The organism is Pseudarthrobacter sp. NPDC080039 (assembly GCF_040702335.1).
Taxonomy (GTDB): Bacteria; Actinomycetota; Actinomycetes; order Actinomycetales; family Micrococcaceae; genus Arthrobacter; species Arthrobacter enclensis_A.
This window is the reverse complement of the sequence record NZ_JBFBKY010000008.1, coordinates 1-55,341: the sequence shown is the minus strand read 5'-3', so window position 1 is coordinate 55,341 and position 55,341 is coordinate 1. Positions and strand designations below refer to the sequence as shown.

At 67.0% G+C, this 55,341-nt stretch carries 56 protein-coding genes, 3 tRNA genes and 2 riboswitches (1 of these 61 only partly in view); of the genes, 22 read left to right on the top strand and 37 right to left on the bottom strand.

The features are described 5' to 3' along the window. Both AB0313_RS11320 and pdhA read right to left on the bottom strand, forming a co-directional pair. A protein-coding gene (locus AB0313_RS11320) for an alpha-ketoacid dehydrogenase subunit beta (RefSeq protein ID WP_141940739.1) crosses the window boundary here: on the bottom strand, positions 1-789 show its 5' portion. Its footprint begins 222 nt before the window's first position; 789 of the gene's 1,011 nt are visible here — the first part of the coding sequence; its start codon is at positions 787-789; its stop codon lies beyond the left edge, outside the window. Next, positions 789-1,958: a pyruvate dehydrogenase (acetyl-transferring) E1 component subunit alpha gene (pdhA, locus tag AB0313_RS11315; protein ID WP_366305572.1), complete on the bottom strand. Its 1,170-nt coding sequence runs from the start codon at positions 1,956-1,958 to the stop codon at positions 789-791. Before pdhA ends, AB0313_RS11320 begins: the two co-directional genes overlap by 1 nt. 194 nt (positions 1,959-2,152) lie before the next feature. Here pdhA and AB0313_RS11310 point away from each other — a divergent pair, with 194 nt between their 5' ends. The 4 genes from AB0313_RS11310 to AB0313_RS11295 all read left to right on the top strand — a co-directional run bounded on the left by AB0313_RS11310 (position 2,153) and on the right by AB0313_RS11295 (position 4,512). Beyond that, positions 2,153-2,626 (top strand): Lrp/AsnC family transcriptional regulator, encoded by a 474-nt coding sequence (locus AB0313_RS11310; protein WP_141940737.1) that lies wholly within the window; start codon positions 2,153-2,155, stop codon positions 2,624-2,626. Between the two features lie 145 nt (positions 2,627-2,771). After that, the gene (locus AB0313_RS11305; RefSeq protein ID WP_141940736.1) at positions 2,772-3,314 is read left to right on the top strand and encodes a hypothetical protein; all 543 of its coding nucleotides are present in this window, start codon (positions 2,772-2,774) and stop codon (positions 3,312-3,314) included. A 147-nt stretch (positions 3,315-3,461) separates the two neighbouring features. Continuing rightward, the gene (locus AB0313_RS11300) at positions 3,462-3,866 is read left to right on the top strand and encodes a DUF4383 domain-containing protein (protein WP_141940735.1); all 405 of its coding nucleotides are present in this window, start codon (positions 3,462-3,464) and stop codon (positions 3,864-3,866) included. A gap of 16 nt (positions 3,867-3,882) precedes the next feature. Next, positions 3,883-4,512, top strand: a complete 630-nt coding sequence (locus AB0313_RS11295) for a hypothetical protein (RefSeq protein WP_366305569.1) — start codon at positions 3,883-3,885, stop codon at positions 4,510-4,512. A 108-nt stretch (positions 4,513-4,620) separates the two neighbouring features. On the opposite strand, the gene AB0313_RS11290 is transcribed toward AB0313_RS11295, so the two are convergent. Beyond that, complete coding sequence (locus AB0313_RS11290; RefSeq protein WP_366305567.1) at positions 4,621-6,237, bottom strand: sodium/solute symporter; 1,617 nt, start codon at positions 6,235-6,237, stop codon at positions 4,621-4,623. Then, complete coding sequence (locus AB0313_RS11285; RefSeq protein ID WP_141940733.1) at positions 6,234-6,614, bottom strand: DUF485 domain-containing protein; 381 nt, start codon at positions 6,612-6,614, stop codon at positions 6,234-6,236. Before AB0313_RS11285 ends, AB0313_RS11290 begins: the two co-directional genes overlap by 4 nt. 183 nt (positions 6,615-6,797) lie before the next feature. On the opposite strand from AB0313_RS11285, the gene AB0313_RS11280 reads away from it, so the two are divergent. From AB0313_RS11280 to AB0313_RS11260, 5 genes are read left to right on the top strand one after another with little or no spacing between them, the layout of a single operon-like run. Beyond that, positions 6,798-7,979 (top strand): histidine kinase, encoded by a 1,182-nt coding sequence (locus AB0313_RS11280; protein ID WP_141940732.1) that lies wholly within the window; start codon positions 6,798-6,800, stop codon positions 7,977-7,979. Positions 7,980-8,012: 33 nt separating this feature from the next. Next, positions 8,013-8,729 (top strand): LytTR family DNA-binding domain-containing protein, encoded by a 717-nt coding sequence (locus AB0313_RS11275; RefSeq protein ID WP_141940731.1) that lies wholly within the window; start codon positions 8,013-8,015, stop codon positions 8,727-8,729. Continuing rightward, positions 8,726-9,097: a hypothetical protein gene (locus tag AB0313_RS11270; RefSeq protein ID WP_366305564.1), complete on the top strand. Its 372-nt coding sequence runs from the start codon at positions 8,726-8,728 to the stop codon at positions 9,095-9,097. The genes AB0313_RS11275 and AB0313_RS11270 overlap by 4 nt, the downstream gene beginning before the upstream one ends. Before the next feature lie 7 nt (positions 9,098-9,104). Next, complete coding sequence (locus AB0313_RS11265; protein WP_366305562.1) at positions 9,105-10,571, top strand: cation acetate symporter; 1,467 nt, start codon at positions 9,105-9,107, stop codon at positions 10,569-10,571. A gap of 19 nt (positions 10,572-10,590) precedes the next feature. Beyond that, on the top strand, positions 10,591-11,310 hold the full coding sequence (locus AB0313_RS11260) for a hypothetical protein (RefSeq protein ID WP_366305560.1): 720 nt from the start codon (positions 10,591-10,593) through the stop codon (positions 11,308-11,310). Positions 11,311-11,329: 19 nt separating this feature from the next. Here AB0313_RS11260 and AB0313_RS11255 read toward each other — a convergent pair whose 3' ends face one another. The 6 genes from AB0313_RS11255 to rpsB all read right to left on the bottom strand — a co-directional run bounded on the left by AB0313_RS11255 (position 11,330) and on the right by rpsB (position 16,335). Further along, positions 11,330-11,914 carry a DivIVA domain-containing protein gene (locus AB0313_RS11255; RefSeq protein ID WP_307303538.1) on the bottom strand — a complete coding sequence of 195 codons (585 nt, stop codon included), beginning with the start codon at positions 11,912-11,914 and terminating at the stop codon, positions 11,330-11,332. 117 nt (positions 11,915-12,031) lie between these two features. Beyond that, positions 12,032-12,952: a phosphatidate cytidylyltransferase gene (locus AB0313_RS11250; protein ID WP_141940726.1), complete on the bottom strand. Its 921-nt coding sequence runs from the start codon at positions 12,950-12,952 to the stop codon at positions 12,032-12,034. Then, on the bottom strand, positions 12,952-13,509 hold the full coding sequence (gene frr / locus AB0313_RS11245; RefSeq protein WP_141940725.1) for a ribosome recycling factor: 558 nt from the start codon (positions 13,507-13,509) through the stop codon (positions 12,952-12,954). Before frr ends, AB0313_RS11250 begins: the two co-directional genes overlap by 1 nt. Positions 13,510-13,637: 128 nt before the next feature. Continuing rightward, positions 13,638-14,375 (bottom strand): UMP kinase, encoded by a 738-nt coding sequence (pyrH, locus tag AB0313_RS11240; RefSeq protein WP_141940724.1) that lies wholly within the window; start codon positions 14,373-14,375, stop codon positions 13,638-13,640. A 150-nt stretch (positions 14,376-14,525) separates the two neighbouring features. Then, a complete protein-coding gene (tsf, locus tag AB0313_RS11235) occupies positions 14,526-15,362 on the bottom strand; it encodes a translation elongation factor Ts (RefSeq protein WP_141940723.1) in 837 nt (278 codons plus the stop codon). 127 nt (positions 15,363-15,489) lie between these two features. Then, positions 15,490-16,335, bottom strand: coding sequence for a 30S ribosomal protein S2 (rpsB, locus tag AB0313_RS11230; protein ID WP_141940722.1), 846 nt, complete (start codon positions 16,333-16,335; stop codon positions 15,490-15,492). Between the two features lie 446 nt (positions 16,336-16,781). Here rpsB and AB0313_RS11225 point away from each other — a divergent pair, with 446 nt between their 5' ends. Further along, on the top strand, positions 16,782-17,369 hold the full coding sequence (locus AB0313_RS11225; RefSeq protein WP_366305556.1) for a M23 family metallopeptidase: 588 nt from the start codon (positions 16,782-16,784) through the stop codon (positions 17,367-17,369). Positions 17,370-17,419: 50 nt separating this feature from the next. Here the strand turns inward: AB0313_RS11225 and AB0313_RS11220 are convergent, their stop codons facing one another. The 6 genes from AB0313_RS11220 to AB0313_RS11195 all read right to left on the bottom strand — a co-directional run bounded on the left by AB0313_RS11220 (position 17,420) and on the right by AB0313_RS11195 (position 22,748). Beyond that, complete coding sequence (locus AB0313_RS11220) at positions 17,420-18,607, bottom strand: acyl-CoA dehydrogenase family protein (protein ID WP_307303529.1); 1,188 nt, start codon at positions 18,605-18,607, stop codon at positions 17,420-17,422. A gap of 142 nt (positions 18,608-18,749) precedes the next feature. Beyond that, positions 18,750-18,823, bottom strand: a tRNA-Ile gene (locus AB0313_RS11215). A gap of 76 nt (positions 18,824-18,899) precedes the next feature. Beyond that, the gene (locus AB0313_RS11210) at positions 18,900-20,096 is read right to left on the bottom strand and encodes a glycosyltransferase (RefSeq protein ID WP_141940719.1); all 1,197 of its coding nucleotides are present in this window, start codon (positions 20,094-20,096) and stop codon (positions 18,900-18,902) included. Between the two features lie 111 nt (positions 20,097-20,207). Then, the gene (locus AB0313_RS11205; RefSeq protein ID WP_307303528.1) at positions 20,208-21,116 is read right to left on the bottom strand and encodes a DMT family transporter; all 909 of its coding nucleotides are present in this window, start codon (positions 21,114-21,116) and stop codon (positions 20,208-20,210) included. After that, positions 21,116-21,739, bottom strand: a complete 624-nt coding sequence (locus AB0313_RS11200) for a CDP-alcohol phosphatidyltransferase family protein (RefSeq protein WP_141940717.1) — start codon at positions 21,737-21,739, stop codon at positions 21,116-21,118. The genes AB0313_RS11205 and AB0313_RS11200 overlap by 1 nt, the downstream gene beginning before the upstream one ends. A gap of 157 nt (positions 21,740-21,896) precedes the next feature. Continuing rightward, positions 21,897-22,748 carry a phage holin family protein gene (locus tag AB0313_RS11195; protein WP_307303526.1) on the bottom strand — a complete coding sequence of 284 codons (852 nt, stop codon included), beginning with the start codon at positions 22,746-22,748 and terminating at the stop codon, positions 21,897-21,899. 177 nt (positions 22,749-22,925) lie between these two features. Here AB0313_RS11195 and AB0313_RS11190 point away from each other — a divergent pair, with 177 nt between their 5' ends. From AB0313_RS11190 to AB0313_RS11180, 3 genes are all read left to right on the top strand, one after another. Next, on the top strand, positions 22,926-24,149 hold the full coding sequence (locus tag AB0313_RS11190) for a multidrug effflux MFS transporter (protein WP_307303524.1): 1,224 nt from the start codon (positions 22,926-22,928) through the stop codon (positions 24,147-24,149). Between the two features lie 52 nt (positions 24,150-24,201). After that, positions 24,202-24,396, top strand: coding sequence for a glycine zipper 2TM domain-containing protein (locus AB0313_RS11185; protein WP_307303521.1), 195 nt, complete (start codon positions 24,202-24,204; stop codon positions 24,394-24,396). Between the two features lie 77 nt (positions 24,397-24,473). Beyond that, complete coding sequence (locus AB0313_RS11180) at positions 24,474-24,881, top strand: hypothetical protein (protein WP_141940713.1); 408 nt, start codon at positions 24,474-24,476, stop codon at positions 24,879-24,881. A gap of 86 nt (positions 24,882-24,967) precedes the next feature. On the opposite strand, the gene AB0313_RS11175 is transcribed toward AB0313_RS11180, so the two are convergent. The 10 genes from AB0313_RS11175 to dusB form a co-directional block, all read right to left on the bottom strand. Beyond that, positions 24,968-25,040 (bottom strand) — tRNA-Asn (locus tag AB0313_RS11175). A 122-nt stretch (positions 25,041-25,162) separates the two neighbouring features. Further along, positions 25,163-25,235: transfer RNA gene (locus AB0313_RS11170), tRNA-Asn, on the bottom strand. Between the two features lie 92 nt (positions 25,236-25,327). After that, the gene (gene dnaG, locus AB0313_RS11165) at positions 25,328-27,271 is read right to left on the bottom strand and encodes a DNA primase (RefSeq protein ID WP_366305552.1); all 1,944 of its coding nucleotides are present in this window, start codon (positions 27,269-27,271) and stop codon (positions 25,328-25,330) included. Positions 27,272-27,286: 15 nt separating this feature from the next. Continuing rightward, positions 27,287-27,574 (bottom strand): ferredoxin, encoded by a 288-nt coding sequence (locus AB0313_RS11160; protein WP_141940711.1) that lies wholly within the window; start codon positions 27,572-27,574, stop codon positions 27,287-27,289. After that, positions 27,571-28,902 carry an NADH-ubiquinone oxidoreductase-F iron-sulfur binding region domain-containing protein gene (locus AB0313_RS11155; RefSeq protein WP_366305550.1) on the bottom strand — a complete coding sequence of 444 codons (1,332 nt, stop codon included), beginning with the start codon at positions 28,900-28,902 and terminating at the stop codon, positions 27,571-27,573. Before AB0313_RS11155 ends, AB0313_RS11160 begins: the two co-directional genes overlap by 4 nt. Continuing rightward, complete coding sequence (locus tag AB0313_RS11150) at positions 28,899-29,456, bottom strand: ferric reductase-like transmembrane domain-containing protein (protein WP_307303513.1); 558 nt, start codon at positions 29,454-29,456, stop codon at positions 28,899-28,901. The genes AB0313_RS11155 and AB0313_RS11150 overlap by 4 nt, the downstream gene beginning before the upstream one ends. Continuing rightward, complete coding sequence (locus AB0313_RS11145; protein ID WP_366305548.1) at positions 29,449-30,549, bottom strand: FAD:protein FMN transferase; 1,101 nt, start codon at positions 30,547-30,549, stop codon at positions 29,449-29,451. Before AB0313_RS11145 ends, AB0313_RS11150 begins: the two co-directional genes overlap by 8 nt. Before the next feature lies 1 nt (position 30,550). Continuing rightward, on the bottom strand, positions 30,551-30,865 hold the full coding sequence (locus tag AB0313_RS11140) for a hypothetical protein (RefSeq protein WP_141940709.1): 315 nt from the start codon (positions 30,863-30,865) through the stop codon (positions 30,551-30,553). A 116-nt stretch (positions 30,866-30,981) separates the two neighbouring features. Beyond that, the gene (locus AB0313_RS11135; protein WP_366305683.1) at positions 30,982-32,247 is read right to left on the bottom strand and encodes a deoxyguanosinetriphosphate triphosphohydrolase; all 1,266 of its coding nucleotides are present in this window, start codon (positions 32,245-32,247) and stop codon (positions 30,982-30,984) included. A 46-nt stretch (positions 32,248-32,293) separates the two neighbouring features. Next, positions 32,294-33,472: a tRNA dihydrouridine synthase DusB gene (dusB, locus tag AB0313_RS11130; RefSeq protein ID WP_141940708.1), complete on the bottom strand. Its 1,179-nt coding sequence runs from the start codon at positions 33,470-33,472 to the stop codon at positions 32,294-32,296. 128 nt (positions 33,473-33,600) lie between these two features. On the opposite strand from dusB, the gene AB0313_RS11125 reads away from it, so the two are divergent. Continuing rightward, positions 33,601-34,821 carry a globin domain-containing protein gene (locus tag AB0313_RS11125; protein ID WP_366305545.1) on the top strand — a complete coding sequence of 407 codons (1,221 nt, stop codon included), beginning with the start codon at positions 33,601-33,603 and terminating at the stop codon, positions 34,819-34,821. Between the two features lie 24 nt (positions 34,822-34,845). Here the strand turns inward: AB0313_RS11125 and AB0313_RS11120 are convergent, their stop codons facing one another. Next, positions 34,846-36,351: a YibE/F family protein gene (locus tag AB0313_RS11120; protein ID WP_366305543.1), complete on the bottom strand. Its 1,506-nt coding sequence runs from the start codon at positions 36,349-36,351 to the stop codon at positions 34,846-34,848. A 54-nt stretch (positions 36,352-36,405) separates the two neighbouring features. On the opposite strand from AB0313_RS11120, the gene AB0313_RS11115 reads away from it, so the two are divergent. Next, entirely contained in the window at positions 36,406-37,218 is an 813-nt protein-coding gene (locus AB0313_RS11115; protein ID WP_307303499.1) for an alpha/beta fold hydrolase, read from the top strand. An 11-nt stretch (positions 37,219-37,229) separates the two neighbouring features. Next, on the top strand, positions 37,230-38,054 hold the full coding sequence (locus AB0313_RS11110) for a lysophospholipid acyltransferase family protein (RefSeq protein ID WP_307303497.1): 825 nt from the start codon (positions 37,230-37,232) through the stop codon (positions 38,052-38,054). Positions 38,055-38,142: 88 nt separating this feature from the next. On the opposite strand, the gene AB0313_RS11105 is transcribed toward AB0313_RS11110, so the two are convergent. The 3 genes from AB0313_RS11105 to AB0313_RS11095 all read right to left on the bottom strand — a co-directional run bounded on the left by AB0313_RS11105 (position 38,143) and on the right by AB0313_RS11095 (position 41,702). Beyond that, positions 38,143-39,186 carry a GNAT family N-acetyltransferase gene (locus AB0313_RS11105; protein ID WP_366305541.1) on the bottom strand — a complete coding sequence of 348 codons (1,044 nt, stop codon included), beginning with the start codon at positions 39,184-39,186 and terminating at the stop codon, positions 38,143-38,145. A 2-nt stretch (positions 39,187-39,188) separates the two neighbouring features. Continuing rightward, entirely contained in the window at positions 39,189-40,574 is a 1,386-nt protein-coding gene (locus AB0313_RS11100) for a glycine--tRNA ligase (RefSeq protein WP_366305539.1), read from the bottom strand. A gap of 141 nt (positions 40,575-40,715) precedes the next feature. Continuing rightward, positions 40,716-41,702: a DMT family transporter gene (locus AB0313_RS11095; protein ID WP_366305537.1), complete on the bottom strand. Its 987-nt coding sequence runs from the start codon at positions 41,700-41,702 to the stop codon at positions 40,716-40,718. 32 nt (positions 41,703-41,734) lie between these two features. Between AB0313_RS11095 and AB0313_RS11090 the strand changes: the two genes are divergently transcribed. Beyond that, complete coding sequence (locus tag AB0313_RS11090; protein ID WP_366305535.1) at positions 41,735-41,968, top strand: RNA-binding S4 domain-containing protein; 234 nt, start codon at positions 41,735-41,737, stop codon at positions 41,966-41,968. Positions 41,969-42,018: 50 nt separating this feature from the next. On the opposite strand, the gene AB0313_RS11085 is transcribed toward AB0313_RS11090, so the two are convergent. Beyond that, the gene (locus AB0313_RS11085; protein WP_141940700.1) at positions 42,019-42,669 is read right to left on the bottom strand and encodes an alpha/beta fold hydrolase; all 651 of its coding nucleotides are present in this window, start codon (positions 42,667-42,669) and stop codon (positions 42,019-42,021) included. Between the two features lie 78 nt (positions 42,670-42,747). Here AB0313_RS11085 and AB0313_RS11080 point away from each other — a divergent pair, with 78 nt between their 5' ends. Beyond that, positions 42,748-43,617: an SGNH/GDSL hydrolase family protein gene (locus tag AB0313_RS11080; protein ID WP_307303489.1), complete on the top strand. Its 870-nt coding sequence runs from the start codon at positions 42,748-42,750 to the stop codon at positions 43,615-43,617. 49 nt (positions 43,618-43,666) lie between these two features. Then, positions 43,667-44,263 (top strand): hypothetical protein, encoded by a 597-nt coding sequence (locus tag AB0313_RS11075; RefSeq protein ID WP_141940698.1) that lies wholly within the window; start codon positions 43,667-43,669, stop codon positions 44,261-44,263. Between the two features lie 85 nt (positions 44,264-44,348). Here the strand turns inward: AB0313_RS11075 and AB0313_RS11070 are convergent, their stop codons facing one another. Next, positions 44,349-45,833 carry a CoA-acylating methylmalonate-semialdehyde dehydrogenase gene (locus AB0313_RS11070; RefSeq protein ID WP_141940697.1) on the bottom strand — a complete coding sequence of 495 codons (1,485 nt, stop codon included), beginning with the start codon at positions 45,831-45,833 and terminating at the stop codon, positions 44,349-44,351. Positions 45,834-45,865: 32 nt separating this feature from the next. After that, positions 45,866-46,789: a 3-hydroxyisobutyrate dehydrogenase gene (gene mmsB, locus AB0313_RS11065; protein ID WP_141940696.1), complete on the bottom strand. Its 924-nt coding sequence runs from the start codon at positions 46,787-46,789 to the stop codon at positions 45,866-45,868. A gap of 109 nt (positions 46,790-46,898) precedes the next feature. Between mmsB and AB0313_RS11060 the strand changes: the two genes are divergently transcribed. Further along, positions 46,899-47,831, top strand: coding sequence for a LysR family transcriptional regulator (locus tag AB0313_RS11060; RefSeq protein WP_307303486.1), 933 nt, complete (start codon positions 46,899-46,901; stop codon positions 47,829-47,831). Between the two features lie 28 nt (positions 47,832-47,859). On the opposite strand, the gene AB0313_RS11055 is transcribed toward AB0313_RS11060, so the two are convergent. The 4 genes from AB0313_RS11055 to AB0313_RS11040 all read right to left on the bottom strand — a co-directional run bounded on the left by AB0313_RS11055 (position 47,860) and on the right by AB0313_RS11040 (position 53,329). Further along, the gene (locus AB0313_RS11055) at positions 47,860-48,996 is read right to left on the bottom strand and encodes a zinc-dependent alcohol dehydrogenase family protein (RefSeq protein WP_366305531.1); all 1,137 of its coding nucleotides are present in this window, start codon (positions 48,994-48,996) and stop codon (positions 47,860-47,862) included. A gap of 8 nt (positions 48,997-49,004) precedes the next feature. Beyond that, on the bottom strand, positions 49,005-50,387 hold the full coding sequence (locus AB0313_RS11050) for an MFS transporter (RefSeq protein WP_366305529.1): 1,383 nt from the start codon (positions 50,385-50,387) through the stop codon (positions 49,005-49,007). 213 nt (positions 50,388-50,600) lie between these two features. After that, positions 50,601-51,716, bottom strand: a complete 1,116-nt coding sequence (locus AB0313_RS11045; protein ID WP_366305527.1) for a homoserine O-acetyltransferase — start codon at positions 51,714-51,716, stop codon at positions 50,601-50,603. A gap of 12 nt (positions 51,717-51,728) precedes the next feature. Further along, positions 51,729-51,844: riboswitch (SAM riboswitch) on the bottom strand. A gap of 150 nt (positions 51,845-51,994) precedes the next feature. Then, positions 51,995-53,329, bottom strand: a complete 1,335-nt coding sequence (locus AB0313_RS11040; protein WP_366305525.1) for a bifunctional o-acetylhomoserine/o-acetylserine sulfhydrylase — start codon at positions 53,327-53,329, stop codon at positions 51,995-51,997. A gap of 25 nt (positions 53,330-53,354) precedes the next feature. Beyond that, positions 53,355-53,469, bottom strand: a riboswitch (SAM riboswitch). A gap of 161 nt (positions 53,470-53,630) precedes the next feature. On the opposite strand from AB0313_RS11040, the gene AB0313_RS11035 reads away from it, so the two are divergent. Then, entirely contained in the window at positions 53,631-54,269 is a 639-nt protein-coding gene (locus AB0313_RS11035) for a VOC family protein (protein ID WP_141940690.1), read from the top strand. Positions 54,270-54,638: 369 nt separating this feature from the next. After that, positions 54,639-55,289 carry a hypothetical protein gene (locus AB0313_RS11030; protein WP_366305523.1) on the top strand — a complete coding sequence of 217 codons (651 nt, stop codon included), beginning with the start codon at positions 54,639-54,641 and terminating at the stop codon, positions 55,287-55,289. The last annotated feature ends 52 nt before the right edge of the window (positions 55,290-55,341 follow it).

Here is a 55,341-nt window from a genome sequence, read left to right as displayed (position 1 = left end):
ATGCGTGATCACCAAACGCCCGGTCTTCCGTACCGAGGCCACCACGGGTTCGTAATCCACGGGTGCCAGCGAGCGCAGGTCGATGACCTCGATGGAGATGCCTTCGTCCGCGGCGGCGGAAGCGGCGTCCAGTGCGGTCTTGACCAGGGGCCCGTAGGCCACCAGGGTGACGTCGCTACCGTCGGTCAGCACGCGTGCCTTGTCCATGGGCAGGGCCGTGGCAGGATCCACGGACTCGTCCACCTCGCCTTTGTCGTGGTAGCGCCGCTTGGGCTCGAAGTACAGCACCGGATCATCGCAGGAGATGGCCTGCTGAATCACCGTGTACGCGTCCTGCGGGTTGGCCACCGTGACCACCCGCAGCCCGGACGTGTGGGTGAAGTAGGCTTCCGGGGATTCAGAGTGATGCTCGGGCGAGCCGATGCCGCCGCCGAACGGAACCCTGATGGTGATGGGCATCTTCACGGCACCCCGCGTGCGGTAGTGCAGCTTCGCCACCTGGCTGACGATCTGGTCGAATGCCGGGTAGATGAAACCGTCGAACTGGATCTCCACCACCGGCCGGTAACCCCGGTACGCCAGGCCTACCGCAGTGCCCACTATGGCTGATTCGGCCAGCGGCGTGTCCACCACGCGGTGCTTGCCGAAGTCCTTTTGCAGGCCGTCGGTCACCCGGAACACACCGCCCAGGGCGCCGATGTCCTCTCCGAGGAGAACCACCTTGGAGTCGTTTTCCAGCGACTTGCGCAGCCCGGCATTGATGGCGCGGGCAAAGGTCAACTGGGTCATCAGCGTGCACCTTCCTCTGAAACGGCACCTGCGGGATCGCCGAAGGAGGCCAGATACCTTGCGTAATGGTCCTGCTGGCGTTCCAGCCAGGAGTTGGGGGTGCTGTAGACGTGCTTGAAGATGTCCATGGGCTGCGGGTCCGGCATGGTGGTGCAGCCGCGGCGCATATCGGATGCGACGGCGTCGGCCTTGGCCTTGACCTGCTGCTGCAGCTCGGCGGTCAGAAGGCCCTTCCGCTCCAGGAGGCCAGCCAGCCGGGTGATGGGGTCCTTGGCTGCCCAGTCCTCGAGCTCGTTGGCATCGCGGTAGCGCGTGGGGTCATCGGCCGTGGTGTGGGGCCCCATGCGGTAGCTGACGGCCTCGATGAACGTGGGTCCACCGCCGCGCCGCGCCCGGTCAAGGGCCAGCCGGGTGGCGGCCATGACCGCCAGGACATCGTTGCCGTCCACCCGAAGGCTGGGGATGCCGAAACCGGTGGCCCGGTCCGCAAGCTGGATATGGGACTGGAGCCGCACTGGCTCGGAGATGGCCCAGTGGTTGTTCGTGCAGAAGAACACCACCGGCGCCTGGAAGCTGGCCCCGAAGACCATCGCCTCGTTGACGTCACCCTCACTGGTGGCGCCGTCGCCGAAGTACGTAATTGCCGCAGCATCGGCACCGTCATTCTGGATCCCCATGGCGTAACCGGTGGCATGCAGGGTCTGGGCGCCGATAATGATCTGGGGCGTTGCCATGTTGATGCTGTAGGGGTCCCAGCCACCGGAGGCGTTGCCACGCCATACGCGGAGGAGGTCGGTCAGGTCCACGCCCCGGCAGTACGCAACGCCGTTCTCGCGGTAGCTGGAGAACACGAAGTCGTCCGCCCGCAGGGACCTCCCGGACCCGATCTGGGCTGCCTCCTGGCCCAGGAGCGGCGGCCATAGAGCCAGTTCACCCTGCCGCTGCAGGGCCGTGGCCTCAACATCGATGCGGCGGATAACCGTCATGTCCTCGAACAGGGAACACAACTGCTCGTCACTTACGTCCCGGACCCAGAAATCGAACTCCGGATGGCTGATCCGCTCTCCCGCGGGGGTGATCAGCTGGAGAAATTCCGGCCCGGTTCCGCCAGGGTTTCCTGCGCTTTGGGGGGTCTTTGCGCCGCCATGGCCCGTTTCGTCTGTAGACACGATTGCCGCAACCTTCGTACGTTGTTGACCAGTGATTTCCCGGGCTTTTGGCCCCTGCCGCCACCGGCCTTCCGGGCGTCATTGCCCCAGATACTGTGACACTACTCACAACAGCCAGGGGGTACAACCGCCACGGAATTTTCTGAGCAAAGTGCCCTGCCGGCCGCCCTCCCACCGTGCTAGCGTTGCGCATTATGCGAGCTTTGGATGGCACTGACACCCGACTGTTGTCGGCTCTGGCACAGGATCCGCGCCGGACCGTCGTTGCCTTGGCGCAAAAGCTTGGCCTGTCCCGCAATACGGTCCAGGCGCGGATGGGCCAGTTGGAGAAAAAGCACGTCTTCCTGTCCTTTGAACGGAGGATCAACCCGGCGGCGCTGGGGTACCCGCTTATGGCGTTCATCTCGGTGCATGTCCAGCAGCAGAAGCTGGGGCGCCTGGCGGAGGAGATCGCCGCCATCCCGGAGGTCCTGGAGGGGTACGGGCTGACGGGCTCCGCGGATTTGTTGCTGCGGGTGGTGGCCCGGGATGCCGAGGACCTGTTCCGGATCAACGGCAAGATCCTGGCCTGTGACGGGGTGGAGCGGGCGGACACTGCCCTGGCGATGGGCGAGCTGATCCCCTTCCGGGTGCAGCCCCTGCTGGAGCGGGGCTCCGGGGAAACCTAGCGGCAGCAACCGGACGCCGGGCGTCCTGTGGCAAATACGACGGCGGCGCACGGGGTTATAGGCTGGTTCCAGTCATGTGCCGGCCGGGAAGGTCCGGACCGCCCCGCGGGGCCGGCGCGCCCGTTCACGAAGGAAGGCCCAGTCCTTGAGCATTCCCCAGGATCCACACCGGCAGGGCCCGGCGGGCTATCCGCAGCAGCTTCCCCCAATGCCGGAACATCCGGCGCCGTTCGGTCTGCCCGGCGAGCCGCCCCGGGAGCGGAGCCGGCGGAAACTGTGGATCGTCCTTGGCAGCATCGGTGCCGTGCTGCTGCTGGTGGTCATCGGCGTCGTCATCCTGGTGAACGTGGTGGGCAGTGCCACCAACCAGGCCAGGGGCCTTGCGGACGACTTCACCAGGAAGGTGATCGCGGGCGACTCAGCCTCAGCATACGACCAGTACCTGGACCCTGCCCTGCAGCAACAGCTCTCCAAGGAGGCCTTCATCTCGGGGGTGCAAAGCCTGGAAATGGACAGCTCCTGCACGCCCGCCTACAACGACCTGAAGGTGACCACCGACAACGGGGTGAAGTCTGCCGAAGTGGTGGGCCAGATCAGCTGCACCGGCAAGAAAGTGGATCTTGCCTATAAGTTCGAAGGCCGGGACCAGCTCCGGATGGTCAACATCAAGCTGCGCCCTGCGGCCTAGCCAAAACCGCAGCCGGGGAAATGGAAAGCGTACTGATCGTTCCACCCATCCACGGCCATGCATGATCCGAATCGCTTCCGAGGGTCCCGCCCAGGGATCCCAAGCCGGCGGGAACAAGCCACCCGCCCCAACGGAAGGATTCGGGCCATGCGCAATTCACCCAACCGCCTCATCGCCACCGTCTTCGGAGCCGTCTACCTGCTGGTGGGCCTCCTGGGCTTCGCTGTCACCTCGGGCATCGGTTTCGCAGCCACCGAGGGCGCGAACCTCATCATCTTTGAAGTCAACCCGCTGCACAACGTCATCCACCTTGCCATCGGCGCCGCGCTGCTCCTCGCCGGACTCCGCGGAACGGCCGGCGCCCGCACAGTGAACGCCACCGTGGGCGCCGTCTACCTCCTGGTGGGCATCGTGGGCCTGTTCCTGCTGAACTCGCCGCTGAACATCATCGCCCTGAACGGTGCGGACAACGTCCTCCACCTTGCCAGCGCGGTACTCCTGCTCGGCGTCGGGCTGTCCCTGGACAAGGCTCCCGCCGCCGCCCGGGCCTAACATGCCAACGCCCGGCATGGGAGCGCTCAGGACTACAGCGCCATTCCACCACCCGGCGCCCCCACCGGTGTCCCAGTCGCACCCCACGGTTCGCCTGGTCACCGGGATCGCGGGCTTTGGTGCAGCGTCGGTCAACCTGGCCATCTCCTCAAGCCTCTTCGCGGCCGGTGCCCCCGGTCCCGGAATCCCCGCAGCGGCTGCCGTGGCAGGACTCTGGGGCGCCGCATTGCTGGCCGGGGCCGTGATGTTCCTGGCCAAGGACCTGCTGATGGGCAGCCGATGGGTGCGCGCGGCGCTGGCAGCCGCCGCGGCCGTGCACCTGACGGCCGTGGCCTTCCCCACCGCCGCCACCTCCGGGCTCGGCCTGACACAGCTTTCGGCTCTCCTGCTGACGCTGATGATCCTCGCCGCGCTCGGATGGCTCAGGAGGCAAAGCGCCGGCCAGGAAGGTCGTCAACAGGATGGTGGACTGCTGCAGGAACCGGCAGGTGTGCGGCCCGGCCGGCTCTTGCTGGCGGCGTTCGCCGGCGCCGTGCTGGTGGCAGGAATAACGACGCCGGGGCTCGCCGCCTCCACGGCCGGCCAGTATGCGGTCCCGCACGGCGAACACGGGAGCCTGGCGCCCGGCGGACACCACCAGCACTGAACCCGCCAGGGTCCGGAGCCGACACGACCGGAAGGCGCCCGGGCCCAGCGAAAGAGCCTCCATACCGCGGCAGCGGCAGGAGGCTCTTCACGTTAAGCCGGGTTCCTTCTAGTGGTCCACGGCCTTTTCGGCGCCGATGCCGGTCAGCGAACGGACCTCCATCTCGGCCTGCTTTGCGGGATCCTCCCGCCTCTTGTCCAGAGTGGTGCCCAGCCAGCCCAGGAAGAACGCCAGGGGGATGGACACGATGCCCGGGTTGCTGAGCGGGAAGAGCGCGAAGTTGGCCCCCGGGATCATCGAGGTCTTCGCTCCGGAGACCACCGGGGAGAACACGATGAGCAGGATCGCGGAGGCCAGGCCGCCGTACATGCTCCACACCGCGCCCTGGGTGGTGAACTTCCGCCAGAACAGCGAGTAGATGATGGTGGGCAGGTTCGCTGAGGCGGCCACGGCGAAGGCGAGCGCCACCAGGAAGGCCACATTCTGCCCGTTGGCGAAGATGCCGCCCAGGATGGCCAGGATGCCGATCACCACCACGGTGCGCCGGGCCACCCGGACTTCCGTGGCGGCGTCGGCCTTGCCCTTGGCGATGACGTTGGCGTAGATGTCATGCGCGAAGGAAGCGGCGGCCGTGATGGTCAACCCGGCCACCACGGCCAGGATGGTGGCAAACGCGACTGCGGAGATGAAGCCGAGCAGCAGCGGGCCGCCCAGGTGGAACGCCAGCAGCGGAGCAGCCGAGTTGACGCCGCCGGGGGCGCCCTTGATCGTGTCCGCGCCGACCAGCGCCGCAGCGCCGTAGCCCAGCACCAGGGTGAACAGGTAGAAGATACCGATCAGCCAGATGGACCAGACGACCGATTTGCGGGCTTCCTTGGCGGTCGGGACCGTATAGAAGCGCATCAGCACGTGCGGCAGGGCGGCGGTGCCCAGCACCAGCGCCAGGCCCAGGGACATGAAGTCCAGCTTGGAGGTGTCCGACTTGCCGTACTGCAGGCCCGGGTTGAGGACGGCCGGGTTCTTGGCGGTCTCCACGGCGCCGCCCAGGAGTGCGGAGAGGTTGAAGCCGTAAATGGCCAGGACCCACAGCGTCATGACGGCCGCGCCGGCGATCAGCAGCATTGCTTTGATGATCTGCACCCAGGTGGTGCCCTTCATGCCGCCGATCAGCACGTACATGATCATGAGGGCGCCGACGACGATGATCACCAGGGCCTGTCCGCCCCAGTCGCTGATGCCGAGCAGGAGGGAGATCAGGCTTCCCGCGCCGGCCATCTGCGCCAGCAGGTAGAAGAAGCAGACGGCGAGGGTGGAGATGGCCGCGGCGATCCGGACCGGGCGCTGCTTCAGCCGGAAGGACAGCACATCCGCCATGGTGAACTTACCGGTGTTGCGCAGCAGTTCGGCAACCAGGAGCAGCGCCACCAGCCACGCCACGAGGAAGCCGATGGAGTACATGAACCCGTCGTAGCCGTTGATGGCGATGGCACCGGTGATGCCCAGGAAGGATGCTGCCGACAGGTAGTCCCCGGCAATGGCGGTGCCGTTCTGCGAGCCGGTGAACGAACGTCCCGCCGCGTAGTAGTCGGCGGCGGTCTTGTTGTTCCGGCTGGCGCGGAACACGATCACCATGGTCACGGCCACGAACAGGGCGAAGATGCCCATATTCAAAAGAGTGGTGTCCTTGAGGGCGGAGATGTCCACCGCGGCGGGAATTGCGATCATTTGTTGGCTCCGCCCACTCGGTTTCCGTGCTTGTCGAATTCGTGCCCCTCGATGCCATGCCTGATTTCCGTGGCGATGGGGTCCAGCCGCTTGTTGGAGTAGTGCACGTACCAGCCGGTGATGGCGAACGTGGAGACGAACTGGAGCAGGCCCAGGATCAGGCCGATGTTGATGTTGCCCCAGACCTTGGTGGACATGAAATCCACCGCGTAGTCGGCCAGCAGGACGTAGGCGAAATACCACAGCAGGAAGGCCACTGCCATGGGGAAGACAAAGCTGCGGTGACGCTTGCGCAATTCCTGGAACTGCCCGGTCGATTGGACTTGCTCGAAGTCCACGGACGCCGCTGCGTCCGGAGTATGGGCATCATTACCCATCGTTCCTCCTCATTGAGTTGCCGGAACACACCGGGCGGCAGGCCCTGATCCACACAGGGCACCGCAGATGTGACACCCATCACTCTGCGGCCCGGCCACCGCTGTGTTCCAGCACTTCGGTGCCCACTGTCGCTCAACGGTTGCGATGCTGCGGCAAGCGGCTGCCGCCGCTACGCTGGGCGCATGCCGGATTCCCCCCTCCTCACCGCCGCAGCCGTGGCAGTGATCGCCATGGCGATTGCCGTCGTCGTCGGCGTGGGCCTGAAGGTGCTTCGCTCCTTCCGGGAGCTGGGCACCGACGCCGAGCGCGCCACGTACCACACGCTGCATGCTGCATCGCAGGCCGGGCAGCACCTGCGGCGCGGCCTGAACCCTACCGGCGCAGCGAAAGCCAGCCGCCAGCTGCGCGCCCTGCTGGCCTGCGACGCCCTGGCGATTACGGACACCTCAGGGGTCCTTGCCTGGGACGGGGGCGCCGAAGACATCAGGCCGCGCCTCTTCGAGCTCGCTGCGGATGTCCTGGCATCCGGGCGCACAGCCGTGCTCTCCGCGGGAGCCGGCGGCACCGGTGGCCGCCTCGCCGGGGTCATCGCGCCGGTGCGGGCCGGCACCCGCGTGGTGGGGGCTGTGGCCGCCTTCGCGCCTGCCGCGGGGGCAGGCCTGGTCAGGGCAACGGGGGAAGTGGCTGACTGGGTGGCCGTCCAGGTGGAACTCGCCGAGCTGGACGCCTCCCGCACGCTGTTGATGGAAGCGGAAGTCCGGGCACTTCGGGCCCAGATCAGCCCGCACTTCATCTACAACTCCCTCAACGCCATCGCGTCCTTCATCAACACCGATCCGGAGCGCGCCAGGGAACTGGTAGTGGAGTTCGCCGACTTCACCCGCTACTCGTTCCGGCGCCACGGCGACTTCACCACGCTTGCGGAGGAACTGCGCTGCATCGACCGCTACCTGCTCCTGGAGCGTGCCCGGTTCGGGGACCGCGTGCAGGTGAGCCTCCGCGTGGCACCTGAAGTCCTGAGCACCGTCATCCCCTTCCTCAGCCTCCAGCCGCTGGTGGAAAACGCCGTCCGGCACGGACTCGAGGCCAAGGCCGGCCCCGGGCATATCAGCATCACGGCGGAGGACGCCGGCGCCTTCGCCGAGGTCACCATCGAGGACGACGGCGTGGGCATGGATCCGGAGCAGCTCCGTTCGGTGCTGGCCGGCCACACCGATGGCGACCACGTGGGGCTGCGGAACGTTGATGCACGCCTCCGGCAGGTGTACGGCAACGACCACGGCCTGGTGGTGGAAACGGCACCCGGCGAGGGAACGCTGATCACCATGCGCGTGCCGAAGTCCCAGCCCGGCCATGATGCGTGAAGCAGCCCCTGCCGCTGGAAGTACCCTAGGAGCATGATTAACGTCCTCGTCGTTGATGATGAGCTGCCCGCCGTGGAGGAACTGGCCTTCCTGCTGGGCAGGGACGAGCGCATCGGAAAGGTGGCGCGGGCCACGTCCGGGGCCGAAGCGCTCACGGCCCTGTCCGCCGGCGGCATCGACGCCGTATTCCTGGACATCCACATGCCCGCGGTGTCCGGACTGGACATTGCCGGTGCCATCGCCCGGAGCAGCAATCCGCCGGCCGTTGTGTTCGTCACCGCTGACGAGGACCACGCGCTGGCCGCTTTCGAACTCGCCGCCGTGGACTACCTGCTCAAACCCGTCCGCGCTGAGCGGCTTGCCCGGTCCGTGGGACGCATCAGTGAACTGCGCGACGGCGGGACAGCGCCTGAGATGATCACGGTTGACCAGGGCGGGACCACCAGGATGATCCGCCGCGACGACGTCACGTACGTCCAGGCCCAGGGCGACTACGCCCGGCTGCACACCGCGGATGCCAGCTACCTCATCCGGGTGCCGCTGGCGGACCTGGAACAGCAATGGGCCGATGCCGGCTTCATCCGTACCCACCGTTCCTATTTGGTGGCCCTCAAGCACGTGTCCTCGATGAAGCTGGCGGCCGGCGGACCCCGCGTCACGGTGGCCGGCGCGGGCCTGCCCATCAGCCGGCGCCACCTGCCGATCGTGCGGGAGAAGCTGGAGGCCACCAGGATCAGGCCGCACGCATGACCCGGGTCCGGGTCACGGCCCCTCTTGCCTCCCCCGGCACGCCTGCCCGTGGTGTGCCCCGTCCCCTGGAGTCCCGCGAGGCCGCCCAGGACTCCGACGTGGGCCAGGTGTTTGTCCGGTCACTGATACGGTCCCAGCTGCGGTTGGCCCTGGTGGTGGCCGGTGGCTTCCTGCTGATCCTCGCCGCGTTCCCGGTGGTCCTGGTGCTGGTTCCCGGGCTGGCCGAAGCGCGGATCGCCGGGATCCCCTTTGGATGGCTGCTGCTGGGCGCCGGCATCTACCCCGTGATTGGGTTGAGCGCATGGCTGTACGTCAGGACCGCGGCCCGCAATGAGGCCCGGTACCGGGACCTGGCCGGGGAACAGTGATGACCTGGTGAATGCCGGTTTGGCCATCACGGCCGTCACTGTGGTGTCCCTGGCCACTGCCATCATTGGGTTCTACGGGCTGAGGGTCTCGCGCACCACGGGTGACTTCTACGTTGCTTCGCGGACGGTGCGGCCCTGGTGGAACGCGTCGGCAATCGGCGGGGAGTACCTGTCTGCCGCCAGTTTCCTGGGCGTGGCCGGCCTCATCCTGTTATCCGGGACCGATGCGCTCTGGTTCCCCGTGGGCTACACCGCCGGCTACCTGATGTTGCTGCTCTTCGTCGCCGCCCCGCTGCGTCGGTCCGGAGCCTATACGATTCCCGACTTCACGGAATCCCGCCTCTCGTCCCGGACGGTACGGCGGGTGACCAGCCTGGTGGTGGTGATGGTGGGATGGCTGTACATCGTGCCGCAGCTCCACGGCGCTGCGCTGACCATCCACATCGCCACTGGCCTGCCGTCCTGGGTGGGGTCGGTGGCGGTCGTGGTGGTGGTGTGCCTCACGGTGGTGGCCGGGGGGATGCGTTCCATTACCTTTGTCCAGGCATTCCAGTACTGGCTCAAGCTGACGGCACTGGCCGTGCCCATCCTGTTCATCATTTTCGTGTTGGCCGGGCAAGGCACCGAGCCGCAGTCCCTGCCTGCGGCCAACCCCACGGGCGCGCCGCCGGCCGGCCTGTACCAGAACGTCTCCCTGCTGGTGGCGCTGCTGTTCGGCACCCTGGGGCTGCCGCACGTCCTGGTGCGTTTCTACACCAACCCGGACGGCCAGTCCGCCCGGCGGACCACCCTGATCGTCCTGGGGCTGTTGTCCGTGTTCTACCTCTTCCCCACCGCCTACGGCCTGGTGGCACGTATGTTCGCCCCCGGGCTTGCCCGTTCGGGACAACCGGACGCCATGGTCCTGCGGCTGCCCGGCGAACTCGTCGGCGGGGTTCCGGGGGACCTCCTCTCCGCCCTGGTGGTAGCCGGGGCGTTCGCAGCGTTCCTGTCCACCACCTCGGGCCTGGTGGTGTCCTTGGCCGGCGTCATCAGCCAGGACGTCCTGGGCGGCGGGGTCCGGGGATTCCGGCTGGCGGCCGTGGTGTCCGCCGTCGTCCCCCTTGGTTTTGCCTTTATGACCGGGTCCCTGGCGCTGGCCGGAAGCGTTGGCCTCGTCTTCGCCTTCACCGCCTCCACCGTGTGCCCGGTCTTATTGCTGGGGATCTGGTGGCGCGGCCTGACGGATGCCGGAGCCATCGCCGGCATGGTGACCGGTGGCCTGCTGTGCGGCGGGGCGATGATCGCCGCGGCCGTGTCCGGTTCGGACCTTGCGCCGGCGTGGCTTGCGCAGCCTGCGGCGTGGAGCGTGCCCACCGCCTTCGCCGTGATGGTCACCGTCTCCAAGGCCACCCCGCACCGGATTCCAGCCACGATGCCGCGGATCATGACCCGCCTCCACACTCCGGAACGGCCGCTGGCGACCGAGAGGTGATCAGGAGGACAATAGCGCCATGTCCATGGAGGACGGCGCCGTGTCCAGCCAGCACGGCTCCCGCCAAAACGCCCCGCAGCACGAAGCAGGGGTTCCCGCCGCGGTGCGGGCCCAGCTGCTCGCCACGGAACATTGGGGGCTGCTGGCATCGCGCAGCACGGCCCAGGCCGAGGTGCTGACCCGCATCAGCATGTTCCTCACCTTCACCTCGGCCAGCGTGGTCAGTGCGGCACTGGTGGGGCAGGCGACCGGATTTTCCGACGCCTTCGTCCTGCTGGCCGTGGTTGTCCTGTTCATCGACGCCGCAATCGGGGTCCTGACGCAGCTCAGGGTGATGAATGTGGCCCACGAGGACCTGATGTACGTCACGGCGATGAACAGGCTGCGGGCCGCTTACGTGGACCTGGACCCAGGCGTGGCCCCATACCTGATGTCGGCACACCACGACGACCAGGCCGGTTCCGTCCAGACCTACTACTTTTTCGGCAACCGTGGCAGCTTCAGCCACGTGGCGGGCAGCAGCATGATCTTCATGACGACGGCGAACGCCGCCTTGATTGCCATCCTTGCGGGCCTGCTGGTCACGCTGGCGGGCGCCGGCACGGCACCGGCCGCGGTGACGGCCGCCCTGTGCGGAGGCGGGTTCTTGGCGGTGACCGCCGTTCAGGGGTACCGGAGCTACCGCACCATCTGGCGCCGTTTCTCGCCGCTGTCCCCCACCCCTCCGTCCGGGGTGTAGGGCCTGTTTCCACAGCCGGTCAGTCGATGGCCGCCATCAGTTCCACAACCCGGTCCAGGAAGGCATCGACCTGCGATTCCTCGTAGCCCTCACGCCCAACTGCGGGGCGGAAGACGGCGCGCCGCACGCTGTCCACGCTCAACGGCTTGTCCTGCTCGAGGTAGGCAACGAGTTCGCGGCACAGCCGGTCGACGTCGTCCGTGTTGTAGCTGCGGGCCTTGTTCCTTGTGGGCCGGCGGAAACGCTCTCCGTCCGGCCGGTGCAGCCGGCCGCGAAGGATGCCGGAAAGGTTGCCGATCTCGCGCAGCCAGGCGTCTTCGCCGCGGGCTGCAATCAGCTCATCGCGTTCCCTCCGGGCGAAGGCGTCCTCCAGCCGGTCCAGCGCGGCGTCCACCACGGCGGCCGAGTAGCCGCCCTTGACGGGGTCGAAGGACACGGCCCTCACATCAGTGCTGTTGACGGGATCGGTGGCGGCTTCAGGCGTTTCCAGGGAGACCCGGGCCCGCTGCAGGAACTGGTCCACCTGCCGGGCGTTGTAGCCGTACTCATTGCGCTGCACGCGCTCAAAGGACGCAGGGATCTGCCGATGAATGTCCAATGCCACTTCGATTCCTTCAATGCTCTTCAGCCGTAGTGCTTCCGCACCAGTTTAGGGTGCCGGGCGTGGTGCGCCCGCGCCGGACCCTGTTTGTGTCAGGTGCCCGGGTACGCCGGGCAGAGGTTATGCGCCGGCCACCAGGCCGTACAGGATAAAGGCCACCGGTGAGGCGAAGACGATGGAGTCCAGCCGGTCCATCACTCCCCCGTGCCCGGGCAGGATACTGCTCATGTCCTTGACGCCGAGTTCGCGTTTGACCATGGACTCGGCGAGGTCGCCGGCGGTGGCCGCTGCCACCGTTCCCACGGCCAGGACCAGGCCAACCCACCAGGGCTTGTCCAGCACGAAGATGGCTGCCAGGATGCCGATGACCACGGCGCCTCCCACCGATCCCGCGAACCCCTCCCAGGACTTCTTAGGACTGATCTTCGGCGCCATCGGGTGCTTCCCGAGGGACGCCCCCACCAAATAGCCGAAGGTGTCGTTGGAGACCACCAGCAGCAGCATGACGGCGATCTCCCACGCCCCGATGGGTGCCAGGCCGCCGGGCCAAAGCCCCAGCGGCGTCGTGCCGGCCGCGTGCAGGGGCAGGGCCGCGAAGCTGATGAAGAACGGCACCCAGCCCAGGGTGAAGACGCCCGCGAAAATACTGTTGGCCGATCCGGCGGCGCTTTCGATCGAACGCCACAACAGGACCGCCACCGCGCTGAGCAGGAGGGCAAACAGCTGGCTCTCGATCCCGCCGAAATAGGCGGCGAACGGCAGGGCCACCGTCCCGGTCATCACCGGCACGATCGGCATCCTGGTGCCGTTGGCTTCCAGGGCCCGGTAGACCTCCCAGACGCCGAAGACGGCGAAGGCCGTGACGATGGCTACGAATGCCAGCGGGAGGAACAGCAGGCCACCCAGGACTGCCACGAGCATGGCCAGGCCCACCGCGACTGCGGCGGGGAGGTTCCGCCCGGCCTTTGGTGTCGGGTTGCTCCTGGGCTGCTTCCCCCGTGTGCGCGCCCTGGCTGCCGGGGCCTGATCTGCCTGGCCCATCAGACTTCGAGCAGCTCTGCTTCCTTGCGCTTGAGCAGCTCGTCGATGCCGTCCACGTGGGCCTTGGTGAGGCTGTCCAGTTCCTTCTCCGCGCGGGTGCCTTCGTCTTCTCCGGCTTCGCCGTCCTTCACCAGGCGGTCCAGGGTCTCCTTGGCCTTGCGGCGGATGTTGCGGATGGAGACCTTGGCGTCCTCGCCCTTGGTCTTGACGATCTTGACGTACTCCTTGCGGCGTTCCTTGGTCAGTTCAGGAATGGTGATCCTGATGACGTTGCCGTCGTTGGACGGGTTGGCGCCGACCTCGGAGTCGCTCAGGGCGCGCTCGATGTCACGCATGGCGGACTTGTCGAACGGGGTGATCAGGATGGTGCGGGCGTCCGGGATGGCAAACGAGGCCAGCTGCTGCAGCGGCGTGGGCGAACCGTAGTAGTCCACCAGGACCTTGTTGTACAGGCCGGGGTTGGCACGGCCTGTGCGGACGGAAGCGAAGTCTTCCTTGGCTACCTCAACCGCCTTGTCCATCTTTTCTTCGGCTTCGAGCAAGGTTTCTTCGATCACGGTCTCTCCTGACGGTTCTGGTGCGGTCCGGGACGCCGGTTTATGCACTCACGCGGTTCTTTGTTGCTGGTTCCATCCCCGCCGGGAGGGGCGGGGATGGAACTGTCCTGAAATCATCCTAGCCGCAGCTAGGCGGTGACCAGGGTGCCCAGCTTCTCGCCAAGGATGGCGCGGGTGACGTTGCCTTCACCCTCCATGCCGAAGACCACCATGGAGAGGTTGTTGTCCTTGCACATGGTCATGGCTGTCTGGTCCATGACGCGGATGTCGCGGCGCAGGGCGTCGTCATAGCTGAGGGTTTCCAGCCGCTCGGCGGTGGGGTCCTTCTTGGGGTCTGCGGTATAGACGGCGTCCACCCCGCTCTTGGCCATGAGGACCACGTCAGCGTGGACTTCCAGGGCGCGCTGGGCCGCCACCGTGTCGGTGGAGAAATACGGCAGGCCGGCGCCGGCGCCGAAGATCACGACGCGGCCCTTTTCCATGTGGCGGATGGCCCGGCGCGGGATGTAGGCCTCGGCCACCTGGCCCATTGTGATGGCACTCTGGACCCGGGTCTCCACGCCTGCCTGCTCCAGGAAGTCCTGGAGGGCAAGGCAGTTCATGACCGTTCCGAGCATGCCCATGTAGTCGGCACGTGAGCGGTCCATTCCGCTCTGGGACAGTTCAGCGCCGCGGAAGAAGTTACCGCCGCCCACCACGATGGCCACTTCCACCTGGGGGACGGCAGCGGCGATCTGCTTGGCAACGTTGCGGACGGTTTCGGGGTCGACACCCAGTTTCCCGCCGCCGAAGACCTCGCCCGAGAGCTTCAGGAGGACCCGCCGCCGGCTCTTCTCTGAATTCGTGACAGTGTTGACGGCTTCCATGATGCCTTCCCGTTGGTGACGTTCGAAAAAAGGGTATCCTGCCGGATCCAGTGGTCGGAACCGGCCGCGCTCCATATGGACTGGCTTCCAGAGGATTGGGCGCATGCAAAAGGGGCGGCCACCGAAGTGGCCACCCCCTTGCAGTTTCGACTAGGAGCCGACGCGGAAACGCGTGAACGCGGTTCCCTTGACACCGGCCTCTTCGAGGACCTGTGCCACGGACTTCTTGGCGTCCTTCGCGAATGCCTGGTCAACCAGGACCTCACCCTTGTAGAAGCCCGTCACGCGGCCTTCCACAATCTTGGTGAGGGCGGCTTCGGGCTTGCCCTCGGCCTTGGCGGTCTCCTCGGCGATGCGGCGCTCGGACTCGACGAGCTCGGCCGGAACGTCCTCACGGGTGAGGTAGTTCGGAGCCATGGCGGCGATGTGGACGGCGACGTCGTGGGCGGCGGCGGCAGCGGCTTCGCCTTCACCGTCGACTGCGAACAGCACGCCGACCTGGGCCGGGAGGTCCTTGGAGGTCTTGTGCAGGTAAGCGTCAACCGTTGCACCCTCGATGCGGGAGATGCGGCGGACAACAACCTTTTCGCCCAGGATGGCGCCCTCTTCGACGACGACCTCGGACAGCGGCTTGCCGTCGACGTCGGTGGCGAGCAGGGTCTCGAGGTCGGCAGCGCCGGACTCGACGGCCACGGCCAGGACCTTGTCGGCCAGCTGGATGAACTTGTCAGCCTTGGCAACGAAGTCGGTCTCGCAGTTGACCTCGATCATGACGCCGACGCCGTTGCTGACCTTGGCGGCCACGAGGCCTTCGGCGGTGGAGCGGCCTTCACGCTTGGTAGCGCCCTTGAGGCCCTTGATGCGGATGATCTCGATGGCCTTCTCGGCGTCACCGTTGGCTTCGTCAAGAGCCTTCTTGACGTCCATCATGCCGGCGCCGGTGCGCTCGCGCAGGGCCTTGATGTCCGCGGCAGTGTAGTTCGCCATGTGAACCCCTCTGTCTAGAAATGTTTGGTGGTGTACGGACCGACAGGACGGCAGCCCACGGGTGCGGGCCGCCATCCTGTCAGCAGCTCCGGCTGCGGACAGCGCGGAGAAATCCGGATTTTGTGTCTTACTTGGCGTCTTCGGCGGGAGCCTCGGCAGCAGCCGGAGCTTCAGCGTCCTCTGCCGGAGCGGCAGCGGCTTCGGCCTTGTTGCCTTCGAGGAGCTCGCGCTCCCACTCGGCCAGCGGCTCTTCCGGAGCTTCGGTGGCGCCAGTGCCGCGGTTGTTGCGGGCGATCAGGCCCTCGGCAACGGCGTCGGCAACAACGCGGGTCAGGAGGTTCACGGAGCGGATGGCGTCGTCGTTGCCCGGGATCGGGAAGTCGACTTCGTCCGGATCGCAGTTGGTGTCCAGGATGGCCACAACCGGGATGTTCAGCTTCTTGGCCTCGTCAACGGCGAGGTGTTCCTTCTTGGTGTCGACAACCCAGAGCACGGACGGAGCCTTGGTCAGGTTGCGGATACCGCCCAGGTTGGACTCCAGCTTGGTGAGCTCGCGCTTGAGGAGCAGCAGTTCCTTCTTGGTGTAAGCGGAACCGGCGACGTCGTCGAAGTCGATCTCTTCGAGTTCCTTCATGCGCTGGATACGCTTGGCAACCGTCTGGAAGTTGGTCAGCATGCCGCCGAGCCAACGCTGGTTGACGTAGGGCTGGCCAACGCGGGTTGCCTGCTCGGCAATTGCTTCCTGGGCCTGCTTCTTGGTACCGACGAAGAGCACGGTGCCGCCGTGGGCAACAGTGGCCTTGACGAACTCGTAGGCACGGTCGATGTAGGACAGCGACTGCTGCAGGTCGATGATGTAGATGCCGTTGCGCTCGGTGAAGATGAAGCGCTTCATCTTCGGGTTCCAACGGCGGGTCTGGTGTCCAAAGTGGACGCCGCTGTCAAGCAGCTGGCGCATGGTTACGACGGGCATTCCGACGCTCCTTTATTTTCCGGCAGGTCATTCATGAGAGAACCCGGGGGCTTCTTACCCTGCCAATAGTTGACGGTTGATCAGCGTGGCCCGGACGGGCCGTGCTCCTGGCATCCACCGTTCTTCCCATCAGGACAAAAGCCTGACCGCAGGAAGTGCGGTCCTCCCCGGACGACGCCGGAGCGTTGGCCGCGGGAGGGCTGGATGCGCGTAGTCAGCCGCCGCTCCCCCACACTCCTGAATGAGATGTGCCGACGCAATCCGGACAGGGCCATACACCGCGGGGGTGAACCACTGGACGGGATGCGTTGAGGGCGCAGCAAACTGCTCCATCAAGTGTACTACAGGCGCCCCCGCCCAGCAGACAGCCGGACCCTGCCGCACCGTTGTCCACATAGCCGGCACCGGGCCTCCCGGCGCTCCCCTCACACGGACAGGCTGGGGGCATGAAAGCACCAATCCTCCTGGCCGCGCTCCTGCTGCTCCCCGCGTCCGTGGCATCAATTCCCGGGCCGGCCCTCCACTACAGCGGGGCGGGAAACGGGCAGCCTTCCGCGGCACGGCCTGCCGGCAACCAACAGGCAAGTACGACGACGGGCGGCGCAACGGGTGCCAGGCTTTCCTGGCTGTGGCCGCTGGCACCGCGGCCGCCCGTGCTGCGCGGTTTCGATCCGCCGCCCAGGCCCTGGCTCAGCGGACACCGCGGGGTGGACCTCGACTTTGCGGCAGGAACGCAGGTCAGGTCGCCCGCAGCGGGAACGGTGAGTTTCGTGGGAGCGGTGGTGGACCGTCCCGTGATCACCATCGATCACGGGAATGGGCTGCGCAGCAGTTTCGAACCGGTGGACAGCAGGCTGGCTGAAGGCTCCACTGTTGCTGCGGGCCAGGTCATAGGCACCGTCCTGCCGGGGCACTGCGTCGCTACACAGTGTCTGCACTGGGGCGTCCGGGACGGTGAGGACTACGTCAATCCTCTTCAGTTCGTCCTGGACCTCCGCCCCTCTATCCTGCTGCCGCTGCGTGGCCCGCCGTAGACCGTCCGGCCGCGCACGCCCTGGCGCGGCAGCCACGCACCCACCCGCGGCTAGACGATGGCGGAAATGCCGGTGATGGCGCGGCCCGTGACCAGGGTGTTGATTTCGGCCGTGCCCTCGTAGGAGTAGATGGCCTCGGCGTCGGCGAAGATCTTGGCCATCTCATAGTCGGTTACGATGCCGTTGCCACCCAGGATGCTGCGGCCCAGGGCCACGCTGTCCCGCATGCGCGCGGTAGCGAAGGCCTTGGCCAGCGCGGACTGTTCATCCTTGGCAATACCCTCATCCTCCAGTTGGGAGAGCCGGACCATCATGCCCATGGAGCTGACGGTATTGCCGAGGATCCGGACCAGCTGGTCCTGGATCAGCTGGAAGGAGGCCAGGGGCCGGCCGAACTGGTGCCGCTCCACCGCGTAGCGGCGGGCAACGTCGAAGGCGGCCAACTGGAGGCCCACGGCCTGCCAGGCGACCGACAGCCTGGTGGCCTTGAGGACCTTGTTGACGTCGCGGAAGCTGTTGGCGTTGGCCAGTTTGAAGTGGTCCGGGACCGCCACGTCTTCCAGGACGATATCTGCGTTCTGGACTGTCCGCAGGGAGATCTTGTTCTCGATCTTTGTGGCACTGAAGCCGGCCAGCGAGGTATCCACCATGAAGCCCTTGACCTGGTTGTCCGCAACATCGCGGGCGTACACCACGACCCAGTCGGAGAACGTGGCGTTTCCGATCCATCGCTTTGCGCCGTTGAGGATCCAGCTGTCACCGTCCCTGCGCGCGGTGGTCCGCGTTCCACCTGCCACGTCGCTGCCGCCCAGGGGCTCGGTCAGGCCGAAGGCGCCGATCTTTTTCAGGGCGTAGATATCAGGCAGCCACTCGTCCTTTTGCTCCTGGGACGCCAACAACTCGATCGAGCCGGTGAACAGGCCGTCGTGCACGCCGAGGAAGGTGGCAATGGAAGCATCAGCGCGGGTGACCTCCGCATGCAGCATGCCCGCGAACAGATTGGAGTAGCCCTGCCGCCGGACCGGGCTCACCAGGTCCAGCCCGGCGAACTTCGGCACCAGGTCCATCGGGAATTCGCCGCGGTTCCAGCAGTCCGCCGCCACAGGTTTGACCTCGCGCGCCAGGAAGTCACGGACCTCGGCGAGCCGGTCCTGCTCCTTGCCGGACAGAAGCTGCTCGAAGGCGAAGAAATCGCCATCCGCGTAGGGAAGCTCGTGGGATTCGGCTGAGGGGGCCATGAATACCTTCTTTGATGATCAGCGGTGACCATGCACGGGACGGAGCACGGTATGTTACTGGTCAGTAACATACCGCAGGGAATGGGGTTAACCAAGAAAACCGCGGCCGACGAAAATCGTCGGCCGCGGTTTGCAGCAGGGGTAGGGCTACTCGGACTTGAACCGAGGACCTTAGGATTATGAGTCCCGCGCTCTAACCAGCTGAGCTATAGCCCCCCAAAACCCCGGGAGCAGGTGTTTGAGCGCCGCGCTCCGGCAGGGCAAAAACACTCTAGCAAACCCGGGAAAGGCTTCAGACCACTTTGTCCTCATACGTGGCGCCGCGGTACAGGTCCTCGAAGGTCTGCAGGGTTCCCTGGAGGCTGTGTGGTTCCACCATCTGCCGGCTGGCGCGGCCCATGGCACGCTGTTCGTCTTGGGGCAGTTCCAGGACCTGGGTGATCTTCTTGGCGAGGTCGTCGCTGTCGTTGGGCGTGAAGAGGTAGCCGTTCTCACCGTCACGCACCAAATGCGGCAGGGCCATGGCATCGGCCAGGACCACCGGGGTGGAGGCGGACATCGCTTCCAGCGTCACCAGAGACTGCAGTTCCGCCGTTCCGGGCATGCAGAACAGGTCGGCGCGGATGTAGGCAGTGCGCAGTTCGTCGTCGCTGGCAAGGCCCAGGAACTTGACCCTGTCAGTGAGTCCGAGCCGGCGCACCAGGTCTTCCAGGGCCGGACGCACTTCCCCGCCACCCACGATTTCCAGGTGTACCTGCAGCTGTGGCGGGGTCTTGCTGATGGCCTCGATCAGCACGTCCACGTGCTTTTCCTCTGCGAGGCGTCCCGCGAAGAGCACGGTGGGGTGGGCGTGCGGCTCGATGTGCTCACCGGGCTGCAGTTCGTAGGCCGCGGAGTCGATGCCATTGGAGAGCGGCAGGACCTTGCGAAGGAAGGCGTGGTCGTGCATCGCCTTGGCAGCCAGGGGCGTGGGCGTGGTGACAACGTCAGCCTGGCCCATGACCTTGCCCATGTCCTTCCAGGAGACGCGCCCGATGATGTCCTTGAACCACTGCGGGAACGGCAGGAAGGGGTTCAGGTTCTCGGGCATGAAGTGATTGGTGGCGACAATGCGGACGCCGCGCTTCACGGCCTCGTAGAGAACGTGCTCGCCAATCATGTAGTGGCTCTGGATGTGTACGACGTCCGGTTTGACCCGGTCGAAGAGAAGGCTGATTTCCTTCTTGATTTCCCAGGGGAAACAGAGACGGAAGCTTTCGTGCGTGAACGCCCGGTGCGAGCGGAGCCGGTGCACGGTCGCTTCCTCGCGGAACTCGGTGAAACTCTTTCCCTTGCTGTCCCGCGACGCCAGGACATGGACGTTGTGGCCCCGGGCAGTCATGCCCTTGGCCAGCCGGTACCCAAACTGGGCAGCGCCGTTGACATCCGGCGGGTACGTATCGGCGGCGATCAGGATGGTCAGGGGGCGCTGGTCGGCGGGCGTGGTCATGGGAGTACTCCTGATGGTCACGGTGCGGGCAGCGTGGAACTGACAGCACGGTTGGCCTGTGGCGCGGGGGCACGGGGCCTCGTGGGATTGCTGGGTCGTGAAGGGAATGGGCTAGTGGGACGGCCTGCCGGCGGCCTTGCGCGCGTCCTTCCTGCGCTTGGTGACCTCCGGGTGGTGCCGGGAAAGGGCGATAACCCCAACGATAGCAAGGCAGGCGGCGGTTCCCATCGCAATCGCCATCACGGCATGGACGTCGGGACGCAGTTCGCCCAGGATGATGACGCCGATGGCAATGCCCACCATGGGGTCGATCACCGTAAGCCCGGCGATGACCAGGTCCGGCGGTCCGGTGGAATAGGCGCTCTGGACGAACCACGAACCCAGGCCGCCGGCGGCGATGATGGCCACCACCGAGTACCACTGCACGTTCAGCAGGAAGAGGCCGTTGGGATCCAGGAGGTGCTTGCCGATGATCCTGGTGAGGACCGCCACGAAGCCAAACAGGATGCCTGCGCCAAGGATGTAGATGAACGCGTTCATGCGGTGCCTGAAGGTCACGGCCAGCGTGCCGAAGAGCCCGACCGCCAGGGCCAGGAGCAGCACTATGGTGAGCTCGTCCGCGGGACTGACATGGTGGCTTTCCTGGGTGACGTTGACCGCCAGGAGGACGAAGAGCGCCGATCCCGTGACGCAGGCGGCGATGGAGACGGCGGTGGCGCGGTTAATGGTCAGGTCCTGGTCGCGGGCGTTGACGACGGTGGTGATGACCAGCGCGATGGCGCCGATGGGCTGGATCACTGTGAGCGGCGCGGACACCAGGGCTACGGCATTCATGGCCATGCCCGTGCACAGCAGCAGGAGCCCGAACATCCACCGGGGATTGCGGAGCAGGCGGAGGAAGCCGTTGGAACTCAGGGCAAGGCCGCCGGTGTCGGCCTTGACGGCGCTCCCCTGGCGCTGGGCACCCAGGGCGAGGCAAAAGGCGCCGAGCACCGCCAGGCCGACGGCCAACCACACCATCAGCCGTTCCCGCCGTCGTGCTGTTTCAATTCCCTGCCCTTTCGCAGGATGGCCCAGAAGTAGTTATACGCGGCAACCCAGTGGCCGATCAGCCCGAGGCCAAGGACCACCCAGGCGGCAATGAAGAGCTGGTCCGAAACCCCGGTATCCAGGCGGGAGAGGACCAGCAGCGGGGTGCCCAGGAGCAGCAGCCCCGTCCGCACCTTGCCCACCACACTGACGGGGAGGTCAGGGTGGCCACGGAAGAAGGAGAGCGTCAAGGCCAGCAACACAGCATCAGGCACCACCAGCGCGGCCAGGTACAGCCAATGTACGACGCCGGCAATCACCAGGGTGCATGCCACGGCCAGCAGGGCCAGCCGGTCGGCGATGGGGTCAAGGACCCTGCCGAGCCTGGAGGCCTGGTCGAAGCGGCGCGCAATGTAGCCGTCAATCCAGTCCGTCCCGGCCATGACGGCGAGGACGATCACCCCGGCTCCGTATTCCTTTTGGGCCAGGACGAGCCACATGAACAGCGGAACACCCATGAACCGCACCACGGTGAGCAGGTTGGGGATGGTGAACACGAGGTCGTGATCCACCTGGGGGCGGCCGGGGCGGGCGCCTGCGCCAATGAACTTCACCCGTCCCCTCTCCTTCCTGCGGCGCGGCAGCGCGGTGTGTCGGTGATGGATTGTTCGCGGAGACCCTGTTTGCCTGCGCCCTGCATCCCTGTTTCTTTTAGCGTGCCTTCTTTACCGTAGCCCGGTTCGGCAGGACGCTGCGCGTGGAAAACAGGGCCTAGGCGGAGCGGAACAGCTTGCGGAGGAGGACCAGCATAACCGTCCCCGCTGCCACGAAGGCCGCGAGCGGCTTCCAGCGCTTCGACAGCTCCGCCGAGCCGGAGACCCCGGCGAGCCTTTGGCCTGCCGCATCAACGCTGCGCCGGGCCAGGACCTGGCTCTCCCGCAGTTTGACCTGGGCGGCCGCCAGCAGGTACCGGGCCTGCGTCTTGAGGTCCAGTTCGGTGCCGAGCTCGTCCCGGACTTCGGTGAGATGGTGGCGCCGCTGGCTCAGGCGCCGCACCAGCTCGGGTTCGGACGCGTGCGGGAACTCCTGGCTCTGCTGGGCAGCCTTGGCTTCCTTCTCGGCCTTGGCCTTGGCAGCCGCTTCGGCCTTTGCGGCCTTCGCCGCCTTGGCCTCCGGGCTGTCCGGATCCAGGACAGCCGGGTTGAAGGCGGAACCTTCGCGGGCCACCCCGATGTCGTGCCTGATGCCGCGGATGGTTTCCTCGGGCATCAGCGGCATGGCTTTCTTGAATCTTGCCAGGCCGACCAGTCCGCCGATGAGGGCGATGATGAGGAACGCGGCGGAGACCAGGAGCGCTGCCAGCCAGGCAGGCATGATGGTGGCCAGGCCCATGATGGCTGCGACGATCAGTCCAACCACCAGGAGCGCCAGGAAGAGCAGCGCCACGGCGAAGAAGGCCGCGGCCACTCCCACCTGGATGCCCTTGCGTTTGAGTTCGATCTTGGCGAAGGCGATCTCGTCGTTGAGCTGGCGGGGGGCCAACCGGAAAAGGAGTCTTGCCGTCCCGGGCAGCGCAGTGATGCGCAATCCCGGGCTGGTGCGCCCGCTGTGACGTCCGCTCATCGGTTCCGCCTTACTGGTTCATGGGTCCATACTGCTTCCGTTGCTGCGGAAATGTGCAGCCGCACAGTCCACGCCCCCCAAACTACCATTCAGTTCAGGACGAACTTGGGGGCTTGCCGGGCGGCGCGGCCTACAACGATGCAAAAACGCTTCCGGCCGGGCCTAGGATTGTTCTTCGTGACCAATCCCCCCAATCCGGGCGACTTGCTGAGCCGCCGCCGGAAGCTTTTGTATATCCTCCTCCTGGGCGCCCTGACCGCCCTTGGTCCGTTCACGATCGACCTGTACCTGCCCGCCTTCCCGGCCCTGGAGGCCAGCCTGGGGGTGACCGAGGCCCAGGTCCAGCTGACGTTGGCAGGGACCACGGTGGGTTTTGCGTTCGGGCAACTGGTGGTGGGACCCTTCAGCGACAAGTTCGGCCGCCGGGTTCCCCTGATCCTGGCCACGGCACTGCACATCACTGCGTCCCTGGGAGCCGCCCTGTCCGCTGACATCACCACGCTGGGTATCTTCCGCGTCCTCATGGGCGTCGGTGCGGCCGGCGGCGGCGTGGTGGCAATGGCCATGGTGCGGGACCTGTTTTCCGGATACGCCATGGTGCGGATGTTCTCGCGGATGTCCCTGGTCAACGGACTGGCGCCCATCCTGGCCCCCGTCATCGGCTCCCAGCTGCTCCTGGTGATGCCGTGGCCAGGCATCTTCGTCTTCCTGGCAACCTACGGGACCCTGGTGATCACGGCGGCCCTCCTCCTGGTGCGCGAGACTCTTCCCCCGGAAAAGCGGGGGCAGAGCGGCATGACTGCCGGGCAGCGCTACAAAGCGCTCTTCAGCGACCGGATCTTCGTGGGTCTGCTCATGGTGGCCGGGTTCAACTTCGGCGGCCTCTTCACCTACCTCTCGGCGTCGCCCTTCCTTTTCCAGGACGTGTTCGGCTTTTCCGCGCAGCAGTACGGGCTGCTCTTTGGCATCAATTCCCTGGGCATCGTGGCAGGCGTGCAGACGAGTTCGCGGCTGATCAGGATCGTCCCGCCGCAATGGATCCTTGCCGGGGCCACGGCCTGGATGTTCCTGATGGCCCTGCTGATAGTGGTGTTCGACCGGGCCGGCCTGGGCCTGTGGGGCGTCATGGTGCCGCTGTGGTTCTACATCATGGGCACCGGCTTCATGTTTCCCTGCGTCCAGGTACTGGCGCTGGCAGCCCACGCAGCGCAGGCAGGTACAGCGGCATCACTGCTTGGGGCGGCAACGTTCCTCATGGCCGGGCTGATCTCCCCCGTCGTGGGGTGGCTGGGCATCACCAGCGCGGCCCCGATGGGCGCCGTGCAGGCCGCCTGCATCCTGGCTGCTATTGGAGCACTGTGGCTGGTGGTCCGTCCCCGCACTGTACCCTCAATCCATTGAGTCGCCCCGCCGCTGCCGCCACAACCCCGGAGCTCCACAAGGAAGGCCGTCCATGAGCCGAAAACCGCACCGGAACAGCAGGGGACTTTTCCTCGGGGCGGTGCTGGGCGCCGTCGTGGGCTATTTCGCCGGCCGCGCCGTGGGCAACCCCGCCTGGGGCATCATCCTGGGGACGCTGGCCGGCGCCGCGCTCCTCTACCGGGTGAATCCGGGGCCGCGGAACCGGGGGCCGGGGAAACGCCGGTGAGAATGCGGGCCGCAGGGTTTTGTCCGCCCGGGGAGCCTTCCCTGCCTTACTGCCCCCTCCCGCGATAAAATAATCCCGTGCCCAGCTGGCAGAACCAACCGCCACTTCCGGCCACATGGCAACGGTGCGACGCCCGGATCCTGCCACTGTGGTGGGAGCGCCTGTGTGCGCAGGCGGGACAGCAGTCAGCGGCCCTGTACGCCGCCGGGCTGTTCACGGAAGACCGGCGCCGGCCCATCGCCCAATGGTTCAATCCCGCCTTCAAAGCAGCCCTGCTGGTGGCGCCGGAGACCTCCCCCGAATGGCCCGTGCAGCGGTTCGGAATCTTCTACGCTCCCCCGGACTCCGGGTTTGTCAGGATCCACTCGGCGCCGCACGAATGGAACCCCCGGGAGCCCCGGAAGTCGCCCACCGAGACGGAGGCCTTCCAGGCAGCCATCGCCGAGGCCGAAAGGTTCCTCCAGGTGGAAATGGACTTCGTCTGACCCACCGCCCCACAGCCAGGCTTCCCACCCCGCGGAAAGAAAAAGCCCCGTTCCTCCAGCTGGAGGAACGGGGTTTTTTCGTAGCGCTCCTCCTGCTGGACTTGAACCAGCAACCCTTCGATTAACAGTCGAATGCTCTGCCAATTGAGCTAAGGAGGAATGAAGCAGGTATGACATTAGCAAAGGTTTCCGGCGGAAGGGAAATCGGCGGAATTCCGGGCCCAGACGGTCCATTGGGCAAACAAAAATCCCCGTTCCGGAGGCCGGAACGGGGATGGAAGCTCCTCCTGCTGGACTTGAACCAGCAACCCTTCGATTAACAGTCGAATGCTCTGCCAATTGAGCTAAGGAGGAATGAAGCGGGTATCAGCCTAGCAAACACCTGCGGCGGAAACGAAATCGGGGTGGCAGTGATCTCCCCCACCCGGCGGGGGCGGCAGGCGGGGCTACGCCTCGGCCCTCAGCGCCCGGCGTTCCATCTCCAGCATCAACAGCTCACGGTTAAGCCGCTGGTAGGTCTCGGGGTCAGCTGCCGCATCCAGCCTCTGCAGCTGGCCCATCTTGTCCGCCTTGACCCGGGTGATCTGCAGTTCGAAGAGCCGGGACAGGATATCCCGGCAGTACTTCAGCACCGCCTCCTCGGTGTGGGCGGGCAGCGGAACCACTGCCAACTCCGAGACCAGCGGCCGGAGCGGCTCCGGGACCTCATGCATCACCTGCTCCACCCATCGCACTGGATCGCCTGTCAGTCCTGCACCGCTGGCCCGCATCGCGTCGTGGACGGCCTGGAAGGCGGGAGTGGCAAACCGCGCGGCAGCAAACCTGTCCCACACCCCGCCGCCGAGCAGGGCCGGCTGCTGCAGCGCCACCTCCAGCGCCTGGCGCTCCATGGAGGCCACGGGGTCGCGCGGGTCGGGGCGGTTGAAGGAAGGGACAGCGCCCGACGACGGCCCGGCAGCTACGCCGGGACCGCCTGGCTGGGCGGGAGCAGGGCGGGAGGACCCTCCCGGCTGCTGCTGCCCTGGAGCCGGGGACCTGCCCGGCTCACCTCGTTTCGCGGCGTTCTTCACTTCCGCGTTGACCAGGCGCAGGACCTCGTTGGGGTCCGGCATACCCAGCCACCCCGTGAGCGCCTGGCAGTAGCCGGTCCGGGTGGACGCGTCGCGGATGGCGGCCACCACGGGGACGGACGCTTTCAGGCCCTGGACCCGGCCTTCCACGGTGTCCAGGTTGAACTGCTTCAGCGTGCTGCGGATGGCGAACTCGAACAGCGGCCTGCGGGACTGGATCAGGGCGTGCACTGCCTCGTCACCCCTGCTGAGCCGCAGGTCGCAGGGGTCGGCCCCAGTAGGTTCCACGGCCACATAGGTCTGTGCAGTGAAGCGCTGGTCCTCCTCGAAGGCCCGCAGGGCCGCCTTCTGGCCGGCCGCGTCGCCGTCGAAGGTGAACACCACTTCTCCCCCGGTGCCGTCGTCGGACAGAAGCCGGCGGGCAATCTTGATGTGCTCGGTGCCGAACGCGGTGCCGCAGGTGGCCACCGCCGTCGTGATTCCTGCCAGGTGGCACGCCATTACGTCGGTGTACCCCTCCACCACCACGAGTTGGCGGTCCTTGGCGATGCTGCGCTTTGCCAGGTCGATGCCATAGAGGACCTGGGACTTCTTGTAGAGCGTTGTTTCGGGCGTGTTGAGGTACTTGGGTCCCTGGTCATCCTCGTAGAGCCTGCGGGCGCCGAAGCCAATGGTGTCGCCGGCGATGTCCTTGATGGGCCAGATGAGGCGCCCCCGGAAGCGGTCATAGATGCCCCGGTTGCCTTCGCTGAACATGCCGGTGAGCTTGAGTTCGGCATCGGTGAAGCCGCGGCCGCGAAGGTGCTTCAGGAGCGCGTCCCACCCCTGTGGCGCGTAGCCGCAGCCGAAATGCTCCGCCGCCGCCCGGTCAAAGCCCCTGCCGAACAGGAAGTTGCGCGCCTCGGCGGCGCCGGGAGTAAGCAGTTGGGCGCGGAAGAATTCGCCGGCGATCTTGTGCGCGTCCAGGAGCCGCTGCCGACGGCCCACTTCCTCGCGGTTGGGACCCGTTCCGCCGTCCTCGTAGCGGAGCTCGTAGCCGATCCGGGCGGCCAGCTTTTCCACGGCTTCCTGGAAGGAGCTGTGGTCCTGCTTCTGGACGAAGGCGATGACGTCGCCGTCCTCGCCGCAGCCGAAGCAGTGGTAGCGGCCCACCTGGGGACGGACGGTGAAGGATGGCGAGCGCTCGTCGTGGAAGGGGCACAGACCCTTGAAGGTTCCCAGCCCGGCGCCCCTAAGCGTGACGTAGCCGTCCACCACTTCCTTGATGTCCGTGCGCTGGCGTACTTCGTCGATATCTTCACGTTTTATCAGCCCAGCCACACAGCAATCCTACTGTCAGTGCCGGGTGCCGGTGTCCCGGGCTCCCCCGCCGGGTGTCCGCGGGGCCGGTTCCTGAGCCGCCCGCTGCTGCAGGCTGAGGGCCAGCTTGGGGCAAAGGAAGACGGCTTCTTCCGCCGCTTCACGGTCCGCGTCCCGCAGCGGAACGTCCGTCCGTTCGCGGCCGGCTTTCCCGCGGGCCACCGGGTAACCCCAGTCGTCCCGGTCCAGCACGCCGGGAAGCAGTTCGGTGCACAGGCCCCGGCCGTCACAGCTGGTCCAGTCGATGTGCAGGTACGTTTTCATGCCGCCGCACCTCCCGGGGCTGCGCAGTATCCGGAAAGGTGGGCGCGGAAGTCCGCGGCGAAAACCTCCAGCGCGCTGCCGACCAGCCCCGTGGTCCCCTCCGGATGCCGGCACGCGCCGCGGCCGGAAACCAGCCGGCCCAGGCGGTCCAGTTCGGCGGTGAGGCGGGGGTTGCGTTCCCCTCCGGCGATCCGGTTCAGGACGGATGCCATCGCCGGCAGGCCAAACATGCAGGGGCCACACTGCCGGGCGGACTGGCCGGCGAGGTAGCTGACGATTCCCGCGGTTGCCTGGATGCCGCAGGCGTCCGTACCCAAGGCGTGGATCACCCCTGCGCCCGGCCGTACCGTGCGCGCCGGCGGCCCCACGGGCGAGAGAGCGTGCTCGGCGGGCCGCACCCAGCGGCCGTGGTATCCGCCCACCAGGACCGCAGAAACCGATCCGGACGGCATCCCCGCTTCCGCCAGGACGGCGGAAAGATCCGCCCCGCCGGGCACCTCCAGCACAACATCGCGCACCGGGGCAGGCCCGGAGACGGAGACCAGCCGGGTGCCCGGATCAGTTGGTGTCCCCGCCTCCCTGAACCAGGGGGCACCGTACCGGGCGATCAGGGCAACCTGGGCGAGGGTTTCGACATTGACCACCAGCGTGGGACGGCCGTGGAGGCCCGACTCGCTGAGGCGGCGGCGCTGGTCCGTTGGAACCGCGGCACCGTTGCCGATCATATTGACGACGGCGGACGACTCGCCCGAGATAAAGGTTTCCGGGGACTGCACCACACGCACCCGCTTGCCGCCGGGACGCTCAGCCAGGGCCTGCTGTACGCGCGGAAGGGTGACGGCCGGTGCGTAGACGTAGAGTCCGGCGCCGCCAAGGGCGCCGCCCAGGGCAAACAGCCCGTCGAGCACCAGGTGGGGTGCATGGGCCAGCAGCGTCCGGTCCTTGAAGCTGAGCGGCTCACCCTCGGCGCCGTTGGCGATCACCACGGGCCGGGCAGTAAAAACGCCCTTCCTGCCGGTACCGGCAGCGGCCGTGGCTTTGCGCCAGGTTTCAAACGCCGCACCCCCACGGCCGGTCAATCCGGATGCTCCGAGCGCGTCCAGCAAGCCGGGCCCTCCGGCCTGCGGCTCCCAGGGGCCGAAAGCCTCCAGGTGCCGCGCCCAATCCGCCTCCGGGCCTGCAGCCAGCAGGCGTGGCTCCTGGCGTGGACTGGCGTGTTGGGGCGCCTGCAGGGGCGCCGTGGGGACGGTGCCGTTGAAATCATCCCGGTAAGCGTCCTGGTAGCCGTCACGGGGTGCGGACGGGCGGGTGTCACGGGCTTGGCTCACGGGAGGTTTCCTTGCCTGGCTTGGGACGTTTCGAGGAAGGACGGGCTCAGCCGCCACAGCAGGGCCGCTGCAACGGCCACCGCGGACGCAGCAGCGAGCAGGAGGAACCACCCGCTGGAGACGTCCGTACCGTTGCCGAGTGCGTGGGCCATGGCCACAGGCCAGACACCATAGCTGAGCCAGTGGACCGCCTTGAAGGTGCGCTGCCCGATCCGGTGGCGCAGCAGCCCCGTCACTACAACAGCCAGGACCAGGTCCAGGGCCACCGTCCCCAGCCCCTGCCAGAACGGCTGGAAGGAGCCCAGGAACGGCACCACGATGTCCACCGGGTTCAGCTTGGCATAGGAGTCAAGAAGCAGGGATCCCACGTGCAGCCCGAGGAAGACAGTGGCGAGCAGGGCGATGTTCCGGTGCAGGAGGCTGATGGAGAAGCGCGGAAGCACCAGCATGGGCCGGCCGGATCGGTTAAGGATCCCCAGCAGTACCGACGCGGTGAACAGTGCCAGGGAAACGAATCCGCTGACCCTGCCGAAAGCCCACAGTGCCTCATCCATGGCGTGCACCTTCGCTGACGCTTGCTTTTCCAAAGTGACGGGAGTTTTGATCTGCCTGCGTGCTGTCCCCCGGGCTTTCGATTCCGGCAGGGAGGTAGTTCTCGGCAGGCCAGCCGCCAGTGGCGGCCACCCTGCCCCGGCTGTCCACGAGCCGCGCCGGGATCCCTTCGGCCCGGAACCATTCGAGGGCCGCGAAGCCCCGCACTATGGCCGCGGTGCTGAAGGCATTTGCCTCCAGACATGAGGGGGCCGCCACGGTCACCGAACGCCACACAGGGTCGGCAGGAAGGCCAAAGCGGGGATCAAGGATGTGGTGTACCTGGGCTCCCTGGTGCGTCCACCGGCGCTTTTGCGTACTCGACGTGGCCAGGGCGAAACCGGGGGCAAGCGAAACGTGCTGGGCGGGGTCGGAGGGCAGGTCCTGGACCAGGATCTGCCAGGGGCCGGGTTCGCCGTCCTGCTTGGGTCCCGCTCCTGCACTGGCCAGGTCGCCGCCCAGGCTCACCAGCACCCCGCAGCCCAGCTGTCGGTGCACTTCAGCCGCAGCGAGGTCCGCTGCAACGGCCTTGGCCGATGCGCCGAGGTCGAGGCGCAGGTCCGCGGGAAGGGTCAAGGTGCCGGCGTCGAGGTGCAGGCGGGACCAGCCCGGCGCACGCGGTGCGGGCACTGCCGGCGTGGAGGGCGCGGGCGGCACCGGAATGCTCCTCATTCCCGGGTGCCCCGTGGTTTCCGCATGGGCGCCCTTCCGGGGCCCATGGCCGAGGGCGGCCAGCTCGGCGCCGAGGGTGGGGTCAGCATCCCCGCCGGTCAGGTGTGCGGCGTCGAGGGCGCGCTCGAGGAGATGCTGGAACATCGGACTGACGTTGACGCCCGATGGCATCAGGGGCTGGAGCCTTACCAGTTCCGAGTCGTCCCGGAACCGGCTGCAGGCGCGGTCCACGGCGGCGACGACGTCGCGGACGATTTCCTCCGCGGCACCGAGGACACCGGGTTCCGTCACCGTCACCGAGGCCTCGAGCCCCCACACCGTCCATCCCGCCTGTGCGACGTCCCGCGGGGTGGCTGGGCCCGCGGCGGTCCCTGAACCTCCCACGTCAGGACCCCGAAGACCTGCCGTGGACGGTGCCGCCCTTGCTTGGCTGGACGGGGCTGGTGTTGCCGTAGCTCCTGGAGCGGCGCGTGCCGTTGTCCTGCCGGGTGCCGTAGTCGTCATCATCGGAGCGGGCAGGGCCGGATTTGGGCGCCGTGCCCTGGGTGGTACTGTCCGCGGCGGGGGTTGTCCTGGCGATCACGGAAGGTGTGGCAGCGTACACGGCAGCTGCGGCCACACCGGCAGCCGCGAAGCTGCCGACACCAACGGCCGCCGTAATTCCGGTGGCAAGGCGCTTGCCCCTGCTGCGAGTATTCATGACCTGCTCCCGTTCCTGGCGGCCCTTCTTTCCTCCCATCGTGCACCTGCTTCCTGTGTAGATGCTTTAAGGAAGCTGTTGATCGGGAGGGTGCCCGGGAATGAGCTGCGGCCGGCCTACCAGAGCGAGGGCAGGCTGCCCACCAGGCGCTCGTACATGGCCAGGGCCGACCCGTCCGTGAGCGATGCCACCTGGTCGATGACCACGCGAAGGCGCGCACCGTCGTCGTCCGCCGCCCGCCAGTCCGCAGCGAACATCGGTTCCAGGTGCCGGTCCCCCGTGGCGCTGAGGGCGGTGACCAGGGCGTGGAGCACCTCGCGCTGGCGCTCGTAGATGGGCTGCCGGTGTTCGGTGGTCATGACGAAGGTGGTGGCCAGGCCCTTCATCACGGCGATTTCCATGACGGTCTCGTCGGGGACCATGAGTTCGGCGTTGTAGCGGGTGAGGTTTTCCGGCCCGTAGACGGCGCGGGTGGTCTCCAGCGCGCTCTGGCAGAACCGGCCGATCAGCTGGCTGGTCATGTTCTTCAGCGCCGCCATGGATCTGCGGCTGCCGTCCGCCTCGCGCACCCATACGTCCGTGGCCTCCAGCCGCGCCAGGGCGGCGTCGATGGCGGCGGGGTCATTGTGCGGCAGGTACCACTGTTTGGCGTAGCCCACCACGCGGGCGCGGTGGTCCGGGTTGTCCATCCAGCGCAGCTGGAAGTGGCCGGCGACGATCGCATCCTCCACGTCGTGCACCGAGTAGGAGATGTCGTCCGCCAGGTCCATCACCTGCGCTTCCAGGCACGTGCGGCGCTCCGGGGCACCTTCCCGGATCCAGTTGAAGATGGGCAGGTCGTCCTCATAGGCGCCAAATTTGCTGGTCCGCTGCCCGTGGATGACGGGCGCTTCCAGGGCTGACCAGGGATATTTCGACGCCGCGTCAAGGCTTGCGCGGGTGAGGTTCAGGCCGGCGGGGTGGCCGTCCGCCGTGAGTACCTTCGGCTCGAGCCGCGTGAGCAGGCGGAGGGTCTGGGCATTGCCTTCGAAGCCGCCAATGGCGTGCGCCACCTCGTTCAGGGCCGATTCGCCGTTGTGGCCGAAGGGCGGGTGGCCGAGGTCGTGGCTGAGGCAGGCCGTGTCCACCACATCCGGATCGCAGCCCAGGGCCCGGCCCAGTTCGCGGCCCACCTGGGCCACCTCAAGGCTGTGCGTGAGGCGGGTGCGGACAAAGTCGTCCGTGTCCGGTGCCACCACCTGCGTTTTGGCGCCCAGCCGGCGCAGGGCCGAGGAGTGCAGCACGCGGGCCCGGTCCCGTTCGAAGTCGGAGCGGTAGGTACTCTTGGGTGGCTCCTCCACCCAGCGGGCGGAGTCGTGGGTGTCGTAGCCGGGCAGCGCCAGGCCCGCGGTGGGGGTCCCGGCTCCGGAGGGCGTCGGCACGCGGGTTTCAGCCACCGGAAACGTCCAGTTCGGCAGCCGCGATGTCCCGGGACTGGTCATCGTTCAGTGCCCGGGAGTCCAGCCAGTCCTTGGGCAGCGCCGGCCTCTTGGGCGAGCCGGCACGGCCCCGGGGGCCCTCGGCGTCAACGCCCGGGTAGGGCGAGTCCAGGTCCAGCTCGGCAAGGGTGTCCCGGAGGACCTCAAGGCTGGTCACCAGGGCAAGCCTGGTGCGCAGTTCGCCGCCCACCACGTAGCCCTTGAAGTACCAGGCGATGTGCTTGCGGATCTCGCGCAGCGCCTTGCCTTCGTCGCCGAAGGTCTCCACCATGAGTTCCGCGTGGCGGTAGACGCCCTCAGCCACCTGTCGCAGGTTGGGCCGGTGCCTGACGTCGCTGCCTTCGAACGCGGCCTGCAGGTCGCCGAAGAGCCACGGCCGTCCCTGGCAGCCGCGGCCCACCACCACGCCGTCCACGCCGGTTTCGCGGACCATCCGGACGGCGTCCTCGGCGGACCAGATGTCGCCGTTGCCCAGCACGGGGATGTCCGGGAGCGCTTCGCGGAGCCTCGCGATGGCGGACCAGTCGGCCTTGCCCGAGTAGAACTGGGCGGCGGTGCGGCCGTGGAGGGCGACGGCGGCAACACCGGCGTCGCGGGCGATGCGGCCGGCGTCGAGGTACGTCAGGTGGTCATCGTCGATGCCCTTGCGCATCTTGATGGTCAGCGGGATGTTGCCTTTGGACGCCTCCCTGACGGCGGTCTGAACGATCGCGGTGAAGAGGTCGATCTTCCAGGGCAGGGCGGACCCGCCGCCGCGCCGGGTCACCTTGGGGACGGGGCAGCCGAAGTTGAGGTCGATGTGGTCGGCCCGGTCTTCCTCCACGAGCATCCGCACCGCGGCGCCGACGGTGCCCGGATCCACGCCGTACAGCTGCACGGAGCGGACCTTTTCGTCGTCGTCGTGGGAAATGATGCGGAGGGATTCGGGCGTCCGTTCCACCAGCGCGCGGGAGGTGACCATCTCCGCCACGTACATGCCGCCGCCGTATTCACGGCAGAGCCTGCGGAAGGCGGAGTTGGTGATGCCCGCCATGGGAGCCAGGATCACGGGGGTGTCCACCGTGATGGGTCCCAGCTTCAGGGGCGGGAGTTCCAGCTTGGGGGCGGGAGGAGTTGCTGCAACAGTCACCTGTCCATTGTTGCAAAGCCGGGCAAATCGGCTCCCTGCGAGTGCCAAAGGGCCTGTTCCGGGGTTTCCGGCGGTGCTGGCGTGGCGCGGGACTGCACACCAGCCAGGACCTTGAAGGAGACATGCCCATGCTGTCCGACACTTCGTATCCGGTAATCCAGGCGACCCTCCCCGTCGTCGGGGAAAACATCCAGGAAATTGCCTCCCGTTTCTACACGCACATGTTCCAGGAACATCCCGAACTGCTCAATGGCCTGTTCAACCGCGGCAACCAGGCCGACGGCCGGCAGCAGCAGGCCCTGGCCGGTTCCGTCGCCGCGTTTGCCGGCTTCCTGGTCAACGATCCCACCCACCTCCCCGACCACCTGCTGTCCCGGATTGCGCACAAGCACGTGTCCCTGGGTCTCAGTCCCGAGCAGTACCAGGTGGTGCACGACAACCTGATGTGGGCCATCGTCGATGTGCTCGGCGATGCGGTGACCCCGGAGGTGGCGGCTGCATGGGACGAGGTCTACTGGCTCATGGCCAATATGCTCATCAACAAGGAACGCGGGCTGTACGACGCCGTACGGCTCAGTCCCGAAACCGTATGGCGCACCTGGCGGGTGGCCGAGAAGATCCAGGAAACGGACGAGGTGGTGAGTTTCGTGGTGGAACGCACCGACGAGCGGGATGTAAAGCCCTCGCTTCCGGGACAGTACGTGACCCTCAAAATGCAGATGCCCGACGGCGTCGTGCAGCCACGCCAGTACAGCCTCACGCAGGCGGACGACGGGCAGCACCGGCGGTTCGCCGTCAAGCGCGTCCGGGCGGAGGGCACACCGGACGGCGAGATGTCCAACCTGTTGCACGACCACGTCAACGTGGGCGATGAGGTGACGCTGTCCGCCCCCTTCGGCGACGTTGTCCTTGAGTACACCGACCGGCCCGTGGTGCTGGCAAGTGCAGGCATCGGGATCACTCCGATGGCCGGCATGCTGTCCCACCTGGTGAAGTCCGGCTCTCAGCGGAAGGTCATGTTCCTGCACGCCGACGACTCCCCCGCCTCGTTCGCGCTGCGGAACCAGGTGGCTGCGGACCTGTCCGCGCTGCAGGACGGGTCCATCAATACCTGGTTCCTCAACCCGGACGGCACGGGATCGGCTGCGGCCGGAGGTGGCGGAAACGTGCATTCCGGATTCATGAACATCCACGACGTGGTTCTGCCCTCCGACGCCGAGTATTACCTGTGCGGACCAGTGCCCTTCATGCAGGCCGTCCGCACCGCCCTCGTCGGCGCGGGCGTACGGCCCAAAGACATTCAGTACGAGGTCTTCGGCCCGGATCTCTGGCTCGCGAACTACCAGTAGGTTGCCGGCCGTACCGGACGCGGGTCAGGCGCGGTCGGCCCGTCGGCCCCGCCTGGTGGCGGGCTGCTCGTCAAGGGGTTCGACGGCGGTGCGCCGGCTGCGTTCCTCAAGGGCCGCTGCGGCGAGCGCCCCGGTGTCCGCCACGTCCCCGGCGTGGACGTGGCCGTCGTCGTCGTTCTCTGCTGCCGTCGCCGGGACGTCCGCTGGCTTGATCCCTGTCGCCTTGACCACCAGCACGGCGATCAGGGTGGTGACCGGGATGGCGAGTACCAGCCCAATGGAACCTACGAGCGTCCGGATGACTTCCTCGGACAGTTCAGCGCTGGTGAGCGTGTCCATCAGGGGCCGGTCGTAGAGCATGACGATGATCAGGATGGGCAGCGAGGCGCCGGCGTAGGCGAACGCGATGGTGTACACGGTGGAGGCGATATGGTCGCGGCCGATTCGCATGGCGGAGGTGAAGAGCTTCCGGGCGCTGCTGGCGGGGGCGAGTTCGTAGAGCTCCCACACGGCCGATGATTGGGTGATGGTCACGTCGTTGAGGACGCCCAGGCCCGAGATGATGAGTCCGCAGAGAATCACCCCGGAAATGGAGATGTGGGACGACGTGTTGACCAGGGTGGCGGCATCGTGGCTGCCCACGCCGGCCAGGTTTGCCGCGTCCGTTGCCCACGCAGCGAGCAGGGCGGTGATGGAGAGTCCAAAGATGGTGCCCAGCAGCGCCGTGGACGTCCGCGCCGAGAACCCGTGGGCGAAATACAGCACCCCGATCATGATCACGGTGGACCCCACCAGGGCCAGCAACAGGGGCGGCTTGCCCTCCACCAGCCCCGGGAGCAGGAAGGCGGCCAGCACGAAGTACGCGCCCACCAGCCCGATCAGTGCGCGGAGCCCGCGCCACCTGGCCACCGCGATGACCACCACGGCGTAGAGCACCGCGAGCAGCACAATCGGCAGGGTGCGGACGAAATCCACGAAGACGTACGCCGGCGAGCCCTGGGACCCGGTGGCACCCTGGACGTTCGAGAGGTTGAGGTAGCGGATCTGGTCCCCGGGCTTCACGCCGTGCGAGGAGGCCACGTCCGGGTTGATCACCACCTTCACCGGGCTTCCGCCCTTGTCCGGGTCCGTGTAGGCGAAGGTACAGCCCGATCCCTGGCCCGGCGGCTGCTGCGTGGATCCCTGCTGGGTGGGGCCTTGCTGACCGGGACTTTGCTGGCCGGCGCCCTGGTCACTGGTGCCCTGCTGGCCGGAACTTTGCTGGCCGGCGCCCTCGATGCAGCTTCCGGTCACCACGCTCTGGATGGTGCCCGTGTCGAAGGTGACTCCCGGGGCTGTGGAGTAAGGGTTGGCCAGGGAAATCCCTTCCTTGCTTCCCGACGGCCACAGCGCGGCCATGCCGGCCAGGGTCAGCAGTGCGAGCGGAATGAGCACGGCGGCCAGGATGCGGTTCGCTTTCCTGCGGGCAGCCATCGCTTGCGGCGTCGGCTCCGAATGATCCAGGGAAGCGTGGGAGTGACCGGCGCCCATCAGGAGTACAACCTCATGCGTTGAACTCTACGTGGGGCGCCATAGGGTTTATAAATGGACCATTGGGATGGGGAGGAACCAGGCATGGACAACCGTGGCGGGTATGGGGCCGGCAACAGCGAAACATCGGACAGTGGCGTGGTGCGGGCCGGGACGGCATCCACGGTTCCTGCCCACCGGCCCGTGCTGAGTGTCCTCGAAGCATCCGGTGAGACCAGGGGCGTGGTCCTGGTCCTGCACGGCGGAAGGCCGCACAGCCACGACCCGGTTGAGGCCCGGCACCTCAGTCCGGCAAGGATGGTCCCGTTCGCCCGGCACCTGCACCGCGCCGGCGGGAAACAGGGGCTGGCGGTATGGTCCCTGCGCAACAGCGTGCGTGGCTGGAACGGGCCCGACATGTCCCCCCTCCAGGACGCACGGTGGGCGTTGCGGCAGATAGCCGAACGCCACCCCGACGTTCCGGTTTTCCTGCTGGGGCACTCCATGGGAGGCCTGACCGCCGTGTGCGCCGCCGACCACCCGCAGGTGCATGCCGTGGTGGCCCTTGCGCCCTGGCTGGACCCGCAGACTCCTGCCGAAAGGGTCGCCGGGAGGAAGGTCCTGATCATCCATGGCACCACGGACCAGATGACCAGTCCCACCCAGTCCCTGGCCTTTGCCCGCCGGGCGTCTGCCGACGCCGCCAGCATGCAGTACGTGGCCCTCAGCGGCGCGGGGCACTTCATGCTCCGCAAAATCCGCATCTGGCAGACCCTTGCCACCGGGTTCGTCATCAAGTCCTTCGCCGAAAGCACGGGCGCCGCCGTCCGGCCGTCCGCTGCCTTCACGCAGCTGCTGCCGGATGCCTCAGTCCAGGTCACCCTCTAGGGCGCTCCACGATGCCCTGGCGTCCCCCACCCAACGACCGCTTCTACCGGCTGATCGTCCGCACCGGACAGTTCCTCCGCTGGGCCCTGCGGCTGGACATCCGTGCCACGGGCCTGGAGCACCTGCCCCCAAGCGGATCCACCAGCGGCCCGTCCCGCCAGATGTCGCCAGGCAGCGGCGCGGTCTTTGCCGTCACCCACTTCGGCTACCTGGACTTTGCAGTGGTTGAGCTGCTCCTGTGGCGGCAGTCCCGTGCCCAGTTGCGCTTCCTGGTCCACCAGGGTGCGGCGGACCACTGGCTTGCAGGTCCCGCCATCAGCGCCAGCGGCCATGTGGTGGTGGGGTATGCGGACCGTTCCGACGCCTACGACTCCGCCGTGGCCAAACTGCGGGCCGGCGAGTACCTGGCGGTGTTCCCGGAAGCCGGCGTCAGCCGGAGCTTTACGGTCCGGGAATGCAGGACCGGCGCGGTCCGGATGGCCGCGGAAGCGGGCGTCCCGGTCATCCCGGTGTCCGTCTGGGGCGCCCACCGGATCATGACCCGAGGGCACGGTTTCTCGCTGGGGCGCGGCTGGCGGGCGCCTGTCCGCGTCCAGATTGACGGGCCGATGATGTTTGCCCCGGACGTCGATGCAGAGGGGGCCACGGAAGGACTGCGCAGCATTCTGCAGTCAGGAATCGACCGCTGCATCGCGGATTTTCCGCTGCAGCCCCGGCCCGGGGCATGGTGGATGCCTGCGCACCTCGGCGGCGCCGCTCCCACCGATGCCGAGCGGCAACTGCTGGACGCGGCGGACGCAGCCGCCGGCCGCCGTCGTGGTCCGCGCACGAGATAGCCCCAACGTCACCCGCTTTAAACCAGCCGGCGCCGCGTGCGTTCCGTCCGGAACAGCACGCGGCGCCGCGGCTCTGGGCGGAGTGATCCTAGTCCGAGACCACCAGGGTTTCCGTGCCCGCCAGCCGTGCCATGCCGCTTTCCAGGAGGGGCTCGACGGCGGCCCGCAGCGCGGTCATGGAATCGTCGAGTTCCAGCATGACGGGGTGCTGGTACGCGATCAGGGAGAGGATGTCGCGGACGGCCGCGGCGGCGTCGTCAGCGTCAAGCGCAGGCTCGTGGCCCACGAAGACATCCGTGGGGGTTTCAGGCCCGGCGCTCTCCGGACCCTGGGTGTGGGGTGCGGCGTCCGGATCTGCCGGCGGAGCGTAGCTGACGGCGAACGCACGGATGCGCCCCTTCTTGCCCGGCGCCACGCCCTGGCCAAACGCGGACCCTGGCTGGGCACGGAGCACGATGGCGCCATGGGCTCCGGTGAGTTCGTCCAGGAACAGCTTCTGCACCTGGCCCACGGACAACACCCCGGGAGAGTCCCAGCCGTGGATCGAGGTGTAGTAGCGGCCCACCACGTCGGTCAGCTCCACGGAGCCGGTGGCCAGGTCCATGACCACGTCCGAGCCGGCGTTTTCGCCGCTGACCGGCCGTCCGCCGTAGTCCTTGTCCGGGAACACCGGAAGCCGCAGGACGCCGGGCTCCACTACCACCAGGCGGGACCGCTGGATGGGCGTGAGACCGAAGGCTTCGGCGAACGCGGCACCGGCGGTGTCCGGCTCCACTTTGGCGCGGAGCTTCGTCACGCCCGACGGCGCGTTTTCCGCTTCGCGGCGCAGCATGGTCAGCAGGCTGGCCCCGATCCCGGTGCGGCGGTGGTCCTTGGCGACTTCGATGTAGGCCCAGAGGCGGTCCGGGTGCAGGGACGCTTCATAGACGACGCCGGCCGCGACCGGAATGCTGACGCCGTCGACGACGTCTTCGGCCACGATGCAGCGGCGCCACGGGTTGCCGTCCCGTCCGTTGGAGGAGACGGCCAGGGCACCGCGGAACTGTCCGGCCTGCGCGGTGTCCGGGTCGCCCCAGATTTCCAGGAGCGCCAGGTCGTCTCCGTCACGCCATTCGCGGTATTCGATGGCCATGCTCAGGCGCCGATCAGCCGTGCCGCCAGGTAGCCCTCCACCTTGTCCAGGGAGACGCGTTCCTGGCTCATGGTGTCCCGCTCGCGGATGGTGACGGCCTGGTCGTCGAGCGTGTCGAAGTCCACCGTGATGCAGAACGGGGTGCCAATCTCGTCCTGGCGGCGGTAGCGGCGGCCAATGGCGCCGGCATCGTCGAAATCGATGTTCCAGTTCTTCCGGAGCTGCGCGCCCAGGGCCTTGGCCTTCGGGGACAGGTCCTCGTTGCGGCTCAGCGGCAGCACTGCGGCCTTGACCGGGGCCAGGCGCGGGTCCAGCTTCAGCACGGTGCGCACGTCCACGCCGCCCTTGGCGTTGGGGGCCTCGTCCTCGGTGTAGGCGTCCACCAGGAACGCCATGAAGGAACGGGTCAGGCCGGCCGCGGGCTCGATCACGTACGGAATGTAGCGCTCGTTGGTGGCCTGGTTGAAGTAGCTCAGGTCCGTGCCGGATGCCTTGGCATGCGTGGAGAGGTCAAAGTCGGTGCGGTTGGCGATGCCTTCCAGCTCACCCCACTCGGAGCCCTGGAAACCGAAGCGGTACTCGATGTCCGTGGTGCCCTTGGAGTAGTGGCTCAGTTTCTCCTTGGGGTGCTCGAAGAAGCGGAGGTTCTCCTCGCGGATGCCCAGGCCCGTGTACCAGGCCATGCGCTCGTTCATCCAGTACTTGTGCCACTCTTCATCCGTGCCGGGCTCCACGAAGAACTCCATCTCCATCTGCTCGAACTCACGGGTTCGGAAGATGAAGTTGCCGGGGGTGATCTCGTTGCGGAAGGACTTGCCGATCTGGCCGATGCCGAACGGGGGCTTCTTCCGGGAGGTGGTGAGCACGTTGTTGAAGTTCACGAAGATGCCCTGCGCGGTTTCGGGGCGCAGGTAGTGCAGGCCTTCCTCGCTGGCCACCGGTCCCAGGTAGGTCTTGAGCAGGCCGGAGAACTCCTGCGGCTCGGTCCACTGGCCGCGGGTGCCGCAGTTGGCGCAGACGATGTCCTTCAGGCCGTTCTCCGCAGGGCGGCCCTTCTTCTCCTCGTACTCTTCCTCGAGGTGGTCCGCGCGGTAGCGCTTGTGGCAGGACAGGCACTCCACCAGGGGGTCGGAGAAGACCTCCACGTGGCCGGAGGCTTCCCATACCTGGCGGGGCAGGATGACGGAGGAGTCCAGGCCCACTACGTCCTCGCGGCCGCGGACCATGGACTGCCACCACTGGCGCTTGATGTTTTCCTTCAGCTCGGCGCCCAGGGGGCCGTAGTCCCAGGCAGACCGCGAGCCTCCGTAGATCTCACCGGCCTGGAATACGAAGCCCCTCCGCTTGGAGAGGGAAATGACCTGGTCGAGGACGGATTTTGCTGCCATGGGATAACTCCAATTTCTACAGGGCCGCTGGGTGCGGTCCGCGGGTTGTCGGGCCCCGGCTGCCGAGTGCCGAGGCACAGTGGGCAACGCGACGGGGCGGATGAAGGAAGCGGTTGAAGGAAGACGTGGAAAGCTCGAGTCCTAGCGTACCGGCCGCTGCCTGCGCAGCGCGCCCCGCGGCCAGGGCAGGGTTGCCAGGATGATGGCGGCGAGGGTCAGCAGGGTCCCCAGCACGGTGGCCGGAGCGACGACGGTCCCGGGGGTGGGCAGCGCCAGGTCCAGGGCCAGCGAGCCCAGCAGCTGGCCCGCGATCATGCCCAGCCCGGTGACCAGCACGCCGAGGCTGCGGACCAGGAGGGCGCCCAAACCAATGAAGACGCAGCCCATGGGACCGCCCAGGTAGTACCACCACTCCCCCGGCAGCGGGTTGGCCGGGCCGGCTACCGCCAGCTTCACGGCCAGCGCCGTCCACAGCACGATGCAGCCGGCCACGAAGTTGACCAGCGTGGCGGCGATCGGGGTGCCGTAGTGCACGGTGGCGGTGCCGTTCATGGCCTGCTGGAAACTCATGAGGAAGCCCGCCGCCACCGGCAGCAGGATAGGCAGCAGCAGTCCTGCCGCGTCCCATGAGGCTCCGCCGCCGAACCGGGGTGACACTGCCCAGGCAACCGCGGCGATGGTGAGGATGCAGCCGATGATCCGGATGCCGGTCACGGATTTCTTCCCGGCCGGCCCGATCCCCATCCGATCCACCAGCAGGCCGCTCACTGTCTGCCCCGTGACGGTGGCGACCGTGAAAAGTGCCACGCCGAGGATGCCCACCGTGAAGGACTGGGCAAACACGAACAGCGCACCGATGGCGCCGGCCACCACGTAGATGCGGGGAAAAGCGCGGTTCCGGACAGCCGGAAGGATGGCGGCCAGGCCGGCCCGGCCCCGCGGCAGCGCCAGCGAGATCACGATCATGACCAGCAGGCCTGTGCTGAAACTCACGGCCGCCGCGGCGATTCCATCGTTGAGCCGGGCCCCCAACGCCCCGTTGATGCGGCCCTGGACGGGGATGGCGAGGCCGGAACCCACGGCCAGGGGCAGGCCTGCAAGTACCGGCAGGCGTGGAGGGGAGGTCATTGGATCAAGCTTAGTTCAGGCATCATTGCTCTATGAGCAACCCCATTGACGACGTCCCCATCCGCGACAGCATGATCCGGCTGGGCCAGCTGCTGAAGCTCGCCAACCTGGTGGAGGACGGCGTGGAGGCGGCGGAGCTCATCAGGAACGGTCTGGTCAACGTCAACGGCGAAATCGACGACCGCCGCGGCCGCCAGCTGCATAACGGGGACACCGTCACCGTTAACGGCCAGACCGTCCGGGTCGTGGCACCCACGGCTGACTAGCCGCGGCTGCCGGCGTTCCGCCGTCAAACCTCCGTGCCGCCGTCGTACTCCTACTTGTTCAGCACCTCGTGGGTGAGGAACTCCCCCACGTGTCCGATCTCCTGCTGGTTGATGCCGTGCCACATGCCGGTGTAGAGCACTTTGGTGAGCTTGACGTGCCTGCGCACCCAGCCCATGGTGAACTCGATCTTGTCCTGGGTGATCACCGGATCCTGCTGGTCCCGGCCCCAGAACATGGGCACCGTGCCGTCCAGTTCGTCGTCCCTGAAGGTAGGGTCGCCGGCGGCGTCCACCACGAAACCTGAAAGTCCGACGACGGCGGCGAAGTCCGTGGGCCGCTGGCGGAGGAGCGTGGTGGCCATGGCCATGCCCATGGAGAAACCGAGCAGGGTCACCGACGGGTGGCCCACGCGGATGGTGTCGATCCAGTCGAGCACATAGGCGGACGCTTTCTTGACCCGGTCCAAGGAGTATTCGATGGAGGCCGTGAGCGGGAACCAGGTGAAGCCGGGGCCCATGGCGATGGGCGCCCGGAGCGAAGCGACGGCGAAGTCCCCGGGCAGCAGGTCAGCCAGGCTGAGCAGGTCCTGCTCGTTGGCACCGTAGCCGTGGAGCAGTACCAGCAGCGGCTTTCCAGCGCGCTGGTCTTCCGGATGGGACCACAGGACAACGGGGGCAGGAAATACTTCGGCGTCAGTCATGGTTTCCATTCATACCAGTTACTTGGAGGTAACAACCTACGTTGGCGTAGGCAGCGAGGCGGAAGGCAGGATAGGACCGTGACTGACGCAAGTGGCATCCAGACCCCGTCCGCGCACCCCGGTTCCCATCCCTGGAGCCGGTATGTGGCGATGGGCGATTCCTTTACCGAGGGCATCGGCGATCCGGAACCCTCAAGCCCCGGCGGCCACCGCGGCTGGGCGGACAGGGTGGCCGAGGAATTGGGCCGCACCAAGCCGGACTTCGCGTACGCCAACCTTGCCGTGCGTGGCCGGCTGCTGCAGCAGATCGTGGACCAGCAGTTGGCCCCTGCGCTGGAGCTGAAGCCGGACCTGGTGACCCTGTCCGCCGGCGGCAACGACCTGATCCGTCCCGGCGGTGATCCCGATGCGCTGGCCGAGAAACTCGATTCCGTGGTCCAGATCCTCTCCATGGGCGGCGCCACGGTGGTCCTGTTCAACGGCCCCGATACCGGTTCATCGGTGCTCAGCAGGATCCGGAGCAAGGTGGCCATTTACAACGAAAACCTCCGCACCGTAGCCGCCCGGCACGACGCCGTCATCGCGGACATGTGGTCCCTCCGGCAGTTGAGCGATCCGCAGATGTGGGACCAGGACAGGCTGCACTTCTCACCGCTGGGCCACCACACCATCGCGGCCATGGTCCTGGACGCGCTCAACGTGGATCACTCGCTGGAGCCCCTGCAGCCCAAGCCGCTGCCGCCCCGGACCTGGCGCGAGGCCCGCTCCGGCGACCTGGTCTGGGCACGGGAATACTTCGTGCCGTGGGTGCTGCGGCGGCTGCGCCACCAGTCGTCCGGGGACGGTATCACGGCAAAGCGGCCGACGCCGGGACCCGTCTTTGGTCCGGGCGTCCCGTTGGGCTCCGGGGAGGGTCCGCTGGGAACGTCGGAGCCCAGCCGCCGGTAAGGCCTCCCGGGGTTACGCTGGAAGGACAACACACGAGAGGCGCGCCAGCGTGAGCAGCTTGTTTTTCTGGATCATCATCCTGTCCTTCGTCGTCCCCATGGCAATGCGGGCCTACCGCCGCTCCGTGGCGCGCCGGGACCGGGACCAGGGCTTCCCCGGCCAGTTCCCCGGACCGGGCCAGTACCCGGGGCAGAACCAGCTCCCGGGCCCGGATCAGTACCCCGGCTATGGCCCGTTCCCTGGCTCGGCCGGGCCCCAGAGCCGCCAGCCGCGGGACGGCTACACCCAGCAGGACTACTTCTCCGGCGGCTTCCGCCAGCCACCTTTCGAGGGTCAGCCGCCTTATGGCGCGCAGCAGCCATATGGCGGGCAGCAGCTGCCGCCGCAGCAGTACGGGCAGCCTCCGATGCCGGATCCCCGTTATGGCCCCCCGCAGGAACCGCCGTTCCAGCAGCAGCCATTCCCGCAGCAGGGGTTCCAGCAGGAGGGACGCGGCCAGGCTTCCGGACCTGCCACTCCACCACCACCCTCCGCTCCCCAGGGGTTCCGCGCCCGGAAGATGGCGGAACTGGACCAGCAGTACTCCAACGGTGAACTGTCCATGGAGGAGTACATGAAGCGCCGCGGCGACATCATGAACGGCTAGGCGCGGCCGATAAACACAGCAGGCCGGGGACCCGTGGTTGGTCCCCGGCCTGCTGTGCTTAATCTGCTTGTTGGATTTGGCCTGCCTAGTCGACCTGGGGGAAGCCCAGGTCGATCACGGAGGTGGACGGGTCCGGCCAGCGCGTGGTCACCACTTTGCCCCTGGTGTAGAACCGGATGCTGTCGGGCCCGTACATGTGGGTGTCGCCGAACAGTGAGTTCTTCCAGCCGCCGAACGAGAAGGTGCCTACCGGAACCGGGATGGGCACGTTCACGCCCACCATGCCGGCTTCGACGTCGAACTCGAACTGCCTGGCCGCCCCGCCGTCGCGGGTGAAGATGGCTGTGCCGTTGCCGAACTCGTTGTCATTGACCAGCCGGACCGCATCGCTGTAGGTATCGACACGGACCACGGAGAGGACGGGCCCGAAGATCTCGTCGTCGTACACCTTCATGCCGGGCTTAACGTGGTCCACCAGGCTGACGCCAATGAAGAACCCGTTGGAGTCGAACTGCTGGGAGCGGCCGTCCACCACCAAGGTGGCACCCTCGGCTTCCGCGCCGGCGACGTAGGATGCCACGCGGTCCCGGTGCTCGGCAGTAATCAGCGGGCCCATCTGGGAGGCGGGATCGGTTCCGGGGCCAATCGCCAGGTCCGCCATGCGGGTGGAGATCGCCTTGACCAGGTCATCGGCGATGTTGCCCACGGCCACCAGGACGCTGACGGCCATGCAGCGCTCGCCGGCAGATCCGTAGGCGGCGGAAACCGCCGCGTCGGCGGCCATGTCCAGGTCGGCGTCGGGAAGGACCACCATGTGGTTCTTGGCCCCGCCCAGGGCCTGGACCCGCTTGCCGTGCTCTGCTGCCCGCTTGTAGATGGACTGGGCCACCGGGGTGGAGCCTACAAAGCTCACCGCCTTGACGTCAGGGTGCTCCAGCAGGACATCGACGGTCTCCTTGTCACCCTGGACGACATTCAGGACGCCCGGCGGCAGCCCTGCTTCGGTGAAGGCCTCGGCGATGAAGACCGCAGCCGATGGGTCCTTCTCGCTGGGCTTGAGCAACACTGTGTTGCCGCAGGCGAGCGCACTGCCGATCATCCAGAGCGGCACCATGGCCGGGAAGTTGAAGGGCGTGATGCAGGCAACGACGCCTACCGGCTGGCGGACGGAATGGACATCGATGCCGCTGGAGACCTGCTCGGAACGCTCCCCCTTGAGCATGTGGGACAGGCCGGTGGCGAAGTCGATGTTTTCCAGGCCGCGGGCGATTTCGCCCTCTGCGTCGGAGAGGACCTTCCCGTGCTCGCTGGTGAGGACGGCGGCGAGTTCGGACTTGCGCTGGTTGAGGATTTCGCGGACCTTGAAGAAGATGGTGGTGCGCTTGGCCAGGCTGGTGGCCCGCCACGCCGGCAGCGCGGCGCGCGCGGCGGCAATGGCTTCCTCGGTCCTGGCTGCCGAGGCAAGCACTACCTGCTTTTCCTGTTCTCCGGTGGCCGGATTGAAGACCGGACCGAATCGCTCGGCGTCGGTGACGCGGGTGCCGTTGATGTAATGCGGAATGGTTTCCAAGGGAGTCTCTTTCCTGCGTTCTTTGCGTGGGGCTAGTTGGCCGTCGGTGCCTGGCTGGTCGGCTGCTGGAGAGAACCGTCCACGAGCTTGATGATCATCGAGCAGTCCTTGCCGGCGTCTCCCGCGTCGATCAGCCGCTGGAACAGCTGCTGGACGTGCTTGCCGATCTCCAGCGGCGTGCCCGTGTCTTCGGCGGCGCTGATGGCAAGGCCGATGTCCTTGTTCGCGAGCTCCGTAGTGAAGGTGGGCGCAAAGTCGTTGTTGGAGGCCGCAGTGGGGACCACGCCCGGCACCGGGTACCAGGTGCGCAGCGCCCACGAATCGCCTGAGGACACGGAGGCGATGTTCCAGAAGACCTGCTTGTCCAGGCCCAGCCGTTCGGCGAGCACTGCGCCTTCGGCAGTGGACGCGAGGTTGATGAAGAGCATGAGGTTGTTGCAGATCTTGGCCGCCTGGCCCGTGGTGGGACCGCCGGTGGGAATGATGTTGGCGGCCATGGGACCGATGTAGCCCGTGGCGTCCGCAACGGCGCCTTCTTCACCGCCCACCATGAAAGTCAGCGTTCCTGCTTCAGCACCGCTCATGCCGCCGGACACCGGGGCGTCCACGAAGCGGAAGCCGGCGGCAGCTGCGGCGTCGTGCAATTCCTGGGCGGTGGCGACGTCAATGGTGGACGAGTCGATGAGGAGGGTGCGGGTGTCCGCGTGGGCCAGCACTCCGTCCTCGCCGAGATAGACGGCGCGGGCGTGCTCACCCTTGGGGAGCATGGTGAACACGGCGTCTGCACCGTCAACTGCTTCGGCGATGCTGGCGGCCCGCTTGACGCCGCGGGCGGCGGCGGCGTCAAGGGCTGCGGGGTTGAGGTCGAAACCGCGCACATCATGCCCGGCCTTCGCCAGGTTCACCGACATGTGGCCGCCCATGTTGCCCAGGCCAATCCAACCGATGGTTGCCATGTTTAAGCTCCTTTGCTTTCTTCCGGCATCGCAGCCGGTTCTCTGTGTCAAGCATCACACCCTGCTAGAGTGCAATCAAGGGGAAAAATTACAGACGATCTGTGCATCAATGCACATCAACGAAAGGTCCTGTGTGGACTCATCAAGGTTGCCGAGCCCCGACGATCTGCTGATCCTGCTGACCGTTGCCCGCCTGGGGCGGTTCAATGCCGTGGCCGAAACACTGGGGACCACCCACACCACCATTTCCCGCCGGATTTTGGCCTTGGACAAGCAGCTGGGCGGCCGGACCCTTGAGCGGAGCCCGCACGGCTGGGAGCTGACGCAGCTGGGAGCGGCCGCGGTGGAGGCCGCGGAGGCCATCGAGGACACCCTCGGCGCGCTTTCCGGCCTGATCAGCCAGGACCAAAGCACCCTTGCCGGGCTGGTCCGCGTCGCCACCACGGACGGGGTGGGGGCAGTGTTCGTCACGCCGTCCCTGGTGCGGCTCCAGCAGCAGAACCCGCAGCTGAACATTGAGATGCTCAGCGCAACCAGGAAAGTCAGCCAGAACCGGTCCGGCGTGGACCTGGAGATCGTGGTGGGCAGGGCGGACGTCACCACCGCGCAGACCATCTTCCTTAGCAACTATTACCTGCGCCTCTACGCCAGCCGCTGCTATGCCGCGCGCCACGGCCTGCCGGCGACGCTCGACGATGTAGGACAGCACGGCTTTGTCTCGTACGTCGAGTCCGCCCTCCAGGTGGAGGAACTGGGGCCGCGGTGGTCGTCCCAGCTGCCGTTGCCGAGGACCAGCTTCCAGGCCACCAGCGTGTTCGCCCAGGTGGAAGCCGTGCGGCAGGGTGCGGGCATCGGGCTGCTGCCAAACTTCATGGTGGGCGACCGGGAGGATTTCGTACCCGTGCTGGCCGGCGACTTTGAACGCCAGCTGCCCATCTGGGCCGTGGCACGGCCGGAGTCGCTCCGGTCCGCCCGGGTGCAGGCCGTGATTGCGGCACTGAAGGAGGAAGTGAAGGAGCGGGCGGGGCTGCTGGCAGGCTGAGGCAGGCCCCAGACCCGCACTCGGGGCGTCAGGCCTGGAAGAGCCGCCGCACCACCTGCCCGGAGGCGAGCGCATCCAGGCCCTCGTTGATCTCGCTCAGCGGCCGGGTGTCAGTGTGCAGCAGCTCAACCGGCAGCCTGCCCTCCCGCCAGTACGCGAGGTACTTCGGAATGTCCCGGCCGGGGACGGCATCGCCCATATAGGAGCCCAGCAGCCGCTTGCCCGCTCCGGCGAACTGCAGGGCCGGTACCGTCAGCTCGGCCGAGGGGTGGGGCAGTCCCACCGATACCACCGCGCCGCCCCGGGTTACCCGCTCCAGGCACGAGGCGATCACCCCGGCCGAGCCCACCGCTTCAATGGCAACATCCACTCCATCGCCGGCCGCTTCCGCGATCAACCGGTCCGCATCCCCAGGCGTACCCACAGCCGTGGCACCGGCGTCCAGGGCAAGCTGGTGTTTGCCCTTGTTGGGGTCGATGGCGATCACGCCCGTGGCACCGGCAAGGCGCGCGGCCATGACAGCGGACAGGCCCACGGCCCCGAGGCCGAAGACTGCCACGGACTGCCCGGGAGTGACTCCGGCAGTGTTGAATACGGATCCCATTCCGGTGAGCACGGCGCAACCGAACATCGCGGCGACAGTGTCCGGGACGTCGTCGTCTATTACCACCACTGATTCCCGCGCAACCACTGCGTAATCGGCGAAGGCCGAGACACCGAGGTGGTGGTTGATGCGCTCCCCCGACGGCGTCCGCAGCAGGGCGGGACCGTGCAGCAGGTCGCCCGAGCCATTGACCTCCGCTGCCCGGTGGCACAGCGCGGGGCGGCCGGACCGGCATGCCCGGCACTGGCCGCAGCTCGGCACGAAGACCAGTACCACGTGGTCACCCACGGACACGTCGGAGACGCCGTCCCCTACCTCCACAACGCGGCCCACGGCCTCGTGGCCCAGCGCCATGGGCAGCGGCCGGATCCTGGAGCCGTCCACTACTGAGAGGTCCGAGTGGCACAGGCTCGAGTAGGTAATGGCGACGCCCAGTTCACCGGCCCGGGGCCTGGGCTGTTCCAGTTCCTGGACCTGCAACGGGCGGGACTCGGCATAACGCTGCGTTCCCGGGGCCCCGGCAGCGGGAGGGACGGTTGAGTAGAGGACGGCGGCTTTCATCGGTTCCCTTATTTCTTGGCGGCGGCCAGCAGGTCGGCTGTGCCCTTGGCGTCGGCGGCATCCACGTCGTGCAGCGAGATGCCGCGGGTTTCCTTCAGGAAGAAGACGGAGACGGCGGTGATGGCGCAGGCAATGAGCAGGTAGACGGCCACGGGGACGGATGACTTGTAGGTGCCCAGGAGCGAGGCGGCGATGATCGGAGCGAGCGAACCGGCCACGATCGAGGTCACCTGGTAGCCCAGGGAGACCCCCGAGTACCGCATCCGGGTGGGGAACATTTCCGCCATGATGGCAGGCTGGCCGGCGTACATGAAGGCGTGGAACACCAAACCGATCATGATGGAGGCCAGGATGATGAAGTCGTTCTTCGTGTCCATCATGGGGAAGGCGAAGAAGCCCCAGGTGGCGCCCATGACGGCTCCGGCCATGTAAACGGGTTTGCGGCCGAAGCGGTCCGACAGCTTGCCGACCATGGGCACGACGGCGAAGTGCACGGCGTGGGCAACGAGCAGCAGGAGGAGAATGCGCGTGGTGTCGGCCTGGACCACGGTCTTCAGGTAGGTGATGGAGAAGGTCACCACGAGGTAGTACAGGATGTTCTCCGCGAAGCGCAGGCCCATGGCGGTGAAGACGCCGCGGGGGTAGCGGCGGAAAACCTCGGCCACACCGTAGCCTTTGTGGCCGGCATCCACCTCTTTGCGGGCCTCCAGGAAGATGGGGGCGTCGTTGACCTTGGTGCGGATGTAGTAGCCGATCAGGACAATCACTGCGGACAGCCAGAACGCCACGCGCCAGCCCCAGCCGAGGAATGCTTCCTGCGTCAGCGTGGAGGACAGCACGAACAGCACGGCCGTGGCCAGCAGGTTTCCCAGCGGCACGGCGGACTGCGGCCAGCTGGCCCAGAAGCCCCGTGACTTGCTGGGGCTGTGCTCCGCGACGAGGAGGACGGCGCCGCCCCATTCACCGCCGACGGCAAAGCCCTGGGCAAACCGGAGGACCACCAGCAGCGTGGGGGCCCAGTAGCCGATCTGCTGGAACGTGGGCAGGCAGCCCATGAGGAAGGTGGAGACGCCCACCAGGATGATGCTCAGCTGCAGCAGCTGCTTCCGTCCAAACTTGTCGCCAAAGTGGCCAAAGACGATGCCACCGATCGGACGGGCCACGAACCCGACGGCATAGGTGAGGAAGGCAGCGATGATGCCGTCCAGGTCGGTGCCGGCATTGGGGAAGAAAGCCTTCCCGAACACCAGCGTGGCCGCTGATGCGTAGAGGAAGAACTCGTACCACTCCACGACGGTTCCGGCCATGGAGGCCGCGACCACCTTCTTAAGGCCTGAGGCCTTGACCTCGGTTTCCTCGGTGCGCCTTGCGGCGGGGCTTTCCGTACTCATGCGAACTCCTTCGGCGTCGTCGTCGACACCACGGGGACAGTCAATGGCCGCGGGCGTGGTGCACACATGTGATGCACGCCACGAAGGCCGGTCCCGATGAGTATGGTCTGCCTGCCGGCCAAGCTCAACGCCCATTAGTGCAGAATGCATCTGCAGGAATGCACAAGCAGCCGCCTTGCACGGCGGGACGCCGGGCGGGCCGGACTAGCGGGGCTAGACCAGGAAGCTGCTCCTCAGCTGGCCGCCCAGCTGTCCAATCTCGGTCAGGAACCCGTCATGCCCGATCGGAGCCTGGATGATATGGACGTCCACGTCGCCGGGCAGCGCCTGCGCCAGCTCGCGGGACTGCGACGGAAAGTAGAGCCGGTCGGAGTCGACGGCGGCCACGAAGAACCGCGCGGTGGACGTGGCCAGGGTCTCGGGCAGGGTTCCCCGGCCCCGGCAGATGTCGTGGCTCATGAGTGCCTCAGTCAGGGCGATGTAGCTGTTCGCGTCAAATCGCTTCACCAGCTTGTTGCCCTGGTGGTCCAGGTAGCTTTCAACCTGGTACCGGCCGCGGGCCGCCAGCACCTCCCCCCGGAAGGGAGACTCAGGCGCCTGGGGGGCCCGGCCGAAGCGGCCTTCAAGTTCGGTTGCGGACCGGTAGGTGATGTGGGCGATCCGGCGGGCCAGCGCCAGCCCTTCCTCCGGTGACGGTCCGCCATAATAGTCGCCGCCGTTGAAGTGCGGGTCCTGCCTGATGGCCAGGGTCTGGGCCTGGGCAAAAGCAATCTGTTCCGCCGTGCTCGCGGCTCCTACGGCGATGACGGCGCACCGCTGCACCCGCTCCGGATACGTCACGGCCCACTCCAGGGCGCGGGCGCCGCCCATGGATCCGCCCAGGACGGCAAACCAGCTGCTGATGCCCAGCTGGTCCGCCAGCCGGGCCTCCGCTACGGTGCTGTCGCGGAGCGTGACCAGGGGGAACCTGGAGCCCCAGGACTTCCCGTCGGGCGCGGGCGACGACGGGCCGGTGGATCCGTAGCAGCCACCCACGATGTTGATGGAGACCACGAAGAACCGGTCAGTGTCCACCGGGGCGCCGGGGCCAGCCAGCTGTTCCCACCAGCCCTCTTCGTCGGTGTCGCCGCGGGTCACGTGCGTGCTGCCCGTCAGGGCATGCTCGATCAGGATGGCGTTGCTGCCGTCCTGGTTCAGGGTGCCCCAGGTTTCGTAGGCCAGCGTGACGTCCGGCAGGTACCCTCCGGCCTCAAGTTCGAGGCCGCCGATGGAGGCGTAACGGACGATTCCATGTTCGGGGGCTGTGGTTCGGGTGACGGTAACCGTCATGGCAAGACCTCTTCTACGCGCTTGCCCGCCGTCAATTGGCCGGCAGGCCAGGTCCTCACCCGGGGCACCCCACCGCGGAAGGAGGGTTGCCGGCCAGCAAGCCGGGGCTGTCACTGGCACTCATGACCTGGTTCGAGTGTACGAAACACCCCCCGCTCCAGGCCAAGAGTGTGACTGGTTGTGACTTCCCGGCTTGCTGCGCTCCCTGCCCATTCCGCCGGACTGGCCGCCCGGCGTCGTACGTGTGTTCCTAAGCGCCCGTTGCCTGGCGCTTGCTGCTAGGCGCCCTTGGCGGCGCGGAAGCCGGCTTCCAGGTCAGCCAGGATGTCGTCGATGTGTTCGAGGCCGACGGAGAGCCGCACCAGCCCCGGAGTGACGCCGGCAACCACCTGCTGCTCCGGAGTGAGCTGGCTGTGGGTGGTCGACGCCGGGTGGATGACCAGGGAGCGCACGTCACCGATGTTGGCCACGTGGGAGTGCAGTTCCAGCGCGTCGACGAAGCGCTTGCCCGCCTCCGCGCCGCCGGCCAGGTTGAAGGAGACGACGGCGCCCGTCCCCTTGGGCCCGTACTTGCGGCCACGCTCATACCAAGGGCTGGACGGCAGCCCGGCGTAGGCGACCGATTCGACGTCGTCCCTTGCCTCCAGCCAGCGTGCCACCTCCGTGGCGTTGGCAACGTGGCGCTCCACCCGCAGGCTCAGCGTCTCCAAGCCCTGGGAAATCAGGAAGGCGTTGAAGGGCGAGACCGCCGACCCGAGGTCGCGGAGCAGCTGCACGCGGGCCTTGAGGATGTAGGAGAGGTTCGCTCCCAGCGCGCCGCCCTCGCCAAGGTCACGCGCGTAGACCAGGCCGTTGTACGTGGGGTCAGGAGTGTTAAAGCCGGCGAAGCGCTCCGGATCCTTGCTGAAATCGAACTTGCCGGAGTCGACGATGACGCCCGCAATGGCCGAACCATGGCCGCCCAGGTACTTGGTGGCCGAATGGATCACGATGTCGGCGCCCCACTCCAGAGGTCGGATCAGGTAGGGAGTGGACAGGGTGTTGTCCACGATCAGGGGAACGCCGGCCTCGTGGGCCACCTCGGAGATGCCTTCGAGGTCCAGGACATCCTGGCGCGGATTGGAGACCACCTCACCGAAGAAGAGCTTGGTGTTGGGCCGGACGGCGGCGCGCCACTGGTCCAGGTTGTCCGGATCCTCCACAAAGGTGACCGAAATACCGAACTTCTTCAGTGTGTGGGCGAACAGGTTGTAGGTTCCGCCGTAAAGGCTGGGGCTGGCCACGATGTGGTCGCCGGCCTCGGCGATGTTCAGCACCGCGAAAGTCTCTGCGGCCTGCCCGGAACTCAGCAGCAGCGCCGCGAGGCCTCCTTCGAGGCTGGCGATCCGCTGCTCCACGGCGTCCTGCGTGGGATTGCCGATCCGTGTGTAGATGGGCGCCAGCTCGGCCAGCGCGAAGCGGTTGGCTGCGCTCTCGGCGGTCGGGAACACGAAGGACGTGGTCTGGTAAATGGGCAGCGCACGCGCTCCCGTGGCGCTGTCCGCTTCCTGGCCGGCATGGATCTGGCGGGTTTCGAAGGACCATCCGTTGGACATCTCAGTCTCCTGTGACATGGGCCCGGAATGCTGGGAGCAGTACGGGCCGCGCTTGCTTCCGGCTCTTGCCGGACAGCCAGGTCTTCACCCGGGGCACCCCACCGCGGTTGGAGGGTTGCCGGCCAGCGAGCCGGGGCTTGGCGCTGGCGCTCATGACCTGAGCCCAGTGTAGGAAGAGTGCTGTCGCCGGGAACAGGATTGTGACGAACATGGTCTTACGGGCGTCCTGCTGCTTCGCCGCATGCGTGCCGCCGCCGGAAAACTGCCAGTAAGGGTACCCTTAGCTGAGAGCCCGATCACAAAGTGCCAAGATGTTCGCATGCGCATGGATCACGTCTCTTACGCCTGTGAACACGATGGCCTCGCGGCCACTACCGAACGTATTGCAACTGCCCTCGGCGTTGAGGCAGTGAAGGGCGGGGTACACCCCCGCTTCGGTACCCGGAATATGATCATCCCGCTCGCCGGGCACAAGTACCTCGAGGTTGTGGAGGTCCTGGACCACCCGGCATCCGACAAGGCACCGTTCGGACAGGCAGTGCGTGCCCGTTCCGCAGCCGGCGGCGGCTGGATGGGCTGGTGCGTCGAAGTGGACGACCTCGCCCCCTTCGAGGAACGCCTTGGCCGCTCCGCCGTCAACGGCAACCGCAAATTTCCTGACGGTCGTGAACTGGTCTGGAAGCAGATTGGCATCCTGGGCCTCATCGCCGACCCCCAGGTCCCCTACATGCTCAAGTGGGAGGGGGACCCGTCACTGCACCCGTCCAACGCCTACCCCAGCAACCTTAAGATGAGCTGCCTGACCATCGCCGGCTCAGCCTCGCGGGTGACCGAGTGGCTCGGCGAGCCGGTTGAGAAGCCCCTTGAGGATGTTGCAGTCGAGTGGGTGGCCCCGCACGGCACACCCGGCATCCTTTCGGTCACCTTCGAAACCGCCAACGGAGCCGTCACTATCTGACGCTTCCCGCCCCTCTCCCCTGCTTGTCCGGGAGACGGACCTGCCGGGCCGTGCCCGGCTCAGCTTCGGCCGTCATGAGGTAGTAACAACGGCGTCACTACCTCATGGCGGCCGAATTCCTTTAAGCGGCACCAGCTTGTCCACACCCGTGAGGGCCGCGTGTTCCGCTGCGCCGCAGAAGTTCCTTTTCGCGCGGGACATTTGGGGTGCGGGAAGGATTGTCCGCATCGAGAATGTACGACGACGGCGTGCGGCCTTTTGTCGTGAGGCGCCTTTGGCAGTGGGCCGGCTTGGGCGGACCGGCTTTCCCCGCCTTCGCGCGGGGTGCTTGCAGGTCTGACTGTCAGTGGGTGGTTGGATGATGTGGGTATGGGAATCAGCGGTGGTTTTGGGGCGGTGTTGGAGGGTGTTCGTGCCTCTGTCGCTGCCCTTGATGCGCTGGTTCTTGAGGACCGGAATTTCGAACATTCTGCGCTGACGGCTGCGGCGGGAGATATTGACGTGCTGCAGCGCCGGTATGAGCTGTGCCTGGAAGGGTTGGAGGTTGTTGCCCGGTTGGAGGCGCAGCTGGCGGCGGTAAAGTCCGGGCAGGCTGCCCGTGCCGTCGAACTCCAGCAGGCCATGACTCCGCCGGATGCATGTGTGCAGGACCGCACCTATGCGGAGATGTCTGTCGTGGAGGAGATCGCCGGCGTCCTGACCATCAGCTCCGCCGCCGCGGGCGCGTTGGTGGACCAGTCCCGCCGGGTCTGTTCCCTGCCACCGGTGCTCGAGGCGCTGTCCACCGGCGCCATGTCCTGGCAGCACGCGAAGATCGTTGCGGACGAAACCGAGGGCCTCACACCCGAAGGCGCGCTGGAGTTGGTGGCGCATTTCCTCGACCCCGACGCCCCCAACCCCGCACGCGGCGCAGCCCCCGGTGAACTTGTCCCGTCCCGGTTCCGGGCGAAAGTCCGTGGGTGGCGGGAACGCCACCAGAGCGTGTTTCATAGAGTGTGTAAGGGGCCGGTCTCTAACTAGGGTTGACCTGCGGTTTTACCCTTGAAAGGACGGGCCCTCTTGGCCGAAATCA

Coding starts and splice junctions, on each gene's coding strand:
- AB0313_RS11095 (WP_366305537.1), bottom strand. CDS start 41,702: ATGACCTCCCCTCCACGCCTGCCGGTACTTGCAGGCCTGCCCCTGGCC.
- AB0313_RS11120 (WP_366305543.1), bottom strand. CDS start 36,351: ATGGGCGCCGGTCACTCCCACGCTTCCCTGGATCATTCGGAGCCGACG.
- AB0313_RS11270 (WP_366305564.1), top strand. CDS start 8,726: ATGACCCGGGTCCGGGTCACGGCCCCTCTTGCCTCCCCCGGCACGCCT.
- AB0313_RS11105 (WP_366305541.1), bottom strand. CDS start 39,186: ATGGCCATCGAATACCGCGAATGGCGTGACGGAGACGACCTGGCGCTC.
- AB0313_RS11210 (WP_141940719.1), bottom strand. CDS start 20,096: ATGACCACGCCCGCCGACCAGCGCCCCCTGACCATCCTGATCGCCGCC.
- AB0313_RS11275 (WP_141940731.1), top strand. CDS start 8,013: ATGATTAACGTCCTCGTCGTTGATGATGAGCTGCCCGCCGTGGAGGAA.
- AB0313_RS11140 (WP_141940709.1), bottom strand. CDS start 30,865: ATGAATACTCGCAGCAGGGGCAAGCGCCTTGCCACCGGAATTACGGCG.
- AB0313_RS11185 (WP_307303521.1), top strand. CDS start 24,202: ATGAGCCGAAAACCGCACCGGAACAGCAGGGGACTTTTCCTCGGGGCG.
- pyrH (WP_141940724.1), bottom strand. CDS start 14,375: ATGGAAGCCGTCAACACTGTCACGAATTCAGAGAAGAGCCGGCGGCGG.
- AB0313_RS11045 (WP_366305527.1), bottom strand. CDS start 51,716: ATGACGGTTACCGTCACCCGAACCACAGCCCCCGAACATGGAATCGTC.
- AB0313_RS11040 (WP_366305525.1), bottom strand. CDS start 53,329: ATGTCACAGGAGACTGAGATGTCCAACGGATGGTCCTTCGAAACCCGC.
- AB0313_RS11290 (WP_366305567.1), bottom strand. CDS start 6,237: ATGATCGCAATTCCCGCCGCGGTGGACATCTCCGCCCTCAAGGACACC.
- AB0313_RS11085 (WP_141940700.1), bottom strand. CDS start 42,669: ATGACTGACGCCGAAGTATTTCCTGCCCCCGTTGTCCTGTGGTCCCAT.
- AB0313_RS11060 (WP_307303486.1), top strand. CDS start 46,899: ATGCACATCAACGAAAGGTCCTGTGTGGACTCATCAAGGTTGCCGAGC.
- AB0313_RS11300 (WP_141940735.1), top strand. CDS start 3,462: ATGCGCAATTCACCCAACCGCCTCATCGCCACCGTCTTCGGAGCCGTC.
- AB0313_RS11150 (WP_307303513.1), bottom strand. CDS start 29,456: ATGGATGAGGCACTGTGGGCTTTCGGCAGGGTCAGCGGATTCGTTTCC.
- rpsB (WP_141940722.1), bottom strand. CDS start 16,335: ATGCCCGTCGTAACCATGCGCCAGCTGCTTGACAGCGGCGTCCACTTT.
- mmsB (WP_141940696.1), bottom strand. CDS start 46,789: ATGGCAACCATCGGTTGGATTGGCCTGGGCAACATGGGCGGCCACATG.
- AB0313_RS11220 (WP_307303529.1), bottom strand. CDS start 18,607: ATGGCCCCCTCAGCCGAATCCCACGAGCTTCCCTACGCGGATGGCGAT.
- AB0313_RS11055 (WP_366305531.1), bottom strand. CDS start 48,996: ATGAAAGCCGCCGTCCTCTACTCAACCGTCCCTCCCGCTGCCGGGGCC.
- AB0313_RS11260 (WP_366305560.1), top strand. CDS start 10,591: ATGTCCATGGAGGACGGCGCCGTGTCCAGCCAGCACGGCTCCCGCCAA.
- AB0313_RS11115 (WP_307303499.1), top strand. CDS start 36,406: ATGGACCATTGGGATGGGGAGGAACCAGGCATGGACAACCGTGGCGGG.
- AB0313_RS11285 (WP_141940733.1), bottom strand. CDS start 6,614: ATGGGTAATGATGCCCATACTCCGGACGCAGCGGCGTCCGTGGACTTC.
- AB0313_RS11035 (WP_141940690.1), top strand. CDS start 53,631: ATGCGCATGGATCACGTCTCTTACGCCTGTGAACACGATGGCCTCGCG.
- AB0313_RS11100 (WP_366305539.1), bottom strand. CDS start 40,574: ATGGCAGCAAAATCCGTCCTCGACCAGGTCATTTCCCTCTCCAAGCGG.
- AB0313_RS11280 (WP_141940732.1), top strand. CDS start 6,798: ATGCCGGATTCCCCCCTCCTCACCGCCGCAGCCGTGGCAGTGATCGCC.
- AB0313_RS11030 (WP_366305523.1), top strand. CDS start 54,639: ATGGGAATCAGCGGTGGTTTTGGGGCGGTGTTGGAGGGTGTTCGTGCC.
- AB0313_RS11310 (WP_141940737.1), top strand. CDS start 2,153: ATGCGAGCTTTGGATGGCACTGACACCCGACTGTTGTCGGCTCTGGCA.
- AB0313_RS11160 (WP_141940711.1), bottom strand. CDS start 27,574: ATGAAAACGTACCTGCACATCGACTGGACCAGCTGTGACGGCCGGGGC.
- AB0313_RS11250 (WP_141940726.1), bottom strand. CDS start 12,952: ATGGGCCAGGCAGATCAGGCCCCGGCAGCCAGGGCGCGCACACGGGGG.
- AB0313_RS11195 (WP_307303526.1), bottom strand. CDS start 22,748: ATGAGCGGACGTCACAGCGGGCGCACCAGCCCGGGATTGCGCATCACT.
- tsf (WP_141940723.1), bottom strand. CDS start 15,362: ATGGCGAACTACACTGCCGCGGACATCAAGGCCCTGCGCGAGCGCACC.
- AB0313_RS11225 (WP_366305556.1), top strand. CDS start 16,782: ATGAAAGCACCAATCCTCCTGGCCGCGCTCCTGCTGCTCCCCGCGTCC.
- AB0313_RS11090 (WP_366305535.1), top strand. CDS start 41,735: ATGAGCAACCCCATTGACGACGTCCCCATCCGCGACAGCATGATCCGG.
- AB0313_RS11295 (WP_366305569.1), top strand. CDS start 3,883: ATGGGAGCGCTCAGGACTACAGCGCCATTCCACCACCCGGCGCCCCCA.
- AB0313_RS11050 (WP_366305529.1), bottom strand. CDS start 50,387: ATGAGTACGGAAAGCCCCGCCGCAAGGCGCACCGAGGAAACCGAGGTC.
- AB0313_RS11125 (WP_366305545.1), top strand. CDS start 33,601: ATGCTGTCCGACACTTCGTATCCGGTAATCCAGGCGACCCTCCCCGTC.
- AB0313_RS11205 (WP_307303528.1), bottom strand. CDS start 21,116: ATGGTGTGGTTGGCCGTCGGCCTGGCGGTGCTCGGCGCCTTTTGCCTC.
- AB0313_RS11110 (WP_307303497.1), top strand. CDS start 37,230: ATGCCCTGGCGTCCCCCACCCAACGACCGCTTCTACCGGCTGATCGTC.